Here is a 57,671-nt window from a genome sequence, read left to right as displayed (position 1 = left end):
GAACCGCCGCTGGGTAGCGGGCCGTACCGCATCACGTCGGTCACGCCGGGTCGGCAGCTGATGTTCGAGCGGGTCAAGGATTATTGGGGCAAGGATCTGCCGGTCAATCGCGGCAAGTACAATTTCGATCGCATGGACGTCGAGTTCTACCGCGACAGCGATGTCGCCTTCGAAGCGTTCAAGGCCGGAGAGTTCGACATCTACATCGAGCATCAGGCGAAGAACTGGGTCAACGGCTACAACTTCCCTGCGGTACGTCGTGGCGAAGTGATCAAGGTGCAGATCCCGCATCAGATCCCGACCCAGACTCAGGGCCTGTTCATGAACAGCCGCCGCGCGACCTTCGCCGATGTCAGGACGCGCGAAGCGTTGGGTCTGATGTTCGACTTCGAATGGACCAACCGCGCGCTGTTCAGCGATGCCTATAAACGCACCAGCAGCTACTACCCCAACAGCGAATTCACTGCGTCCGGCCTGCCGGTCGGGCATGAATGGCTGATGCTCAAGCCTTACAAGGAGCAGTTGCCAGCCCGGCTGTTCACCGAGCCGTTCACCCTGCCGAAAACCGACGGCCGTGGCATCCCGCGCGAGACCATGCGTAAAGCCCTCGCCCTGCTCGCCGAGGCCGGTTGGAAGCTCCACGGCCAGCGCCTGCAAAACAAAGACGGCCAACCGCTGCGTTTCGAACTGCTGCTGGTCAATCCGAGCCTGGAGCGTCTCTATCAGCCGTACATCGAAAACCTCAACAGCATCGGCATCGACGCGCGCCTGCGCACCGTCGATCGCGCCCAGTACAAACAGCGCCTCGACCAATTCGATTTCGACATGATCTCGATGACCCTCGGCCAGACCCTGAGCCCGGGCCTTGAGCAGTGGCAGTACTTCCACTCCAGCCAGGTGAACGTCAAGGGCAGCAAGAATTACGCGGGCATCGCCAACCCGGTGGTCGATCACCTGCTCGAACAGTTGCTCGCCGCGCGCACCCGCGACGAGCAGGTCGCCGCCGGCAAAGCGCTCGATCGCGTGCTGCTCTGGCAGCACTACAGCATTCCCAACTGGTATCTCAATTATCACCGTCTGGCCTACCGCAACCGGTTGGCCTTTGTCACCACGCCGCCCTACACCCTGGGCCTGAGCGCATGGTGGCTGAAGTCTTCGGAGAAAGATCGATGAACGCTGTTCGCACCCTGCTCGTGCAGGCCAGCGGCTTGCTGTTCGCCGGGCTGGCCTGGGCCGCCCCGCAACACGCCGTGACCCTGTATAACGAGCCGCCAAAATACCCGGCCGATTTCAAGCATTTCGATTACGTGAACCCTGATGCGCCCAAGGGCGGTGTGTTTCGTCAGGCCGGTTTTGGCGGCTTCGATAGCCTCAACCCGTTCATCAACAAAGGCGTGCCCGCCGATGACATCGGCCAGATCTACGACACCCTGACCAAACACAGCCTCGACGAGCCGTTCACCGAGTACGGCCTGATTGCCAGCAAGATCGAAAAAGCCGACGACAACAGTTGGGTGCGCTTCTACCTGCGCCCGGAAGCACGCTTCCACGACGGCCACCCGGTGCGCGCCGAAGATGTCGTGTTCAGCTTCGAGACGCTGACCAAGGAAGGCTCGCCGATGTTTCGCGGCTACTACAATGACGTTGCCGAAGCCATCGCCGAAGACCCGTTGAAAGTCTTGTTCAAGTTCAAGCACAGCAACAACCGCGAGCTGCCGCTGATCCTCGGCCAGTTGCCGGTCCTGCCAAAACACTGGTGGGCCAGTCGCGACTTCAACAAGGGCAATCTGGAAATCCCGCTGGGCAGCGGCCCGTACAAGGTCACCCAAGTGAAGGCCGGCCGTTCGGTACGTTACGAACGGGTCAAGGATTACTGGGGCAAGGACTTGCCGGTCAACCGTGGCTTCTACAACTTCGACACGATGACCACCGACTATTACCGCGACAACACCGTCGCCCTCGAAGCGCTGAAGGCCGGGCAGTTCGATTACTGGCTGGAAATGACCGCGAAGAACTGGGCCAGCGCCTATAACGTTCCGGCGGTCACCGAGGGGCGCTTGATCAAGGAACTGATCCCCAATAGCAACCCGACCGGCATGCAGGGCTTCGTCTTCAACTTGCGCCGCCCGGTGTTCCAGGATGTGCGCGTGCGTCAGGCGCTGGGGCTGCTGTTCGACTTCGAATGGACCAACAAGCAATTGTTCAACGGCGCCTACGTGCGCACCCGCAGTTACTTCGAGAACTCGGAAATGGCCGCCACCGGCCTGCCGGACCCCGAGCAACGGAAGATCCTCGAACCGTTCCGCAGCCAACTGCCGGCCCAGGTGTTCAGCGAAGCCTTTGAAAATCCCAAGACCGACGCCAGCGGCATGATCCGCACCCAGCAGCGTGAGGCCTATCAACTGCTGCAAGAGGCCGGCTGGAAGATCGTCGACGACAAAATGGTCGACGCCACCGGCAAACCGGTAGTGATCGAATTCCTCCTCGCCCAGACCGAATTCGAACGGGTGCTGCTGCCGTTCAAGCGCAACCTCAGCGACCTCGGCATCGATCTGGTCATCCGCCGCGTCGACGTCTCGCAGTACATCAACCGCGTACGCTCGCGGGACTTCGACATGATGGTCGGCAGTTTTCCGCAGTCCAACTCGCCGGGCAACGAGCAACGCGAGTACTGGATGAGCGCCGCCGCCGACAAACCGAGCAGCCGCAACAGCATGGGCCTCAAAGACCCGACCGTTGACCAACTGGTGGAAAGCCTGATCAACGCCGACTCGCGCAAAAGCCTGGTGGCCCACGCACGTGCGCTGGATCGCGTACTGCAATGGGGCTACTACGTGGTGCCCAACTGGCACATCAAGAGCTGGCGCGTGGCCTACTGGAACCACATCGGCCACCCGAAAACCTCGCCCAAGTACGACATCGGCATCAACACCTGGTGGGTCAAGCCTGACGCCAAGCCTGCCGTAGAAGTCGAAACCCAACTGCAAGCCGACCCTGCGGGCACGGAGTAATCAGATGCTGGCGTATATCTTTCGGCGACTGCTGCTGATCATCCCGACCCTGTTCGGCATCCTGCTGATCAACTTCGTGATCATCCAGGCCGCGCCCGGCGGGCCGGTCGAGCAGATGATCGCCAAGCTCGAAGGTTTCGAAGGCGCCACCAGCCGGATTGCCGGCGGCGGCGCCGAGGTCGCGGTGGCCGGCTCGTCCTACCGTGGCGCGCAGGGGCTGGACCCGGCGCTGATCAAGGAAATCGAGCACATGTACGGGTTCGACAAATCGGCCCCGGAACGTCTGTGGATCATGGTCAAGAACTACGCGCAGCTGGATTTCGGCGACAGTTTCTTCCGCGACGCCAAGGTCATCGACCTGATCAAGGAAAAGATGCCGGTGTCGATCTCGCTGGGGCTGTGGAGCACGCTGATCATGTACCTGGTGTCGATCCCGCTGGGCATCGCCAAGGCCACGCGGCACGGCAGCCACTTCGACGTCTGGACCAGTTCGGCGATCATCGTCGGCTATGCGATCCCGGCGTTTCTGTTTGCGATCCTGCTGATCGTGGTATTTGCCGGCGGCAGTTATCTGGACTGGTTCCCCCTGCGCGGGCTGACTTCGAACAACTTCGATGAGCTGAGCCTGGGCGGCAAGATCCTCGATTACTTCTGGCACCTGGCATTGCCGGTCACCGCGCTGGTGATCGGCAACTTCGCGACCATGACCCTGCTGACAAAAAACAGCTTCCTCGACGAAATCAACAAGCAGTATGTGGTCACCGCCAAGGCCAAAGGTCTGACCCGCCATCGCGTGCTTTACGGCCACGTGTTCCGCAACGCCATGCTGCTGGTGATTGCCGGTTTCCCGTCGGCATTCATCGGTATCTTCTTCACCGGCTCGTTGCTGGTGGAAGTGATCTTCTCTCTCGATGGTCTCGGCCTGATGAGTTTCGAGGCGGCGATCAATCGCGATTACCCGGTGGTGTTCGGCACGCTGTTCATCTTCACCCTGCTCGGACTGGTGGTGAAACTGATCGGCGACCTGACCTACACCTTTGTCGATCCGCGTATCGACTTCGCCAGCCGGGAGCATTGAGATGAACCTGTCCCCTCTCAACCGCCGGCGCTTCGAACTGTTCAAGGCCAACAAGCGTGGCTGGTGGTCGCTGTGGCTGTTTCTGATCCTGTTCGGCCTGAGTCTGGGCGCCGAGCTGATTGCCAACGACAAACCGCTGGTCGTGCATTACGACAACAACTGGTATTTCCCGGCGATCAAGCGCTACCCGGAAACCGCGTTCGGCGGCGAATTCCCGCTGGAAGCCAACTACAAGAGTCCGTACATCCGTGAGCTGCTCAAGGCCAAGGACGCGTGGATTCTGTGGGCGCCGATCCCCTACAGCTACCAGAGCATCAACTACGACCTGAAAGTCCCGGCCCCGGCGCCACCTTCGGCGGACAACCTGCTGGGCACCGACGATCAGGGCCGCGACGTGTTGGCGCGGGTGATCTACGGTTTCCGCATTTCCGTGTTGTTTGCGCTGACGCTGACCGTGCTGAGTTCGATCATCGGCGTGATTGCCGGGGCGCTACAGGGCTTTTATGGCGGCTGGGTCGATCTCGCCGGGCAGCGTTTTCTCGAGATCTGGTCGGGGCTGCCGGTGCTGTATCTGCTGATCATCCTCGCCAGTTTCGTCCAGCCGAATTTCTGGTGGCTGCTGGGGATCATGCTGCTGTTCTCGTGGATGAGCCTGGTCGATGTAGTGCGCGCCGAGTTCCTCCGTGGCCGCAATCTGGAATATGTGCGCGCCGCCCGCGCGCTGGGTATGCAGAACGGCGCGATCATGTTCCGTCACATCCTGCCCAACGCCATGGTCTCGACCATGACCTTCATGCCGTTCATCCTCACCGGCGCCATCGGCACCCTGACCGCGCTGGACTTTCTCGGCTTCGGCTTGCCGGCCGGCAGTCCGTCGCTGGGCGAACTGGTTGCCCAAGGCAAATCCAACCTGCAGGCGCCATGGCTGGGCATGAGCGCGTTTGCCGTGCTGGCGCTGATGTTGAGCCTGCTGGTGTTTATCGGCGAGTCCGCTCGCGATGCCTTCGACCCGAGGAAGTGAAATGAATCAGGACAATCTGATCGAAGTGCGCGACCTCGCCGTCGAATTCGGTTTCGGCGAGCGCGTCCACCGCGTGGTCGAGGGCGTGAGCTTCGACATCAAGCGCGGCGAAACCCTGGCGCTGGTCGGTGAATCGGGCTCGGGCAAATCGGTCACGGCGCATTCGATCCTGCGCCTGCTGCCCTACCCCATGGCGCGACATCCGGCCGGCAGCATCAATTACGCCGGGCAGAACCTGCTGGATTTGAGCGAGAAGACTATTCGCCATATTCGTGGCAACCGCATCGCCATGATCTTTCAGGAGCCGATGACCTCGCTCAATCCGCTGCACTCGATCGAAAAGCAGATCAACGAAGTGCTCGGCATCCACAAGGGCCTGAGCGGCAAAGTCGCGACCAAGCGCACTTTGGAACTGCTGGAGATGGTCGGCATTCCCGAGCCGCACAAGCGTCTCAAGGCCCTGCCCCATGAATTGTCCGGCGGCCAGCGCCAGCGCGTGATGATCGCCATGGCCCTGGCCAACGAGCCGGAATTGCTGATTGCCGACGAACCGACCACCGCGCTGGACGTGACCGTTCAGCTGAAAATCCTCGATTTGCTCAAGGATCTTCAGGCTCGATTGGGCATGTCGCTGCTACTGATCAGTCACGATTTGAACCTGGTGCGAAGAATTGCACATCGCGTATGTGTCATGCAGCGCGGTTGCATCGTCGAACAGGCATCGTGCGCAGAGCTGTTCCGTTCGCCGCAGCATCCGTACACTCGGGAATTGCTCGGCGCGGAGCCCAGCGGCGGCCCGGCGAGCAATGAAATCGGCGCGCCGCTGCTCGAAGTCGAGGACCTCAAAGTCTGGTTCCCGATCAAGAAAGGCCTGCTCAAACGCACGGTGGATTACGTCAAGGCAGTGGACGGCATCAATTTCAGCCTGCCTCAGGGCCAGACCCTGGGGATCGTCGGCGAAAGCGGTTCTGGTAAATCCACCCTCGGTCTGGCGATTTTGCGGCTGATCGGCAGCAAAGGCGCGATCCGCTTTGAAGGCAAGCAGCTAGACTGCCTGACGCAGAACGAGATTCGCCCGCTGCGGCGGGAGATGCAGGTGGTGTTTCAGGACCCGTTCGGCAGCCTGAGCCCGCGCATGTGCGTCAATGACATCGTTGGCGAAGGCCTGCGGATACACAAGATGGGCACCGCGACCGAACAGGAAGCGGCGATCATTGCGGCATTGAAGGAGGTAGGTCTGGATCCGGAAACCCGGCACCGCTACCCCCACGAATTTTCCGGAGGGCAACGGCAGCGAATCGCCATTGCCCGGGCCCTGGTGCTGAAACCGGCGCTGATCCTGCTGGACGAGCCGACTTCGGCGCTCGACCGGACGGTGCAGCGGCAAGTGGTGGAGCTGTTGCGTTCACTGCAAGCCAAGTACAACCTGACGTATTTGTTCATCAGCCATGACCTGGCTGTCGTCAAAGCGCTGAGCCACCAGCTGATGGTGGTCAAGCATGGCCAAGTGGTCGAACAGGGAGACGCGCAAAGTATCTTTGCCGCCCCCGAACATCCGTATACACAGCAGTTGCTGGAAGCCGCTTTTCTGGCACCAGCCACTGCGCAATAACCTGAAAGAGGAGCAACACATGGGTTTTCTCGCCGGTAAGCGCGTACTGATCGTCGGTGTCGCCAGCAAGCTGTCCATCGCATCCGGCATCGCTGCCGCCATGCATCGCGAGGGCGCTGAGCTTGCCTTCACTTATCAGAACGACAAACTCAAGGGTCGCGTCGAAGAGTTCGCACAAGGCTGGGGTTCGAGCCCTGAGCTGTGCTTCCCGTGCGACGTGGCCAGCGATGAAGAAATCGCCAAGGTCTTCGAAGAGCTGAGCAAGAAGTGGGACGGTCTGGACTGCATCGTCCACTCCGTCGGCTTCGCCCCGGGTGACCAACTGGACGGCGACTTCACCGAAGCCACCACTCGTGAAGGTTTCCGCATCGCTCACGACATCAGCGCCTACAGCTTCGTGGCCCTGGCCAAGGCTGGTCGCGAAATGATGAAAGGCCGCAACGGCAGCCTGCTGACCCTGTCGTACCTGGGCGCCGAGCGCACCATGCCGAACTACAACGTGATGGGCATGGCCAAGGCTTCGCTGGAAGCCGGCGTCCGTTACCTGGCCGGCTCCCTCGGTCCGGACGGCACCCGCGTCAACTGCGTATCGGCTGGCCCGATCCGCACCCTGGCCGCATCCGGCATCAAGAACTTCCGCAAGATGCTGGCCGCCAACGAAGCGCAGACTCCGCTGCGCCGCAACGTCACCATCGAAGAAGTCGGCAACGCCGGCGCCTTCCTGTGCTCCGACCTGGCGTCGGGCATCAGCGGTGAAATCATGTACGTCGACGGCGGCTTCAACACCACCGCGATGGGCAACATCGAAGAGTGATCTTCCTTTAGCCGTTAAAAAACCCGCCGGATCCGGCGGGTTTTTTTATGCCTGCAGAAAAGCTCGCCCAACTACATATGTACCGCCAACCACCCTGCCCTGCCTTTGATACTCGGCGCTCGATGCTTATCAGCCGCCAGGGAGGCGCAGATGAACGACACACCGGTACATGAACAGACGCTGATTCACAATCTCATCGCAGAATTGACCGCCGTACCGGTGGTCAGCGCCGCCACGCCGGCGCGCACGCTGGAGGTTCCCCGTGCATGCCGGCTGCGCGAATGGATGGAGCTTTACTGGAGCGCCCTCGAACGCCCCGAATTTCTGGACTGGGCCAGTGGCTTTAACATCGATCTGGACACCCTGCAGATCAAGGGCGATACCCTGCAAGCGCAAACACCCTCGAACGGCTCCAGCGACGTTCGCACGTTCACTCTGGAAGATGATTCGGGCTGGTGGCAGATGGCGCCGATGCTGCTGTCGATTTCCCAGCGTATCGATCCTGCGGGGCTGGGCCTGCCCTACATCGGCGGTAAATCCGCCAACCCGCTGTATCGGTTTCCACGGCAAGTGGTGCTGGCGTTCTACGGTTACCCGGAGCCGCAAAACCAGATTCAGGCCCGAGTCATCCTCGCCGAGCTGAAGAAAACCGGTCTGGCGGCCATCGATGAAAACGGCAAAAGCACGTCGGCGGTGGTGAAGGAACGCAACGCGCAACTGGAAGACTTTCGGGCGATCGCCGATCGAATCGATGAAGTGCTGCTGGCGAGCGACCCTTTCGAGCAGCGAGGCTTTCTCGACTCGCCGGTAACGCTCACTTCGGCCTCTGTTTCCGCGCCGGCCAGAGGGCCGCGCCTCAAACTGGGCGAGCTTCTGGGCCGCTATGAGTTTGCGTTGCCGCTGGATGCTCGCGAAGCCAAGGCACTTGCGCAACGCCTGCGCCAGCAAAGCTGGCCGGCGCTGCCCTACGTCAGCGATTACGTGCAAAGCAACGACCCCATCGGCAGTTATCGTGAAGAATTTGGCGCTCTGGAAGATAACCGGCACATCGTGCGACGCCTTGAAGCGCTGAGCTGGAACAAAGCGCCCAAGGCCAAAATCGATTACGAGGAAATCAGCGAGCCCCATCCGGATTCTGCGCTGGCGGGACGGATGAAGTATGGCCAGCGTCAATTGCAAATACTCAGCGCCGATGAGGATTTTCAAGCCATCCTGCAGCAGCACGGACTGCCCGCCGACAGCCAATTGCTCGTCACCGAATCCGGTCATGTCGGTACCGCCAGCGTAAAAGGCTGGGTCACCCTGACGGCGCAGGTGGAAAAACAGGCTGATCTGAAACTCTTTCGCGACCAGCTCAAGGCCAAGGCAAGCAAAGCCGGCGGCGCCCTGCGCTCAAGCGGTAAAGTCACCCTTGGGCAAATGCTGCGCTTCTACAATCTGCTTTTGCCGAACACTGTCGAGCAAGCCCTCGCGCTGGTGAAATGGTTCAGGATCAATCTGCACACCCGCCCAGGGCATATGAATCACTGGTATCTGCTGGGTCAGCCGTGGACACAAACCGAGCGGTTCACGGCGCAACAGCGTCAGAGCATCATCGACACCACACAGGCGTTTTTACCCGTAGACTCGCCGCCGTTGATCGACTACCTCAGTGAGGATGTCGATACCAATCTGCCGCTCAAAACGCTCCAGGCCAAAGCCGACTACCTGATCAGCCGTATCCTGATCACACCGCGCGCGCAAACGCTGGGCAATCTGCTGGTGAAGAATCTGGGTGCTCCGGCGCAGGAGAAACGCCTGCTGGCCACCAACCGCGATCGCCTGTTGCTCGCTGCATTGATTCTCAGCCTGGAGCCGAACGCGGGTGAGGATTTGAACCGTATTGTCGTGCAACGTCTGGAGGGGCGTGATTTCTGGGGCGACAGCTATGACGAAGTACGCCGCTTCATTGATCGGCAGCCCGCTCTTGCATCGGTCAAAAACAAGACGTTGGCGACCCATCTGTTGTTGTCCGGTATAGCGCCGGAGTTTCTGACCCGGCATATTCCGCCATCACTTTGTTACATGAGTTGTTCGCGCTGGGTACGGCTGAAGCAGGTCGTGCTGTATATCGAAAGCCATATGCCGGGTGTGGCACGCCTGATGAGCTATGAGCAACTGAGCCAACTGACCAAAGGCCCGGCCCCCACGCACTTCTACAAATTCCTGCGCGAGGATTCCTGTGCCTCACTGGTCGTTGACTGGGCGGTTGCCAGAGGGCTGATCCAACGCAACGCCGAATTTCCGGTGACTGTTTATGACGCCACGACGCTGAAGCAGGCCGATGTCCTGTTCCGCAATCACAATCGCCTGTTGAATGATCTTTATCGGCGGGCGTTCCTCTCGGCACCGCCCACTCCCGTCACGGTTGCCCTGGCCGATCTGCGCAAGGTGTTCAGCGATTCCCCCTACCTCACGGAGAAGGCGCTGTTTGTTGCAGACGCCGACACGCAGGCCTCTGCAGCGCATTACTCGCTGAGCGAATTGCATGTCGCCGGCAAGCTGACAGGGAAGCTGGCGGGATGGCAATCGAGCAATGCACAGTTGCAACTGGCCCCCATGCTTGCCTCGTTGCCCAGACTGCACAATGTGGCGACCTACTTCCATGCGGCACTGAGCGCACGCCTGAGGCAAATGAAGGACGCTCATAGCGCATTTCTCAAGGAAGCGTTCTGTCGCTTGCCGTTCGCGCAGCGAATCGACATCGAAGACCACGAGCTGGAACTGCTCGCCCTGCGACCAGTATCGGCAGCCATGGGCAAGCTGGCTGACGCCAGCAACGCGCCATTCGGCATTTTGGCGCTGCTGCGTGGGAGGCCAGCCAGAGTCTTCGAGATTTTCACTGGCAGGAATGAGGTGGTGCTGCGTCGCGATATCGACCTTGCATTACTCAAACCATCGGGGGCAAATGATGCGGCGAAATCGCTGCCCCTCGACGCCGAAGCCTACAGGCACGGCTCCCAGCCTCGCTTGAATGCCACTTGTAACGCGTTCATTACTCGCCTCAATATTCAGGGCGCCCCCCTGGCGCAACAGGAGCGCGCCGCCGTGCCCGATACTTTCGCCTCCAACACAGTCAACGCCATCGCCAGCACCGCTGTCCGGCATCTGTTCGATGCCTTTAAAGCACAAGCCTTGCAAGACGCATTGCGCGTGCCCGAACTCGAGGATGCCGCTGCGAGTCACGAGAAATGGCTGGCGCTTTACCAGAAGCTGAGCCCGCCCAAGCGCTGAGCACTGGCGAATCCGGCGATAGATCGACTGACGCCTTCGCGAGCAGGCTCGCTCCCACAGGTTTCGAAGGCGCGGAGGATTTTCAGTTCAGCACCATTTCTGTGGGAGCGAGCCTGCTCGCGAAGACATTCGATCAGCCAGCATCAAATTGCCTGACCCACCGCCATCGCGGGCAAGCCCGCTCCCACGGGATTCAAGGGAGTCTGTGGGAGCTGGCTCGCCAGCGATGGGGCCGTTACTAACAGCCTTTCAGAGCTTGCTTGTGCGCATACATTGCGCCATCCGCATCGGCCAGCAGGCGATCAACGGTTTCGTGGCGTGTGGGGTCGTATTCGATCTGGCCGACGCTGAAACGAATCGCATAACCACGGTGCAGCGTGGCGTTGCGCTCTTCGAGGATTTCTTTGAGCCGCGCCATGATCCGCGTGGTTTCAACGTGGCTCGAGCCGGTCAGCAACGCGACGAACTCATCACCGCCCAAGCGCCCGACCACATCGCTCTCGCGAAAGGCAATGCGCAACACATCGGCGAAGGTCTTCAGCGCGCTGTCGCCTTCGGCATGGCCGTACAGATCGTTGATCTGCTTGAAGTCGTTGAGATCGAAAAACAACAGTGTCGCCGGTCGGTTCAAACGTGCGCAGGCGTCCAGTGCGTGCTGGGCCAATTGCTTGAAACCACGGCGATTGGACAGCAGCGTCAACTCATCCATGCTCGCCATCTGCACCGCCATCAACTCTTGCTCGGCCATCTCCGCGAGGTCACGCAGCAGCGCGCGCTCTTCGTCATCGAGATGGCGAGGTTTGGTATCAATCAGGCACAGGGTGCCCATTTTGTTACCGTCCGGCACCGTCAATGGATAACCGGCGTAAAAGCGAATATTCGGTGCGCCAGTGACCAACGGGTTGTCATGAAAGCGCAAATCTTCCAGCGCATCGGGCACCAGCATCAGCTCGTTTTGCAAAATCGCATGGCCGCAGAACGAGACATCGCGGGACGTCTCGCTGACATCCAGACCCACACAGGACTTGAACCACTGGCGATCCGTGTCGACCAGCGTGACCAGGGCGATCGGCACGTTGAACAAGCGCTTGGCCAGGCGCGTCAGACGATCAAAGCGCTCCTCCGGCGCTGAGTCGAGGTTGAGGCCATGCAGCGCGTCGATACGTGCAGCTTCATTGGCAGGTTTTCCGGGCACCAGCATGCGCACACTCCGTAGACAGTCATGCGTTCAGCGTAGCGCTTAATCGACGGGGCATCACATCTGCGCCACCGGACACGGCCCGCCGGCATCGGCCCAGAGTTTGAACTGCGCGACGAAAATATCGTGCGGCACCGGCACCGGTGCGCGCCCTGCCCCGGGATTCCAGCCCCAGAGCACCAGTTTGTCTTCGCTGACGTGTTTTAACAGTGCGGCAAAATCCCGGTCGCCGTTGCTCGCGCGGTCCTTGATCATCGCGCAGAGCTTGTCCGAGGGCAGGCCGATCCAGGCCATTTTGTGTGCCGCTGGCGGCAGGCTCCAGTGCGGCGCACCCGGCGGCGCATGGGGGCCATAACTGGCCGGCGGATTGCTTTCGGCGTGACAGGTGGCGCAGGGCAAACCGGCGGCGCCCTTGCCATCCATGCCGCGCACCACATTCATCGCGTGGGGGATGCCGGCGTCGAACTGCAACGGCGAATCGCCGGGAATGTGGCAATTCTGGCAGCGCGGGCTCTGAAAGACTTTCTGCACCGTGCCAAAGGCTTTCAGAGCTTCCTGATCCTCGGCAAACAGGTCCGAGGCATAGCCACCAAGACCGAGCAACACGACGGTGCCCAACACAAGATGTCGTTTCATCTCACACCCCCGACAGTTGCAGTGGCAGTTCGCGCAGGCGTTGCCCGGTCAAGGCGAACACGGCGTTGGCCACGGCCGGCGCGGTCGGTGGCACGCCGGGCTCACCGATGCCGCCGGGTTTTTCGCTGCTGGGGACGATATGCACTTCCACCACCGGCATTTCGTTGAGCCGCAACACCTGATAATCGTGATAGTTGGATTGCACGACGCCGCCGTCTCTGACGGTCAGCTTGCTATGCAGCGCCATGCCGAGACCGAAGGTAATGCACGATTCCATCTGCGCGGCGATGCTCTGCGGATTCACTGCAATGCCGCAGTCCACCGCGCAGACCACCCGATGCACGCGGATCGCCAGATTGTCCTGCGACACCTCGGCAACCTGCGCCACATAGCTGCCGAACGACTCGTGTACCGCCACGCCCAGAGCATGCCCGTCCGGCAACGGCGCGCCCCAGTTGGCCTTCTCCACCGCCAGATTGAGCACGCCGAGGTGTCGCGGGTGCGCCTTGAGCAACGTGCGTCGGTATTCCACCGGATCCTTGCCCGCCGCCGTCGCCAGTTCATCGATCAGCGATTCCATGACAAAACCCGTGTGGGTATGGCCCACCGAACGCAGCCACAACACATTGATGCCGGTGTGCGGCGAATGCAGATCGACCTGATGATGAGGCAGATCCTTGATATACGGACTGTCGGCCACGCCCTCGACCGAGGTGGCATCGATGCCGTTCTTGACCATCGCTGCCTCGAGCATCGTCCCGGCCATGATCGACTGGCCGACCAGCACATGCTGCCAGCTCATCGGCAAACCATCAGCGCCCAGTCCGACCTGCGCCTTGTGCAGATACATCGAGCGGTAGTAGCCGCCGCGAATGTCATCCTCGCGCGCCCACACAGTTTTCACCGGCAAGCCCGCTGCTTTCGCCACTTGCACGGCTTCGGCGACGAAATCCGAAGTCGGATTGGCACGGCGACCGAAGCCACCGCCGAGAAATTCCGTGTGAATTTCGACCTGCTCGGGCTTAAGCCCGGTGATCTTGCTGGCGACCATTTGGTCGAGGGTCTGAAACTGCGTGCCAGTCCAGATTTCGCATTTGCCGGCGCTGATTTTCACCGTGCAATTGAGCGGCTCCATCGGCGCGTGGGCCAGATACGGCACGCTGTATTCGACCTCGATTTTCTTCGCGGCTTTGCCGAAATTGGCCTTGGCGTCCCCCGCCTGAGTGGCGGAAGTGCCCGGCGTCGCTGCCAGTTTGCGGAAACTCTCCAGCAGCTTTTCACTGCTCATGTCGGCCAACGGCCCCAGGTCCCAATCGACCTTCAGCGCATCACGGCCCAGCTTCGCCGCCCAGAAATGCTCGGCCACCACCGCCACGCCGCTGGGCACCTGCACCACCTTGTGCACGCCGGGAATGGCCAGCGCTGCGGCGCCTTCGAAGGATTTCACCGTGGCGCCAAACACCGGCGCGCGGGCGACCATCGCGGTCATCAGCCCCTCGAACTGCACGTCCATGCCGAATCTGGCGCGGCCGGTGATCTTCTCCGGGGTGTCGAGACGCTTGGTTGGTTTGCCGATGACTTTCCAGTCCTTGGCTTCCTTGAAAGTGATGGTTTTCGGGTCAGGCACCGGCAGTTGCCCGGCGGCATCGGCCAGTTCGCCGTAGGTCGCGCGTTGGTCCCCGGCGATGACCACGCCGGACTCCGTGCGAATCGTCGACGGGGCGACGTCGAAACGTTTCGCCGCCGCTTCCACCAGCATCTGACGCGCCGTCGCCCCGGCCAGTCGATAGCGGTCGAATTCCATCCAGGTCGAGGTCGAGCCACCGGTGATCTGCATGCCGCCAAACGCCGGCAAACCGTAATCCGCCGCCGAGGCTGGCGAGTGCTCTACGCGGATTTTCGACCAGTCGGCGTCCAGCTCCTCGGCGATCAGCATGGTCAGGCCGGTCCAGATGCCCTGGCCCATTTCTGAATGGCCGAGCAGCACGGTGACGCTGTTGTCCGCCGCGATGCGCAGGAACGCGTTGGGCGCGAAGGTCTTGTTCTGATTTTCTGCCGCCCGGGCAAAGCGGTTGGCCCCGGGCACCACAAACGCCACCATCAGGCCGCCGCCCAGCACGGCGCTGCCCTTGAGAAATCCCCGACGCGATAGCGGACCGTTCATCGTTCATCTCCCAGAGAATGAATCAGCCGATTTCGGCGGCGCGTTTGACCGCTGCACGAATGCGCGGATAAGTGCCGCAGCGGCAGATATTGCCGGAGAGCGCCTGATCGATATCGCTGTCGGTGGGCTTGGGAATTTTCGCCAGCAACGCGGCGGCGGACATGATCTGCCCGGACTGGCAATAACCGCACTGCACCACATCCAGCTCGGCCCAGGCCTGCTGCACCGGGTGCGAGCCATCGGTGGACAAGCCCTCGATGGTGAGGATTTTCTGTCCATGGGCAACGGCAGTCGCCGGGGTGATACAGGAGCGTAATGGCGCGCCATCAACGTGCACCGTGCACGCGCCGCACTGGGCCATGCCACAGCCGAACTTGGTCCCGGTCAGGTGCGCGACATCGCGCAGAACCCAGAGCAGCGGCATGTCGGCGGGGACATCGAGCTCCTGATCCTTGCCATTGATATTCAGGGTCAGCATCGGTGATTTCCTCAGACTCACGTATTGCAAAGGGGCGTCGCTGTGGTCGGAAAAACCTACGGACGCCCGCGCTTATCCCTTTCAGCAAAGCCTAAATTGCGCAGCAAGCCAGATGTTGTGACCAGCGGTCATGCAGACCCCGGCATTGCTCCTACAGTTGATAACGGCTCGCACTGAGTCGTCGTATCTCTGCGCAACCGGCCCGCGAACCTCGCGGTTGTCCATCACAGGTCAGGAGTAACGAATATGGGCTTTGTCACCACTCGAGACGGCGTCGACATCTTCTACAAGGACTGGGGGCCGCGCGACGCGCCGGTGATCCACTTCCACCACGGCTGGCCGCTCAGCTCGGATGACTGGGACGCGCAGATGCTGTTTTTCCTGGCACAGGGCTTTCGGGTGATTGCTCATGATCGACGCGGACATGGCCGCTCGAGCCAGGTCTGGGACGGCCACGACATGGACCACTACGCCGACGATGTGCTGGCGGTGGTCAATCATCTGGGTACGAGCAACGTGGTGCATGTCGGCCATTCCACCGGCGGCGGCGAAGTGATCCATTACATCGCCCGGCATGGTCAGGACAAGGTCAGCAAAGCGGTATTGATCAGCGCCGTGCCACCGCTGATGGTGCAGACCGAAAGCAACCCGGGCGGTTTGCCGAAATCGGTGTTCGATGGCTTTCAGGCGCAGTTGGCGTCGAATCGCGCGCAGTTCTATCGCGATGTGCCGAGCGGACCTTTCTACGGCTACAACCGCCCGGGCGCCGAGCCGGCGGAAGGAATCATCGCCAACTGGTGGCGCCAGGGCATGATCGGCGGCGCCAAGGCGCATTACGACGGCATCGTCGCGTTCTCGCAGACTGACTTCACCGAAGACCTGAAAAAAGTCACCGTGCCGGTGTTGGTGATGCACGGCGAAGATGACCAGATCGTGCCCTACGCCAACTCCGCACCGTTATCGGCGAAACTGCTGCCCAACGGCACGCTGAAGTCGTACCCGGGATTTCCGCATGGCATGCCGACCACGCAAGCGGAAACCATCAATGCGGATTTGTTGGCGTTTATTCGCGGTTAACAGAACTGAGGGTGTGCCCATAGCAGCGGACACCACAAAACAAATTGTGGGAGCGAGCCTGCTCGCGAAAGCGTTCGTTCAGCCACTTGCATATTGACTGACCCAACGCCTTCGCGAGCAGGCTCGCTCCCACAGTTGGAATTGGGTATTCCCCTCGGAGACTGGTCGGCTGGAAGGCCGCCATCGCTGGCAAGCCAACTCCCACAGGGGTCAAGATAGATCCGCTATTCATTCGTATCTTTGAGATAGCTATCGCGAGCAGGCTCGCCCCCACAGAAATCGCAGGCGTGCTGAAGGCTGAATCGATCCCCTATCCCTCTGCCCGCCCTTTGCCTTCACGATCGCCCCGGTAATGCCTGGCCAGCGGGAAATCCGGCAACCACGATTCGCGCCGCACAATCCAGCTCTCATAGGTCGGCTTCAACTGATCCGGCGCATCCAGCGCGCCGAGGTTCACCTCAACCTCATCACCACTGCGATTGAACACCGAAGAACCACAGCGCGGACAAAAGTGCCGCCCCTGGTACTCATGGGTTTCGCCGGTAATCGTCACCGCGTCTTCAGGAAAAATCGCCGAGGCATGAAACAGCGCACCGTGGACCTTGCGACAGTCCAGGCAATGGCACATCCCGACCCGGTAAGGCTCGCCAGAGGCTTGAAAACGCACATCGCCGCACAGGCATCCGCCGGTAAATGCAGTCATGGTTCAGCTCCATCGCGCCCGTGGTGTCACGCCCCCCAGAGCCTATAACAGTCGGAGCTGCAATGCAGGCGAGTGTTTCAGATGAAAGAACTCAATGTTGCTGCACTGCAACGGGCATTCGCTGGCCAGAGCTAATACACTCAGACGCTGACCTGCCGGGACGATCACGATGAAACGCGCCACAGCGAAAAACCCCGCGAAAGCCCCGCGTTTCTGGCGCGACGACGCCCTGCCCTTCATCGAAGCGCGGGCCATCGCGGATGGGCGTGAAGTCTGTTATGCGCGGCATTCCCATGCGCACTTTTCCATCGGCGCAATCACCGCCGGGCGCAGTACCTATGTGCATGAGCAAGCGCAGTATGAGGTGGCGGCCGGCACCGTGGTGCTGATGAATCCCGGCGATGTGCATGCCTGCAATCCGATCGATGATCAGCCTTGGTCGTACGTGATGTTGTATGTCGAAACGCCGTGGCTGACGGATTTGCAGCATCAGCTGGGGTTTGCGGAGGAGCTGGAATTTCGACGGTTCTCCGATACGCATCTGACCGATGCCGAGCTGTTTGGCAAATTGATGGGGTTGTATGAGGTTTTGCTCGACGACCAAATGGAGGCACTGGCGAAACACAGCGCAGCGGTTGAGTTTTTCAGTGATTTGCAGGGGCGCCTTAATCCGGCGGACGAGCCCGTTGCCGAACCAAATTTCAAGCTGGAGCGCGCCGCTGATTTCATCCGTGGACATTGCACCGAAGTGCTGAGCCTCGAAGCGATTTGCGCGGCGGCGCAGCTGTCGCCGTCGTACCTGATTCGCGCGTTCAAGCAGCGCTACGGGATGACGCCCCATGCCTTCCTGGTCAACCAGCGCATCCAGTTCGCCCGCGAGCGCTTGCGCAGCGGCCAGTTGATTGCCGATGTCGCGCTCCAGGCCGGGTTTGCCGATCAGGCGCATTTTCAGCGAGCGTTCAAACAACATCTGGCGGCGACGCCGGGGCAGTATCGCGGCTGACTTCATACTCAAAGTTGAACACTGCCCCCCCCCTGTGGGAGCGAGCCTGCTCGCTCCCACAGGGGATTGTGGTGGGCCTGTGAATCAAGTGGACAGCAAATAAAGCGCACTCACCGCCAGCATCAACGCCATCAACCGATTGAACCAGCGCATCCCCGCCGCATTGCTCAGATACCCGCGCAAAAACGTCCCCGCATAGGCCCAGCAGCCCACCGACAGATAGCAGATCACCAGATACACCGCCGCAAACTGCCAGACCAGCCGCGCCTCGCCGTCGGCGACAAACGCGCCCATGCCGGCCACGCATGCCAGCCAGGCCTTGGGGTTGAGCCATTGCATCACCGCACCATAGAGCATCGACGGCGCGCGGCCGGATTCGCTGGCGTGCAACTGGCCGTCATCGCTGGCCAGTTTCCAGGCCATGAACAACAGAAACGCCACCCCGGCCCATTGCACCACGCGGGTCATGAATGGCCACAATTGCAGCACCTCATGCAGGCCCAGGCCCATCAGCACCAGCAACAGCACAAACCCCAGCGTCGCCCCGGCCACATGCCGTTGGCTGGCGCGGAAACCGTACTGCGCGCCGGAACTCAAGGCGACGATATTGACCGGCCCCGGGGTGATGGATGCGGCGAGGGCAAACGCCGCCATGGAAAGAATCAGACTCATTGCACACCTGCTTCAAACGAGGAACGAGGTGGCTACGGTAGCGAGCGGGGGATTTGCGGTATTGAAGAAAATGACCCTGAGGCTGCGAATCTGATCGTTCCCACGCTCTGCGTGGGAATGCAGCCCGGGACGCTCTGCGTCCCATTCAGAGCCGAACGCAGAGCGTCCGTAGAGGCATTCCCACGCAGAGCGTGGGAACGATCGAAACCTACAGGGCCACTCAGGCCAGGCGCGGCACGGTGAAGCGGAATTCGCTGCCCTGCCCCGGCTCGCTCTCGGCGACGATCTGGCCGCCATGGGCTTCGACGATGCCTTGAGTGATGTACAAACCCAGGCCAGTGCCGGTCGGGTTGCCTTCCTTTATCGTCCAGTAACGATCGAACACATGCGGCAAGTGCTCCTTGGGAATGCCTTCGCCACTGTCACGCACGATAAACACGATCTCGTCGCCCACCGATTTGGCGTGCACGCCCACGGTGCCCATGCGCGGGGTGAATTTGATGGCGTTGCCCACCAGATTCGACAGCACCTGAAACAGCCGCTCGGGGTCGGCGTGGATGCGCAGGTCAGGATCGGCCTGGAAGGAAATGCTGATGTCCTTGTCATGGGCCAGCGGCGACAGCAACGCTTGGGCCTCTTCAAAGATGTGCCCGACCTCCAGCGCCTGCGGGGTGATGGAGTAGCGCCCGGCGTCGATTTTCGAGGTATCGAGCAGGTCTTCCAGCAACGTGTTCATCCGCGCCGTGGCCTGCTGCATGGTGTCGATCGCCGTGGAAATACGCCGCGAGGTGTGCGCGCCTTCCGAACTGAAGGTTTTTTGCATCATGCCGCAGAGCATGGAAATCACCGTCATCGGGTTGCGCAGGTCATGGGAAACCACCGCTACCAGATCATCGCGCGCCTGCACAGCCGCCTGCTCGCGACGTACCTGACGGGCCAGATCGTTTTCCAGCGCCGAACGGCGCAGGTCATTGGCGGCGAACCGGTCACCGTGGCTCCACTTGGTGGAAATCCCGGCCATCTCGACTTTCCAGATTTCGAACGAAGTACGCGGACGCAGGCGCATCCCGGCATCGGAGTTTTCCAGGTCCAGCGGCTTGCGCGGGTCGCCGCTCCAGTTGATGTTTTCCTTCACTTCCGGACGGAACCACAGCACGCCGTTGTCCACCGGTTTCGGCAGGCTCATGGCAAGCACACCACTGGCTACCGACTGATACTGCGCCGCAGGTGGGTAAACGCTGGACAGGTGATGGCTGGCGAACACCGGCTCGCCGCGCGCCTGCAACCACTTGTGCAGCGCGCGAATTTCTTCCGGTTCAGGGCAGTTGCCGTAACGGTGCAACTGCTTGTCTTCGATGATCGCGATGCCGCCGGCATTGACCAGCGCCATCAGCGTCGCTGGCTGCTGGGCGAGGCCGTCGAAAACATTTTGCGGCGAATCGACCATCGCCTGATTGAGCCGCGCCAGCGCTTCGACCTTCTCTTCACGCTGACGGGTCAACTCAAGGGTTTCCATGGCGCTGATCTGCAATGAAAGGACCTGGCCGATGGTCTGGCAAGCCATGCGCAATTCATGCGGCACGTGCAGCGGCTGGCGATTGCCGCAGCTGATCAGGCCCCAGAGCTTGTCGCCCTTGAGCAGGGAAATGCTCATGGACGACAGCACGCCCATGTTCTTCATGTACTGGCAGTGAATCGGCGAGACGCTGCGCAGCGTGGCGAAACTGAGGTCCAGCGGCGTCTGCGTGTCCGGGCGCAGCTTCGGCACCAGTGGCACCGGCTGATAATCGGCGTTGGGGATGATCCGCAGCCAATTGGTGCGATACAGCTCGCGCGCCTGCTCGGGAATGTCCGAAGCCGGGAAGAACAGGCCATTGAACACTTCCATCGACGGATCGGACGCTTCGGCGATGACCTGACCGTGGCCCTCTTCCTCGAAACGATAGATCAGCACCCGGTCGTAACCGGTCATCGCCTGGATTTCCTTGACGCTGATGTCGTACAGGGCCTGCAGCGTGGTCGCCGCTTGCAGGCGCTGGAGCATGCGACCCAAGTGAGTGCTGACCCCGGCGACGTTGCGCGGCTGGAAATTCTTCACATGAATTTCCAGCTCGAGAATCAGCACGCCCTGATGGCGGTGCAGCAAACCTTCGAATTCAGTGCCGTTGAGCTCGAATCGCAGCGGCGCCGCCTCGGAAAACGCTGCCTGCTGCAAGGCTTCGAGCACGTGCGCAGTATGTTCGGCGCCGATCAGGCTGTGCAGCGGCTGGCCGATCAAGGATTCGGGCGCGCGGGCCAGCAGGGTTTCGACGTTGGCGCTGACCTGGATGATCTGCAGCGCAGGCTCGGTCAGAGTAAGCAGCAAACCATGGGGCTGAATCGCGCCGGGAAAGCGGATCGGCTCGTCGGCACAGTTGGCCAGCAGTTCTTCAAAGGCTTGTGGGTCTTGCGGGTTCATGCCAGTACCTCCTGGCGCTCGAGCCACTGCTCGAAACAGCTGAATGTGGTTTGTGCTGCGCTGACCACGTCCGCGCGTTCGCTGGCCGCCATGGGCCGGTTGCTCAGGTATTCGATGAACTCGCGCCAGCGCCGCCCGGTGGCCGCGCCGTAGACATCGAGGAAGGCAGCGCCATTGTCGGCGTCCAGATTCAGCCGCGCGGCGATCTCCCGACGCAGGATCTGCCCGCCGAGGGTCGCGCCTTCGAGCACGTACAAAACGCCGAGACTGGCGGCGCTGGAGTCGATCACCGGCAAGTCCTCGCACAGCGGCAAATCATTGGTCGTCGCGCCCAGTGCGCGCAGGTCGGCGTGCAAGGTATCGGCCTTCAAACGAGGCGTCAGATCGAAATCATCCGGGACAGCGCCACTGGCGAGCAACGCCCGTTCCAGCGGCTGATAAAAACCGTAATAGGCCGCCATCAAGCGCTCGAATGCGGGGGTATCGAGGGTATCGGTAAAAAAAGGAAGGCGTTTTTCCAGTGCGATGTGCAGTTCGGCTGTGCCGGCCCGCAGATCTTGCAGCACCGGTGGCACATAAACCTCACGGGCCTTTGCTTGCATGTAGATCGCTCTTGGTGGGACCCGGCAGGGGCCATTCTGGGTGGGCTCGACGTGGGGGGAATTTATCACGCCACGCGGCTTTTTCTGCCTGCCGAAGCGTTTTTTCTGTCGAACTGCGACCCTATGACAGGTTCAGAGTGGCGCCGGATCAGAAAAGTTCGACCGACGCCATTATCCTGCCACTGCTGACCACCTCAATCAGCGCCGTCGTTCTGCACCGATGGATCGCCGTTGGCCGGTACGCTGTTGTCGGCAACGGGTTTCGAAGGATTGTTCTTTTCGGCGCCGGGATAACCGGGCAGACCGCGAGTATCGTCCGGCGTCATGACATCCTCGTTATCGCGACTAACGTCCCAGTCGGTGGTGGCGTTGGGGTCTTCATCGCGCCCGGCCGTGCCGATGGCGAAGCCGTCGTCGTTGGGATTGACGGTTTGGTTAAGCGCTTTGTCGTTGCTGGATGGGTTGCTCATGTCTGCCTCCAGAACACGTTGATCGGACTTGTTTGGAAACGCCTTGGCCGCTCAAGTGCAATGGACAAGACCAACGGTGCATTCGCGGGGCACTGGTCGCCTGGCGTGAACCACCGCAACGGCGCACGGTTCTCAAGAGAAACACTTGCTCGAGCACCGTCATGAGCCACCCGCGATTCGGCATTGAGGAAGAGTACTTTCTCACTGACCTGCAGAGCCTGCGCATGATCGGCAGTCCGCCGCCACAGGCCATCGAGGCTTGCCGGGCGGCGCTGGGTGTGTGGTTTGCCACAGAGATGTTTCAGGGCCAGATCGAAGTGGCTTCGCCGGTATTCAGCGATTTCGAGCACGCCAGTGATTTTCTGCGTGGCAGCCGTCAGGCCTTGCGCGCGGCCCTGGAGCCATTTGCTCTGGGCGTGCTCAGCGCCGGCAGTCATCCGCTGGCCGACTGGCGCGAGCAGGTTCCGACCGACGAGGAACATTTCCATCATCTGTTCGAGCGCTACGGCCATGTTGCCCGGCGCAGCGTGTTGTCGGGCCTGCATGTGCACGTCGAGGTGATCGAGCCGCTGGATCGCATCGCCGTGATGAGCGAAGTCCTGCCGTGGACGCCGCTGCTGTTGGCACTGAGCTGTTCGTCGCCGATCTGGGATCGCGCCGCCAGCGGCTTCATGAGCTATCGGCAGACCGCGTGTGACGAGTGGCCACGCATGGGCATCCCGCCGCTGTTCGCCGATCAGCGCCATTACGACGAACACTTGGCGTTGCTCATGCGCATCGGCGCGATCAGCCAGCCCGGCGAGTGCTGGTGGGGCGTGCGTCCGGCCGCGCGTTTTCCGACCCTGGAACTGCGCATGACCGACGCTTGCCCTCGGGTCGATGATGCGCTGACCCTGGCGGCGTTTTTCCGCGTATTGGTGGCTCATGCCAGTGCACAGCGGCGGCCCGGATTGCTGTACGACCAGACCGCGCGTTCGATGCTGGAGGAAAATCGCTGGCGGGCCAAACATCAGGGGATTCACGCGCGCTTTTTGGTCGAAGGCATCGACGGCGACTGTTCGCTCGCGCAATGGCTGGAACTGGCCGAGCAGCGTTTTGCCGAAACGGCACAGGTATTGGGCGCGGCGCAGTTGTTCGAACGTGCCCGGGCGATCATCGACAGCGGCACCAGCGCCGATCGGCAACTGGCGCTGTTCAATCTGGCCTCTGAACAACCGCAAAACGGCCGCTCGGCCCTCGGGCAAGTGGCCGAGCTGCTGCTTCAGGAAACCGCTGGCTGATCGCTCTCGGACGGGCCTTTGAGTTCGACCTGATTGCCGTCCGGGTCGAAACAGTAAAGCGACAAGCCGTAACCCTCGGCGCCGAAACGCCTGGCGGCTTGTTCAACGGTCAGCCCGAACGATTGCAGATGGGCGATGAGCGCGGCTTCGTCGAACGGTTCTATGCGCAGGCAGAAGTGGTCGACATTGCGCTTGTGCGCATCAGCGGCGCCGCCGCCCTTGCGCCCGAGTTCGCCCGCCAAATCGACGAGATCGATCATCGACTTACCGGCCCGCAGGTGCACCAGCCCCAGCGGCTGGTTATGCCTGACCACTTCGGCGCCGAACACCTTGGCGTAGAAATCGATGCTGCGTTGCAGGTCGGCGACGCGCAGAACGATGTGATCGATGCGCTGAATGGAAAACGGATGCATGGGTTGGCTTCCTCGAAAGCGGCGACCCGCCCATTGTGCTGCACAAGGGAAAAAATTCACTGTCGATTTTTCGGTGGAGCCATCGACAAAGCGGATTTACTCTCTGGCCATGAACATACCAGCCGCTGCCCTGCCGCCCCACGCCGAAATGGTTCGCGCCATGCTCGAGCGCGACACTGCCTATGAAGGCGTGTTCTTCACCGCCGTGAAAACCACCGGGATCTTTTGCCGTCCCAGTTGCACGGCGCGCAAGCCGAAACCGGAAAACGTCGAATTCTTCGCCCACGCCGACGAGTGCCTGTGCGCCGGTTACCGCGCCTGCCTGCGCTGCAAACCGCTGGACGCAGCGGCCATCGCCCCGGACTGGGTGCAGCGCCTGCTCAATGCGGTGGACGCCGATCCCGAACGGCGCTGGAGCGATGCGCAATTGCTCGCCGAGGGTATCGAACCGCTGAAGCTGCGACGCTGGTTCAAGCAGCACTTCGGCATGACCTTCCACGCCTGGCTGCGCACACGTCGCCTCGGCATGGCCCTGGGCGGGATCAGGCAAGGCACATCGATCGATCACGCGGCGTTTGACTCCGGCTACGAGTCGCTCAGCGGTTTTCGCGATGCGTTTCAGAAGTCCTTCCACATCACCCCGGGCCGTGCGGCCAACAGTGAGCCGTTGCTGTTCACCCGCCTGACCACGCCGCTGGGGCCGATGATCGCCATGGCCGAGCGGCGCGGGCTGGTGTTGTTGGAGTTTCTCGATCGACCGGCGCTGACCCGCGAGGTCGAAGCCCTGCAAAACCGTTACGGCTACGCGATTGCACCGGGGCATAACGCCCACTTGCAGCAGATCGAGGTGCAACTGGCGGATTATTTCGCCGGCAAACTCACTCAGTTCAGCGTGCCGCTGCACCTGCCCGGCAGCGCTTTTGCCCGTGAGGTGTGGGCGGCGCTGCTGCAAATTCCCTATGGCCACACCAGCACCTACGGCGCCATCGCGGCGGGCTTGGGCAAACCCGGCGCCAGCCGTGCCGTCGGCCTGGCCAACGGGCACAATCGCCTGTCGATCGTAGTCCCGTGCCACCGAGTGATCGGCGCAGACGGCTCGCTGACCGGTTATGGTGGCGGACAACCGCGCAAGGCATTCCTGCTCAGGCTGGAAAATGCTGCGCTGCAAATGACTCAACAATTGGCTTTTTGAGCCATGCAATCCACGCGCAAACAGGGATTTCGATGAGTACGTTCGAATCACCGCAACATGGCTGACACGTATGAGATGGCCAGCGCTTTTCTGGCCGCGATAGACACTGACTGGCAGCGCCATGTCAGCGCCGTCGGCCCGTGCCTGCATCAGCCACATCCGGCGCGCGATCCCTATGAATCGCTGGTCCGGGCGATTGCCTATCAGCAACTGCACGCCAAGGCCGGCGATGCGATCCTTTCGCGTTTAGTGGGGTTGTTTCCCGGTCAGGTGTTTCCACGCCCTGAGCAGATTCTCGCGACTGAGGTCGAGCAACTGCGCGCTTGCGGATTTTCAGCCAGCAAGATCGCGACGATTCAAGGGATCGCCCAGGCGACGCTGGACGGCGTGGTCCCCGACTACCCGACTGCACGGGCGATGGACGATGAAACCCTGATCGAACGCCTGACCAGCCTGCGCGGTGTCGGCCGCTGGACCGTGGAGATGCTGTTGATCTACAGCCTCGAGCGCATGGATATCCTGCCGGAGGATGATTTTGGCGTGCGCGAGGGTTATCGGCGCCTGAAGGGACTGGAGGTGCAGCCGACGCGCAAACAGATGATCGAGATTGGCCAGGCGTGGAAGCCTTATCGGACGGTCGCGGCCTGGTATCTGTGGCGCGTGGCCAAGGCTTAGACCGCGTTATCGTCCTTCGCGAGCAGGCTCGCTCCCACACTGAATCAGCGTTCGGCGCTCTGTTTCCGCGCTTCTGGGGTGAGGGGGAAATCGAACTGGCGCTGCAAATCTTCCGCCTTGAGAATCTCGAACAACGCCTGCGCCGCCGCCGACAGTTCATTGCCCGGCTCGGTCAACACGCCAATCGCCCGTTCGACAGAATCATTCAAGGTCAGGCAATGCGCACCGAGCTCGCGCATCTGCCCCGCGCACAATGCCGGCACCGCGCTGACCCCAAGCCCGCTGGCAACCATTCGCCCGACGGTCGCCAATTGATGGCTCTCGAACTCCACCGGCAACTTCATTCCGCGCGCCTGCAAATGCTCTTCCAGCATGACCCGCACGGTCGATGGCCGCTGCAGGGTGATGAACGATTGTTCCAGCAAGGTCTGCCAATCGATGTCGGCGCGACCGGCCAGCGCTGAATCGGCCGGCACCACGGCGACAAAGCGATCGACATACAAAGGCGTGAATGTCATCGAAGTGCTCTGCATCGGCGCGAACGCCACACCGAGTTCAACCTGACGATCGCGGACCATTTCCAGCACTTGCTCGTTGATCACGTCGTTGACCGTGACGTTGACGTTCGGATAACGCGCGCGGAAGCTCTTGAGGATCGGCGGCAGCAGATTGCCGGCAAATGACGGCATCGCTGCCAGCGTCACGCGTCCGCGTTGCAGGCTGAAACGCTGGCGCATCTCGTCTTCGGCATTGTCCCAGTCGGCGATCAAGCGGCGCGCCAGCGGCAGCAGGGACTCGCCTTCCGGGGTCAGCGCGACATTACGCGTGTTGCGGCTGAACAGGCGCCCGCCCAGCCCCTCTTCCAGCGCTTTGATGGTCAGGCTCAGCGCTGACTGCGACAGGTGCAGACGCTCGCAGGCCACGGCGAAGCTCAGGCTGTGGGCCACGGCGAGAAAGGCACGGATCTGTTTGATGGTCATGGTCGCTTTGCTCCAGTTGCAAGCTGCAAGCGTCAAGCTGCAAGCCGTGATGCGATGGCCCTGATCGTTCCCACGCTCCTGCGTGGGAATGCAGCCCGTGACGCTCCGCGTCACTGGACGCGGAGCGTCCCAGGAGGCATTCCCACGCGGAGCGTGGGAACGATCATCGCCGAACGCGTATTAGTGAGATTTATCAATCAATCAACCGCAAAAATCAACTTAACAAATATATTCCACAGAGAGACACTCCAGTCATTCGGCTAGCCAGCCGCCCGCAAATAATAAAAGAGGTGCCTATGGCAGGTTTCGACAAGCGTGTGTATTCCTACGAGGAAGCGATGGCCGGGCTGGAAGACGGCATGACCGTCATCGCCGGCGGCTTTGGCCTGTGCGGCATCCCGGAAAACCTGATCGCCGAGATCAAGCGCAAGGGCACCCGTGACCTCACCGTGGTTTCCAACAACTGCGGCGTTGATGGTTTCGGCCTTGGCGTGCTGCTCACCGACCGCCAGATCAGCAAAGTCATCGCCTCGTACGTCGGCGAAAACAAGCTGTTCGAAGAGCAACTGCTCAAGGGCGACATCGAAGTCATCCTCACCCCGCAAGGCACCCTCGCCGAAAAAATGCGCGCGGGCGGCGCCGGCATTCCGGCGTTCTTCACCGCCACTGGCGTTGGCACCCCGGTTGCTGAAGGCAAGGAAGTGCGCGAGTTCAAGGGGCGCAAATACCTGATGGAAGAATCCATCACCGGCGACTTCGCCATCGTCAAAGGCTGGAAGGCCGACCATTTCGGTAACGTCGTTTACCGTCACACCGCGCAGAACTTCAATCCGCTGGCCGCTACCGCCGGCAAGATCACCGTGGTCGAAGTCGAAGAAATCGTCGAGCCCGGCGAACTCGACCCGACGCAGATCCACACCCCGGGCATCTACGTCGACCGGGTCATTTGCGGCACGTTCGAAAAACGCATCGAACAGCGCACCATCCGCAAATAATTCAGGCCTTCGGAGAACAACAACATGGCACTTACCCGCGAACAAATGGCTCAGCGCGTCGCCCGCGAAATGCAGGACGGCTACTACGTCAACCTCGGCATCGGCATTCCGACCCTGGTCGCCAACTACATCCCCGAAGGCATGGAAGTCATGCTGCAATCGGAAAACGGTCTGCTCGGCATGGGTCCGTTCCCGACCGAAGAAACCATCGATGCCGACATGATCAACGCCGGCAAACAAACGGTGACTGCGCGGATCGGCGCGTCGATCTTCAATTCCGCCGAATCCTTCGCGATGATCCGCGGCGGCCATGTCGACCTGACCGTGCTCGGCGCTTTCGAAGTGGATGTGGAAGGCAACATCGCTTCGTGGATGATCCCAGGCAAACTGGTCAAGGGCATGGGCGGCGCGATGGATCTGGTGGCCGGCGCCGACAACATCATTGTCATCATGACCCACGCCTCGAAGGACGGTGAGTCCAAGCTGCTGGCCAAATGCAGCCTGCCGCTGACCGGTGCCGGCTGCATCAAGCGCGTGCTGACCGACCTCGCCTATCTGGAAATCGAAAATGGCGCTTTTGTCCTCAAGGAACGCGCACCTGGCGTCAGCGTCGAGGAAATCGTCGCCAAAACCGCTGGTAAACTGATCGTCCCGGATCACGTACCGGAAATGCAGTTCGCTGCCCAGTGAGGAATTCGCACATGCAAGACGTCGTCATTGTTGCCGCCACGCGTACCGCGATCGGCAGTTTTCAGGGCTCCCTGGCCAATGTATCCGCAGTAGACCTAGGCGCGGCGGTGATCCGCCAGTTGCTCGAGCAGACCGGCCTCGACGGGGCGCAGGTCGATGAAGTGATCATGGGCCAGGTGCTCACCGCTGGCGCCGGGCAGAACCCGGCACGTCAGGCCGCAATCAAGGCTGGCCTTCCCCACGCCGTACCGGCCATGACCCTGAACAAGGTTTGCGGTTCGGGCCTCAAGGCTCTGCACCTGGGCGCGCAGGCGATCCGTTGCGGCGACGCCGAGGTGATCATCGCCGGCGGTCAGGAGAACATGAGCCTGTCCAACTACATCATGCCGGGCGCGCGCACCGGTCTGCGCATGGGCCACGCGCAAATCGTCGACACGATGATCAGCGATGGCCTGTGGGATGCGTTCAACGATTACCACATGGGCATCACTGCCGAGAATCTGGTCGACAAATACCAGATCAGCCGCGAACAGCAGGACGCCTTCGCTGCCGCTTCCCAGCAGAAAGCTGCCGCTGCGATCGAGGCCGGGCGCTTCGTTGATGAAATCACGCCGATCCTGATCCCGCAGCGCAAAGGCGATCCGGTGGCGTTCAAGGTCGACGAGCAGCCACGCGGCGATACCAGCGCAGAATCTCTGGCAAAACTGCGTCCGGCGTTCAAAAAGGACGGCAGCGTCACCGCTGGCAACGCCTCGTCGCTGAACGACGGTGCCGCCGCTGTGATTCTCATGAGTGCCGAGAAAGCCAAAGCGCTGGGCCTGCCGGTTCTGGCGAAAATTGCTGCGTACGCCAATGCTGGCGTCGACCCGGCGATCATGGGCATCGGCCCGGTATCGGCGACCCGCCGCTGCCTGGACAAGGCCGGCTGGAACATCGACCAGCTCGACCTGATCGAAGCCAACGAAGCGTTCGCTGCGCAATCGCTGGCCGTGGCCAAGGACCTGCAATGGGATCTGGACAAGGTCAACGTCAACGGCGGCGCCATCGCCCTCGGTCACCCGATCGGCGCATCAGGTTGCCGCGTGCTGGTGACATTGCTGCACGAAATGCTCAAGCGCGATGCGAAAAAAGGTCTGGCGACCTTATGCATCGGCGGCGGTCAGGGCGTGGCTTTGGCGCTGGAACGCAGCTGATACGGAGTTCAAGGTTGACGGCGGATCCACGACATCCGCTGTTGGCTGGCAACAAAAAACCCGGTGCGATTTGCGTTGCACCGGGTTTCTTTTTGCTTGTCCCAAATCGGCGGTGAATGTTCTTGTCCCTTCGCGAGCAGGCTCGCTCCCACATTCTGCAACGCATTTCCCTGTGGGAGCGAGCCTGCTCGCGAAAGCGCTTGCTCAGGCGCCAACCACTCAAGGCTTGCGTAACAGATAGGTATCCATAATCCACCCATGCTCCGCTCGCGCCGCCTTGCGCACCCGTTCGATCTCATCGGCCACATCCGCCAGCCGGCCGCTGAGGAGAATCTCGTCCGGCGTGCCCAGGTAAGCGCCCCAGAAAATCTCGGTCTGCCGATCCGCCACCCGCTGGTACGAATCCTCGGCATCGAGCATTACCACCAGACTGTCCGCTTCACTCACCTGCCCGGCCGCCAATCGCCGGCCTGTGGTGATTTCTACCGAGCGACCAATCGTGTTCAAAGGTATTTTGTGCTGCGCAGCCAGGGCCTGAACGCTGGTGATCCCCGGTATCAATTCGAATTCGAATTCACAGCGACCGGATGCCTGAATAGCTTGAAGGATGCGCAGCGTGCTGTCGTACAACGCTGGATCGCCCCAGATCAGAAATCCGCCGCACTGGCCGTCGGACAATTCATCATTGATCAGCCGCTCGAAGGTTTGCTGCTTGGCGCGATTGAGTGCATCGACGCTCGCCGTGTAGTCGACATCGCCGCGCTCGCGCTCCGGACTGCTGGCTTCGACAAAGCGATGAGCGTGGTCGGTGATGTAGCGCCCGCAGATCTCCCGGCGCAGATCGATCAGCGTCTGCTTGCTCTGGCCTTTGTCCAGCAGAAAGAACACATCGACCCGATTCAGCGCTTTCACCGCCTGCATCGTGATGTAGTCCGGATTGCCGGCGCCAATGCCGATGACCAGCAGCTGTTTCATCAGAATTCCTCTTCAAGGGCCATGCCCGGCAAGCGTAGACGCCAGATGCCATTGAAGCGCAAGTCGATCATCGCCAGCGGCTCGATGTCGATTGCATTGAACGCCGCGCCTTGCAGCACCTGCATCAGCGCCGCGCGCATGACGAACGGATGAGTCACCGCCACCACATGCCCAGGCGTTGCAGCGATGGCGTCCAGCCACTTCGCCACCCGCTGCGTCAATTGCCTGACCGATTCGCCGCCATGGGGTGCGGCTTCAGGATCGGCCAGCCAGGCTTGCAAAGCCTGGTTTTCGTTGGCTTGCAGATCCTTGATCGACTGGCCGTGCCAGCGTCCCCAATCGCAATCGCGCAGGGCTTGATCAATCTGCGCATCGACGCCAAACCATGCCGCCGTTTGCTGAGTTCTCAACTCCGGGGCACACACCAGCCGCCGTGTTACCGCCAATCGCGCCCTGAACGCGTCGGACGGAACAGCCAGATTTTCAACAGGCTCGTCCGTAGGAAAACGCGCCAGTTTCTGTGCGATGGTTCGCGCATGGCAAATCAGTGTCAAACGGCTACTTGGCACGAGCAGGTTCTCGGTCGAAAGATAAAACAAACAATGGCACATAGCCGATACGCGTCGCATTGTGCCGTAAAACCTTGGCCTTCAGGGCTGTCACCGCTCGTCGCTGAGCTTGGGATAGGCAATGTCTGACACAACAATTGGCAAAGGACTACAACAGCGCGTTACTTCGACGTAGCCCTTATTACACGGGCACCTTGCACACTTTTGGTGCTCGGAAAACCTGTACAAAAATTAGCTAGACATGTAGCACCCATTACATAAATACTCGTTTAACGGATTGTGAAACGAATTCGACACCCCCATCCAGCAGGAGCCCGGATGCCCCCTCTCAGAGACCTGATCACCGACCCCGGCCTGGACCTGACGCCGTCGGAGCGCAAAGTCGTTCGCGCCCTGCTCGATCAGTATCCGCGCAACGGTCTCGGGCCTATGGCGCGACTGGCCGAACATGCCGGTGTCAGCGATCCGACCATCGTGCGTCTGGTGAAAAAGCTCGGTTTCGGCGGTTATGCCGAATTCCAGGAAGCCCTGCTCAGCGACATGGACCATCGCCTGCGTTCACCGCGCACCTTGTTGCAGCCGCGTTCGCAGCAGAACAAAGACGATGCCTGGGCGCATTACCTGGCCGACAGCCAGCGTTTGCTGGTCGACACCCAAGCCCTGACCCAGCCTGAGGACGTGCGCATCCTCGTGGAATGGCTGCTCGACAGCCGCCATCAGGTCTACTGTTTCGGTGGCCGCTTCAGCATTTTGCTGGCCAATTACCTGCTCAACCACTTGCGTCTGCTGCGTCCCGGCTGCTTCGCCCTGGAAGACAACGCCCTGCTGCCCGACCGTTTATACGATCTGCAACGTCAGGACGTGGTGCTGGTGTTCGACTACCGGCGCTATCAGACCCAAGCTTTGCGCGTTGCGCAGGCGGCGAAAAACAATAACGCGCGGGTGGTGCTGTTTACCGATGTCTATGCCTCGCCGCTGCGCGAATTGGCCGACCTGATCATCAGCGCGCCAGTGGAATCGGCGTCGCCGTTCGACACCATGGTACCGGCGCTGGCGCAGGTCGAGGCGTTGATTGCCTGCCTGACCTTGCGCGTGCCGGACCCGGCCGATCGCCTGGAAGGCATCGATGCCCTGCGCAACGATTTTGCGACTCACCTGCTGGAGGACAAATAAGGATGTTCAGCCTTCCCCACCGCTCGCCACGGGACTTGCCGTTTGCGACCGACCACACCGCTTTATTGCTGGTGGACATGCAGCGCGCCTGGCTCGAACCGCAATTCGACCCACACCTGCGCGGCCCGGATGCCGAGTATTTTCTCCAGCGCACGCGCAGCCAGGTGGTGCCCAACCAACAGCGTCTGCTGGGCGCCTTTCGTCAGGCGCAGCAGAACGTGCTGCACACGATTATCGAAAGCCTGACCGCCGACGGTCGCGACCGCTCGCTGGATCACAAACTGTCGGACATGCACCTGCCCAAGGGCAGCGTGCAGGCTCAGGTCATCGCTGAGCTGACCCCGACCGAAAACGAAATCGTGCTGCCGAAGACCTCCTCCGGGGTGTTCAACTCGACCAACATCGATTACGTGCTGCGCAATCTGCAAACCCGGCATCTGATCATCGCCGGCATCGTCACCGACCAATGTGTGGACATGGCTGTGCGCGATGCCGCCGACCGTGGCTATCTGGTCACGCTGGTAGAAGACGCCTGCGCCACTTACAGCGCCGAACGCCATCAAGCCTGCCTCAACGCGATCAAGGGTTACTGCTGGATCACCGACACCGACACCGTGCTCGGTCGCTTGCAGGAGATGCAGCCATGAGCCCGCGCCTGACGCCTTTGCCGATGACCACGCTGGTGACAACCGACCTGATCGGCATCACCCGGGGCCGCTCGTTTCCTAGCGATGAGCTGGAGCATTACCAGGCGGCGGGTTGCGGCTGGGTCCCGGCCAACAGCGCGTTGACGCCACAGGACATTATCGCGTCGAGCAATCCCTGGGGCGCGTACGGCGACCTCCGGCTGATTCCGGATCTGAGCAGCCGCGTCACTGTCGGCAGCGGCCCGGACGCCAATGCACCGGTGCTGGATTTCATCCACGCGGATATTCGCGAGACCGACGGCCAGGCCTGGGGCGCCTGCCCACGCACATTGCTGCGCGATGAAATCGAGCGCTATCACGATGAGTTGGGGTTGCAGGTCAACGCCGCCTTCGAACATGAATTCAACCTGCACGCAGGCATTGCCGAACACGCGGCGTTCTCTCTCGAAGCGCAGCGTCAGGGCGCCGAATTCGGCGGCTGGCTGCTCAGCGCCCTGCGCGCCGGCGGGGTCGAGCCGGAAATGTTTCTGCCGGAATACGGCAAGCACCAATACGAAATCACCTGTCGACCGACTCTTGGCGTAGCGGCGGCGGATCGTGCGGTCAACGTGCGCGAAATCACCCGGGAAATCGCCCGGCAAATGGGCCTCGACCTGAGTTTTGCGCCGAAGACTGCCGCCGAAGCGGTGTGCAACGGTGTGCACCTGCACGTCAGCCTGCTCGATCTGGCCGGCCAGCCGTTGCTCTACGACGCTGGCACCAGCAACGGCCTGTCGAGCATCGGTCAGCACTGGGCTGCCGGAGTCCTGCATTTTCTACCGGCGCTGTGCGCATTCACCGCGCCGACGCCGCTGTCCTACCAGCGTTTGCAGCCGCACCACTGGAGCGCGTCGTATGCGTGTCTGGGGCAGCAGAACCGCGAAGCGGCGCTGCGCATCTGCCCGACTGTGACCTTGGGCGGCAAGTCTGCCGCGCAGCAGTTCAACCTGGAATTCCGCGCCATGGACGCCACTGCCTCGCCGCATCTGGCCATGGCTGCGCTGCTGATTGCCGGGCGGCTGGGCATCGAACAGCGTCTGGCCCTGAACGCGATCACCGACGAAATTCCCGATTCACTCAACGACGAGCAACGCAAGGCCCGGGGCATCGTCGCCCTGCCCGCCTCGCTGGCCCAGGCGCTGGATTGCCTGCGTGACAGTGCAGCCTTCAACGAATGGCTGCCCAAGCCGTTGCTCGACACTTATTACGCCCTGAAAACCGAGGAACTGGCGCTGACGGAACAGCTCTCGCCCGCTGACCTGTGTGAGCACTATGCACGCCTGTACTGAATCCGCCGAGCTTGGGTTGTACACCCGCCCGGTCTACAACCTGAGCCGCGAGGACTCGACGAACCCGTTGATCCTCGTGTGCGAACACGCCAGTCGCTACATTCCCGAAGCCCTGAACAATCTGGGCCTGGACGAGGCGGCCGCGCGCGAACATATCGCCTGGGACATCGGCGCGCTGCAACTGGCCGAACAGTTGTCGAAACAGCTCGGCGCCACGTTGCTCAGCGCCAATTACTCACGGCTGCTGATCGACCTCAACCGCCCGCGCCATGCGCCGGACAGCATCCCGCTGCAGAGCGAGATCTACCCGATACCTGGCAATCGCGAGCTGGATGAGGCGACCCGCGAGTACCGGCGCCAGACGTTGTTCAAACCTTTTCATGCGCGCTTGCAGATGTTGATCGACGAGCGCATTGCCAAAGGTCTGCCGGTGCGTGTAGTCGGCATTCACAGTTTCACCCCGGTGTATTACGGCCAGCCGCGACCACTGGAAGTCGGCGTGTTGTTCGGCCAGGCCCAGGACTATGCTCAGCGCCTGCTCGACGGGCTGCAAGCGCACCCGCTGAAAGTCGCGGGCAACCAGCCGTACAGAATTGATCCCTTGGGCGACATGACCGTGCCGGTGCACGGCGATGCCCGGGGCCTTGAGGCGGTGCTGATCGAGGTGCGCAACGATCTGCTGCGCAGCCCCGAAGCGGTTTCGCGCTGGGCAGGTTACCTCGCACCTTTGCTGTAAACGATGGACCGATAAAACATAAACCGACCGATGGCTGACAAGGAGTTGCGCTTCATGGAAATTGAAGAATTCGGCTACAAGCAAGAGTTGAAACGTAGCCTGACGCTGACCGATCTGGTGGTGTACGGGATGATCTTCATGATCCCCATCGCCCCGTTCGGTGTGTATGGCTACGTCAACGCCGAAGCACCGGGGATGGTGCCGCTGGCGTACATCATCGGCATGGTGGCGATGCTGTTCACCGCCCTGAGTTACGGCAGCATGGCCAAGGCCTTTCCGGTTGCCGGCTCTGTATATTCCTACGCCCAGCGCGGCCTTAATCAACACGTCGGCTTCATCGCTGGCTGGCTGATGCTGCTCGATTACCTGCTGATTCCGCCGCTGCTGTACCTGTATTCGGCGATGGCGCTCAACCATTTGTACCCGGACATTCCCAAGGTCGGCTTCATCCTGGCGTTTCTGGTCAGCGCAACATTCGTCAACCTGCGCGGCATCACCTTCACCGCGCGGATGAACATGCTGTTCCTGCTGGCACAACTGGTGGTGCTGGGCATCTTCCTGTTCTACGCCTGGAACGCCCTGCACAACGGTGGCGGTAACGGTGAGCTGACACTGGCGCCGCTGTATCACCCGGAAACCTTCAACTTCGCCCTGCTGATGCAAGCCGTGTCGATCGCCGTGCTGTCGTTCCTCGGCTTCGACGCGATCTCCACCCTCGCCGAAGAAATCAAGGAAGATCCGGGCCGCAGCGTCGGCAAGGCAGCGCTGATCACCCTGGCGGTGATGGGCACGATTTTCGTCGTACAGACGTGGATTGCCACCGATCTGGCGGCGGGCATGGGCTTCAAATCCGCCGACACCGCGTTTTATGAAATTGCCGAAATCGCCGCTGGCAGCTGGCTCGCGACCCTGACAGCCGTCGCCACGGCGCTGGCCTGGGGCGTTGCTGTAGCGATCACCTCGCAGGCCGCCGTCTCGCGCCTGCTGTTCGGCATGGCCCGCGACGGCAAGCTGCCCAAAGTGTTGGCCAAGGTCCACCCGAAACACAACACGCCGTACCTGAGCATTTATCTGGTGGCGGTGTTGTCGCTGCTGATCTGCTACCTGTTCATCGACGCGGTCGACATCCTCACCTCGCTGATCAACTTCGGCGCCCTCAGCGGTTTCATGCTGCTGCACCTGACGGTGATCAACCACTACTGGCGTCGGCAGAAGTCGGGGCAGTTTGTGCGCCATCTGCTCTGCCCGGTGATCGGCTTCATCATCGTCGCCGCCATCATGTACAACATGGGCGTCGATGCGCAGAAACTCGGCCTGATCTGGATTGCCCTGGGCCTGGTGTACCTGTTCTTCCTCAACAAGCTCGGCGCCAGCACAGCGCTGCCCGATCCGAGCAAAGGCTGACAAGAAAAAGAGCGGCGTCTGACAACAAATCAGGCGACCGCCGATTCAACGCGTGGAAACCGACAGTGATAGTCAGGTTCGGCGAATGGGCCGAACCTTTTGATACAGGAGTACATCCATGCTGGTCTTACGCCCAGTCGAGCAGAATGATCTGCCCCAGCTACAGCGCCTGGCCCGCGAGAGCCTGATCGGCGTGACCTCGCTGCCGGATGACAGCGAACACCTGCGCGAGAAAATCGCCGCGTCGTGCGCGTCCTTCGATAGCGCCGCCCAGGCGCAGGGGCCGGAGAACTACTTCTTCGTACTGGAAGATCTCGAACACCGGCAATTGGTCGGCTGCTCGGAAATCCTTGCCACCGCCGGCTTCAAGGAGCCGTTCTACAGCCTGCGCAACCGCCATTTCACCAGTGCTTCGCGGGAATTGAACATCGAGCATGGCGTACCGGCGTTGTCGCTGTGCCATGACCTCAGCGGGCATACCTTGCTGCGCGGATTCCACATCGATGCAGCATTGGTGCGCACGCCGTTTTCCGAACTGCTGTCGCGGGCGCGCCTGCTGTTCATTGCCGCGCATGCGCAGCGGTTCTCCGAAGCGGTGATCACCGAAATCGTCGGCTATAGCGACGAGCAGGGTCATTCGCCATTCTGGGATGCGCTGGGCAAGCACTTTTTCGATCTGCCCTACGCGGAAGCCGAGCGTCTGTGCGGTTTGCAGAGCCGCACGTTCCTCGCCGAACTGATGCCGCAATACCCGATCTACGTGCCGATGCTGCCGCCAGCGGCGCAGGACTGCATCGGCCGCGTGCACCCGGACGGCCAGGAAGCGTTCGACATCCTCGCGCGGGAAGGCTTCGAAACCAACAGCTACATCGACCTGTTCGACGCCGGCCCGACCCTGTATGCGCGTACCGCAAACATTCGCTCGATCGCCGACAGCCAGACCGCCAGCGTCCGCCAACAAGCATCGACCGACGCCCGTGGCCGTTACCTGCTGAGCAACGACGCCCTGCATGACTACCGCGCGATGGTCACCGAACTCGACTATCACCCCGGTCAGCCGCTGTCCCTGACACCCGCCATCTGCGCGGCACTGAAGGTCAGCGATGGCAGCTCGATACGGCTGGTCGCTCTGTGAGCCGCGTTAGCCATCCGCGCCTGAATCGGTCCGCCAAAGGAGTTGGAGCATGATTGTCCGTCCGGTAAAAGTCAGCGACCTGCCTGCCTTGATGACCCTCGTCGAACAGGCAGGGCCAGGTTTCACCACGCTTCCGGCCAACGAAGACCGCTTGGCGCACCGAGTGCGTTGGGCACAGCGCGCATTCGCCGAACAGGTGGAACGCGCCGATGCCGATTACCTGTTTGTCCTCGAGGATGATGAGCAGCGCGTGGTCGGTGTCAGCGCGATGGCCGGCGCCGTTGGCTTGCGCGAGCCCTGGTATAACTACCGGCTCGGGGTGACTGTCAGTTCGGCACCGGACCTGGGCATTCAGCGGCAGATCCCGACATTGTTCCTCAACAACGAACTGACCGGCCAATCGGAGCTGTGCTCGCTGTTCCTGCGCCATGACCAGCGCAACGGCAGCAATGGCCGCCTGTTGTCGCTGGGGCGCCTGCTGTTCGTCGCCGAATTTCCGCATCTGTTTGGCGAGAAGATGATCGCCGAACTGCGCGGCAGTGCCGATGAAAACGGTTGCTCGCCATTTTGGGACAGCCTCGGCCGGCACTTCTTCCAGATGGATTTCACCCACGCCGATCACTTGTCCGGCCTGGGCAACAAAGCCTTTATCGCCGAACTGATGCCGCGCCAGCCGCTGTACACCTGCCTGCTCACCGAACAGGCGCAGGCGGCGATCGGCCAGACGCATCCGAACACTCAACCAGCGTTGAAAATTCTTCAAGCTGAAGGCTTTGCGCACAAAGGCTATATCGACATTTTCGACGGTGGCCCGGTCATCGAGGCGCCAATCCGCAGCATCCGCACGGTGCGCGACAGCCTCGAACTGACACTGAGCCTCGGCACCCCGGACGAGCAGGCGCCGCTATGGCTGATTCACAACCGCCGGCTGGAAAACTGCCGCATCACCGTGGCCTCCGGTCGACTGGTGGGCAACAGCCTGGTTGTCGATCGTCTCACTGCCAAACGCCTGCAACTTCAGCCGGGCAATTCAGTGCGCGCAGTGCTCCTGCCCCATCAACAGCAACATGCCGTGGCGGCCTGATATTTCCGGCACGGGAGATTAAACCTTTCAGCCGCCAGTCCTGCCGCGCAAATTCGTCATGATTCTTGACCCATTCGCGTGATAGCCTTTTCATTCTTCGGCGTTGACACCTTTGCTCAAGCCTTTCCATTCCTTATGTATTGGTGGAACTCGTATGACCAGGCTTTCCCATCAAGATTTGCGCCGTAACTTCCGTCAGCTGCTGGCCTCCGACACCTGCTACCACACGGCTTCGGTGTTCGACCCGATGTCCGCCCGCATCGCCGCTGACCTGGGTTTTGAAGTGGGTATTCTCGGCGGTTCCGTGGCCTCTCTGCAGGTGCTTGGCGCGCCGGACTTCGCCCTGATCACCCTCAGCGAATTCGCCGAACAGGCCACGCGCATTGGCCGCGTCGCCCAATTGCCAGTGATCGCCGACGCCGACCACGGCTATGGCAACGCCCTTAACGTCATGCGCACCATCGTCGAACTGGAACGCGCCGGCGTCGCTGCACTGACCATCGAAGACACCCTTCTGCCCGCGCAATTCGGGCGCAAATCCACCGACCTGATCACCGTGGCCGAAGGCGTCGGCAAGATCCGCGCGGCGCTGGAAGCCCGGGTCGATACGGAAATGGCAATCATCGCCCGCACCAATGCCGGCATTCTGCCGAACCAGGAAATCATCAGCCGCACCCGCCAATATCAGGCGGCGGGCGCTGACGGTATCTGCATGGTCGGCGTGCAGGATTTCGATCAGCTGGAACAGATCGCCGAACATCTGACCGTGCCGCTGATGTTGGTCACCTACGGCAACCCGGCCCTGCGCGACGACAAGCGCCTGGCCGAACTGGGCGTGCGCGTGACCATCGACGGCCATGGCGCCTACTTCGCCGCGATCAAAGCAACGTACGACAGCCTGCGCGAACAGCGGCAGATCTTCACCCAGGCCTCCGATCTGAGCGCGACCGAGTTGACCCACACCTATACCCAACCGGAGGAATACATTCTCTGGGCCAAGGAATACATGAGCGTCAAGGAGTGATGCATACGCTGTACCGACCCCTTCGCGAGCAGGCTCGCTCCCACAGTTGAAATGCGGTCCCCTGTGGGAGCGAGCCTGCTCGCGAAAGCGTCTGCGGCTGCGGGGCTGAACCGGGAATGATCACTGCTTCACCGCGGCTTCGCCAACTCCATGATCATCCGCGACAACAAGTAAATCCGTGGTGCCACGCTCGCCACTTCGGCGTATTCCTCCGGCGTATGAATATTGCCGCCGACAATCCCGAAGCCATCCAGCGTCGGCGTCCCTACGCCTGCGGACAAACTGGCATCCGCCGCGCCGCCGCTGCCCTCCTCGGTGAGCTTGCGGCCAATTTCGCCGTAAATGCCTTGAGCCATGGCCATCAAGCGATCCGACTCAGCCGTCTGCGGCATCGGCGGCAAACCGCGCTGCAGAGAGGTTTTCACCTCGGTATCGGCAATCAACTTGTCCTGCGAGACCCGCGCCAGATCCTTCTCGATGCGATCAAATTCCTCCGGCACTGCCGCGCGCACGTCAGCCTTGGCCGTGGCCTGGTCCGGGATTACGTTGGTGCGATCACCGGCCTTGAGCACGGTAAAGTTGATGGTGGTCTTCTTCGCCTCATCACCGAGCTTGCCCAGTTGCAGAATCTGATGCGCCGCTTCCATCGCCGCGTTCCGTCCCAACTCTGGCGCGACGCCGGCGTGGGCGGCCTTGCCTTTGACTTCGACCAGCGCCGTCGCACTGCCCTTGCGCCACACCACCAGACCATCGGCCGGGCGGCCCGGTTCGAGGTTGAGGGTGACGTCGTGCTGTTTGGCGGTTTTTTTGATCAGGTCGGTGGCGACGTCGGAGCCGGTTTCTTCGCTGGCGTCCAGCAGGAAAGTGATTTGCGCATAGTCCTTGAAGTCGAGGTTCTTCAGCACTTTCAGCGCGTAGATACCGGCGACGATGCCGCCCTTGTCGTCCATCACCCCCGGCCCGTACGCGCGGCCGTCCTTGATGTGGAATGGCCGCGCGGCCGCGGAGCCTTCCTTGAACACCGTGTCCATGTGCGCCATCAGCAGGATCTTCGCCTTGCCGGTGCCTTTGAGCGTGGCCAGTACGTGGTTGGATTTTTCCGGGGTGTTCGGCACCAGTTCGATAGTTGCGCCGAGTTTTTTCAGCTCATCAATGGCGATGTCGCTGACCTGTTTCAGACCCGGTTCATAACCGGAACCGGAGTCGATATTGACCAGTCGTTCCAGTAACTTCAGGGCTTCGGGCTGGTACTGCTCGGCATCGGCGAGCACTTGTTTATGCGGTTCGGCGCAAGCGTTCACGGCCGAGAACGCGAGGGACAGACCGAGACTGGCGGCCAGCAGTGAGCGGGGAAATGAGAACGTCATGAAGCAGTCCTTGTTTCGTGTCGGGGGACTTCAACCGTAACCGACATCGGCGCGAGGCTCTATAGCGGATGCGACACTGATCTAACCGACAACACATACCCCGGTGGGAGCGAGCCTGCTCGCGAAGGCGTCGTGGCAAACGATATTGATACCGCCTGACCCAGCGCTTTCGCGAGCAGGCTCGCTCCCACAGGCATCAGCAACCCCCGTCAAACCGAATCCAGCAGCGCCTGCCTCGGTTTATTGTCGCTATTGCAGATCACCCGATTGCGCCCACTGGCCTTGGCTTCGTACAACGCCTGGTCGGCCTCATCCAGCCAACGCGTGGCGTCGGCATGGCTCGGGTCGTAGGCGGCCAGACCAATGCTCAGACTGACCTTCAACGCCGGGTTCTGCTCGTAGCCCATCACCGCGAAACGCTCGCGCAAGGCTTCCATGGCCTGAGCGGCGTTGAACAGTGGCAGCTCCGGCAGGATCACGCAGAACTCATCCCCGCCGTATCGCCCGGCCACATCCGTGGCGCGCAGATTCTGTTTGAGCAGTTTGCTCAACTGGCGCAGGACGATATCGCCAGCGACATGCCCATAGGTGTCATTGATCGCCTTGAAGTGATCGATGTCGATCAAGGCAATCGCCGCGCCCTGCTGCTGGCGTTTGCAGCGCTGGAACGCGAGGTCCAGTTGATCCTTCCACGCGCCGTGATTGAGCAGGCCGGTCAGGCTGTCGGTGCGACTCAACGCCAGCAGCTCACGCTTGTGCCGACCGAGGGTCGAGGCCTGACGAAAGCAGATCCAGCCCAGCGCCAGCGGATACAGCAACAGCAATGGCAAACAGGCGTACAGCTGCAGCGGCGTTGTTGGCGGGATGAACGCCGGCGTAAACACCACCAGCCCGACGCCGATGCCCAATAGCTGCGCCGCCGTGCCCGCCAGCAAAAACCGCCCACCACCAATGGCGACGTTGTTCATCGCCATCATCGAAATCGTGGTTGCGCTGGGCAAGGGATTGAACTGCATGGCGGCGACCCAGAAGCCGCCCATGAATGCATCGATCAGCAAATTGCGGTGTTCGGCGCGAAACGGCACGCTCGAGCTTCGCGCCCATAGAAAGGCCAGATGCGGCCAGACCAGGCCGTTGAACAGCATCACGCCCCACACCCACAGCGGCGGATCGAGCGCGTGCATCGCCACGCTGACACACATCAGCCCGAGCAGCAGCCCGAACACCCGCGACCTGTAAAGCCTCCTGGCCAGTGAAAGTCCCTTTCCTCGCGTATTTCCCATAAGGGCCTCGACCGCGCGATGCATGGTTACACCCCGACACGGATGTGTTCGGAGTCTATCAGGGCGCCGCTAAATAGCCATCACCGGCCAGCGGCCTGAATAGAGCGCTATCAGCGCCGCACGCGCGGCCCAGAGTTGGCTATAAATGAAAGAGGGGAAATGGAAAAACAACTATAAGAAGGGGGCACATGCATACCTACGCTGTGTTGATCATCGGCAGCGGTTTCGGCGGCCAGTGCGCGGCGGTCAACCTGCTCAAGGCCGGAATCGACGATTTTCGCATTCTTGAACGACGCGACTTCTTCGGCGGCACCTGGTGCCAGAACACCTACCCCGGCGCAGCGGTGGACGTGCCGTCGCCGCTGTATTCGCTGTCATTCGCGCCCTACCGCTGGTCGCAGATGTTCGCCGAACAGGCAGAACTGCGGCGCTACACCGAACAGGTAATCGAGCAGTTCGGTTTACGCGAGCGCGTGGAACTAGGGGCCGATGTCGAGCGCGTCGAATGGGACGAAGCGGAAAAGCGTTGGTTGGTGCACACCCGCGCCCGAGGTACTTTCCGAACCCAATTCCTGATCAATGCTTCCGGGCCATTGAGTCAGCCGGTCATCCCACGCTTTCCCGGGATGGATCGCTTTCAAGGCAAGACTTTTCACACAAATAATTGGGATCACAGCTACGACTATCGCGGTAAACGCGTGGCGATCGTCGGCAGCGGTGCCAGCGCCGCCCAGGTGATTCCGGCGATTGCACCCCAGGTCGAACATCTGCATGTGTTCCAACGCACGCCGCATTGGGTGCTGCCGCGTGCCGATCGTGAATTCGGCCGTTTTCAGCGTTGGCTGCTCGGTCTGAAGCCGGCGTACAAGCTGCTGCGCTGGCTGATCTACTGGCAATTCGAAACCCGGGTGATCGCCTTCAAATACTCGAGACCGGCGATTCATCTGGTCCAGCGACATGCGCTGCGGTTCCTCAAGCGTCAGGTTCCAGACCCGCTGCTGCGGCAGAAACTCACCCCGGACTTCACCATCGGCTGCAAACGGGTGCTGGTGTCCAGCACGTACTACCCGGCGCTGAGCCGCGCCAACGTCACGTTGCACAGTCGCGAGCACGGCATCGCTTCGATCGACGAAAGCGGGATCAATACCGTGGGCGGCGAGCATCTCGATGTTGATCTGATCGTCTGGTCCACCGGTTACGACGCCACTGACGGGGTGATTTCCTACCCGGTCAGCGGCAAAAACGCGGTGCAACTCAGAGATGTCTGGGCCGAATACCCGCGCGCCTACCTCGGCACCAGCCTGCCGGATTTCCCCAACCTGTTTATCGTCACCGGGCCGAACACCGGCATTGGCCACACTTCGGCGCTGTTCATCATCGAATCGCAGATGAACTACATCCTCGACTGCATCCACACCGTACGGGCCAAAGGCCTGCGCAGCATCGAAGTGCGCCGTGACGCAGAACGTACCTACACTGCAATGATCCACCGGGAAATGCAGCGCACGGTGTGGAAGTCCGGTGGTTGCCACAGTTGGTACCAGAGCAAGAGCGGTCATGTGATCGCCATGTTTCCCGGCTTCAGTTTCAGCTATCACCTGCTGACCCGGGCGCTGAAACCGGCCGACCATATTTTGTCCTGAAAACGTAAAAGGAAGACGTCGATGCTTTTGCTGTTTGTCGCACTCGCGGTTTTCGTGGCCTGGAGCTGGCTGAGTTATCCGGCGGTTGGCCATTGGCTGTACGACCTGGCCATGGCCAGCGAGGCCAGGTTGTACAAATTGCACAAGATCGAAGTGCCGATCGCCGAGATGACCGTGTCGACCTGGCAAGGCGGGCCGTACGAGGCGTCCAGCGCGATCCTGATGCTGCACGGCTTCAGCGCCGACAAAAACCTCTGGCTGCGCTGCGCCCGGCACTTCGTCCGTCAGTATCGGGTGATCATTCCGGATCTGGCCGGCCACGGCGAAACCGGCTTCAAGGCTGGCGGCGGTTACGACATTGCGGTTCAGGCCAAACGCATGATTCAGCTGCTCGATGTCTGCGGCGTAGAGAAAGTCCACGTCATCGGCAACTCCATGGGCGGCTACATTGCCGCGTGGCTGGCAGCGACCTATCCGGAGCGAATCGCCTCGCTGGCGTTGATCGACCCGGCCGGCGTCACCGCACCGGAGCCGAGCGACATGGAGCGCCATCTGGCGCGCGGGCACAATCCGTTCCTGATCAACTCCCGCGAAGAATTTCAGCGCTTCTACGCGATGACCATGGAGTCGCCGCCGTGGGTACCGAAGCTGGTGCTGGACGCCGTCGCCCAGCGCTATGAGCAACAACGTGACGAGCTCGAAGAAATCTTCCGCGACTTCCGCGCCAGCCCGCCGATGGAACCGAAACTGGCCGAGATCAAATGCCCGGCGCTGTTGCTCTGGGGACGCAAGGATCGCCTGATCGACGTCAGCAGCGTGCCGGTGTGGAGCAAAGGCATCGCCAATCTCGAAGTGGATGTGTGGGATCACGTCGGGCACATGCCGATGGTCGAACAGCCGGGAAATACCGCGCGGCTGTACGGGGAATTTCTGGAACGACAGCGATGAAGGTGGATATTCGCAATGCCTCAGGTTGCGCAACTGATCGTTCCCATGCTCTGCGTGGGAATGTCTCAGGGGACGCTCTGCGTCCAGTGACGCGGAGCGTCACGGGCTACATTCCCACGCAGAGCGTGGGAACGATCAGCGGAGACAGAAGGTTGGCGTTCCCATGAACATCCTTTACGACGAACGCCTCGACGGTCCGTTGCCCGAGGTGAACAAGGGCGAATTGCTCAAGGCCCTGCAACAAGCCCTGCCGGACCTGGACATCCTCTGGCGCGAGGAAGAACTCAAACCCTACGAATGCGACGGTCTCTCCGCCTACCGCACCACGCCGATGCTGGTCGCCCTGCCCCGGCGTCTGGAGCAAGTGCAAACCCTGCTGAAACTCTGCCATCAGAACAACGTGCCCGTGGTCGCGCGGGGTGCCGGCACTGGATTGTCAGGCGGCGCGCTGCCACTGGAAAAGGGCCTGCTGCTGGTGATGGCGCGGTTCAACAACATCCTGCACATCGACCCCGCTGCACGTATCGCGCGGGTTCAGCCGGGGGTGCGCAATCTTGCTATCTCCCAGGCGGCGGCCCCATTTGGCTTGTATTACGCACCGGATCCGTCGTCGCAGATCGCCTGTTCGATCGGCGGCAACGTCGCGGAAAACGCTGGTGGCGTGCATTGCCTCAAGTACGGCCTGACCGTGCACAACGTGCTGAAAATCGAAGTGCTGACCATCGAGGGCGAACGCCTGACGCTGGGCTCCGAGGCGCTCGATTCAGCCGGTTTCGACCTGCTCGCCTTGTTCACCGGCTCCGAAGGCCTGCTGGGGATCATCACCGAAGTCACGGTGAAGTTGTTGCCCAAGCCGCAAGTCGCCAAGGTCCTGCTCGGCAGTTTCGATTCAGTGGAAAAGGCCGGCCGCGCGGTTGCCGAAATCATCGCTGCCGGGATCATTCCGGGTGGTCTGGAAATGATGGACAACCTGGCCATTCGCGCCGCCGAAGACTTTATCCACGCCGGTTACCCGGTCGACGCCGAGGCGATTCTGTTGTGCGAACTCGACGGCGTCGAAGCCGACGTGCACGACGATTGCCAGCGCGTACGGGAAGTCATGACAGCGGCCGGCGCCACCGAGGTGCGCCAGGCCCAGGACGAAGCCGAGCGCGTGCGTTTCTGGGCCGGGCGCAAAAACGCGTTTCCGGCGATCGGCCGGTTGTCGCCGGATTATTACTGCATGGACGGCACCATCCCGCGCCGCGAATTGCCCGCTGTGCTGCAAGGTATCGCCAGCCTCGGCGAAGAATATGGCTTGCGCGTGGCCAACGTGTTCCACGCCGGCGACGGCAATATGCACCCGCTGATTCTGTTCGACGCCAACCAGCCGGGGGAGCTGCATCGCGCCGAGGCATTGGGCGGCAAGATCCTCGAACTGTGCGTTAAGGTCGGCGGCAGCATCACCGGCGAGCACGGCGTCGGCCGCGAAAAAATCAATCAGATGTGCGCGCAGTTCAACAGCGACGAGCTACTGCTGTTTCATGCGGTGAAAGCCGCGTTCGATCCGCAGGGCCTGCTCAATCCCGGCAAGAACATCCCGACCCTGCACCGCTGCGCCGAATTCGGCGCGATGCACATTCACGCCGGGCAACTGCCCTTCCCCGAGCTGGAGCGATTCTGATGGCTGATTTCGACGCCGCCAACGCCCTGCTCGATCAGGTCAACGCCGCGCGGGCCAATGCCACGCCGCTGAAGATTCAGGGCGGCAACAGCAAGGCCTTTCTCGGCCGCGAGGTGGCCGGCGAAGTGCTCGACACCCGTGCTCATCGCGGCATCGTTCAATACGATCCGACCGAACTGGTGGTCACCGCACGTGCCGGCACGCCGTTGTCCGAGCTGCTTGCGGCGCTGGATGAGGCCGGGCAAATGTTGCCCTGCGAACCGCCGTCCTTTGCCGACAGCGCCACGGTCGGCGGCATGGTCGCCACGGGACTGTCCGGACCTCGCCGGCCGTGGTCCGGCTCGGTGCGCGACTTCGTTCTCGGCACGCGGGTGATCACCGGCCTCGGTCAGCATCTGCGCTTCGGTGGCGAAGTGATGAAAAACGTCGCCGGTTATGACCTGTCGCGGCTGATGGCCGGGAGTTTCGGTTGCCTCGGCGTGCTCACCGAAGTGTCGCTGAAAGTCCTGCCGAAACCGCGCCAGTGCCTGAGCATCCGCCTCGATATCGACTGCACTCGGGCCTTGAGCAAACTTGCCGAATGGGGCCAGCAACCGCTGCCGATCAGTGCTGCGTGCCACGATGGCCGGAGCCTGTACCTGCGTCTGGAAGGCGGCGAAGGTTCGGTGACGGCGGCGCATCAACGCCTCGGTGGTGAGCCGTTGGACTCGGTTTTCTGGCGCGACCTCAACGAACAGCGCCTGAGTTTTTTCGACGAAGGCTTGCCGCTGTGGCGCCTGTCATTGCCGAACAATCTCGGCCCGCTCGAGCTGCCCGGCGAGCAACTGATCGACTGGGCCGGCGCGCAACGCTGGGTGAAATCCGAAAGCCCTGAGATTCACGCACTCGCCCATTCCTTGGGCGGCCATGCAACGTGCTTTACCCACGGTGCCACCGACTCGCCGTTTCAACCCTTGGCGCCAACCCTACTGCGCTACCACCGGCAACTCAAGGCGCAACTCGACCCGCAAGGGCTGTTCAACCCCGGACGCATGTACGCGGAGGTCTAGCCATGCAAACCACCCTCAGCGAGCAATCGCGAAAATTGCCCCGGGCTGGCGAAGCGGAAAAGATCCTGCGCACCTGCGTGCATTGCGGTTTCTGCAACGCGACGTGCCCGACCTATCAATTGCTCGGCGATGAACTCGATGGCCCGCGCGGGCGCATTTATCTGATCAAGCAAGTGCTGGAAGGCGCACCGGCCACCGAGCAGACGCAACTGCATCTGGATCGTTGCCTGTCGTGCCGCAACTGCGAAACCACCTGCCCGTCCGGCGTCGATTATCACAACCTGCTCGACATCGGCCGTGCGGTAGTCGACAGCGCGGTGCCGCGCCCGGCCGCTCAGCGCTTGCTGCGTGAAGGCTTGCGTGCGTTGGCGCCGAATCCCGGTTTGTTCAAGGGCTTGCTGCGCATGGGCGCGACCTTTCGACCGCTGCTGCCGCGCCTGCTGGAAAGCAAATTGCCGCAGCACGTCGCCGTTACAGGACCGCGCCCTGCTCCACGGCATGCGCGCCGGGTGTTGTTGCTCGAAGGTTGCGTGCAACCGGGTCTGTCGCCGAACACCAATGACGCGACGGCGCGGGTGCTCGATCGTCTGGGCATCAGCGTCACCCCGGTGAGCGAGGCGGGTTGCTGCGGCGCGCTCGACTATCACCTCGACGCCCAGGCCAAAGGTCTCGACCGCGCTCGACAGAACATCGACGTCTGGTGGCCGCACTTGCAGAATGGCGCCGAAGCCATCGTGCAGACGGCCAGCGGTTGTGGCGCGTTCATCAAGGATTATGGGCATCTGCTTGCGGACGACCCGATCTACGCCTCGAAAGCACGGCGGATCAGCGAAATGACTCGGGATCTGGTGCAAATCATCGCCGAGGAACCGCTGGAGCAAGTGTGCGCCGCCAGCGAACGACGCATCGCCGTGCATTGCCCGTGCACGTTGCAGCACGCGTTGAAACTTGGCGGCGCGGTTGAAGCCGTGCTGACCCGACTCGGCTTCAACCTCACGCAGGTACCGGATGGCCATTTGTGCTGCGGCTCGGCGGGCACTTACTCGCTGACCCAACCGGTGCTGGCGCGGCAACTGCGTGACCAGCGACTCAACGCTCTGGAAAGCGGCCGGCCTGAGTTGATCGTCACTTCCAATGTGGGCTGTCAGAGCCATCTGGCGAGCGCCGGGCGCACGCCGGTCAGGCACTGGATCGAGCTGGTGGATCAGTCGTTGGCAGAATGAAGTTCGTAGGATTCTTCGTTTGCCCGCGTGGGCGAAGGCTGCGATCTTTTCCGACATCCATTTCGTGACCGTGGCAGGAATTTTTTTCATGACCGTGCAGCCGTTCGTCAGCCCCGACCTGATCCGCCAACGCTTCTCCCGAGCGATGTCCGACATGTACCGCGAAGAGGTGCCGCTGTACGGCGCGCTGATGGAACTGGTGGAGAAAACCAATCGCGAAGTGCTGGCACGTCAGCCTGACATCGCCGGACAGCTCAAGCGCACCGGCGAAATCGAGCGGCTGGACATGGAACGCCACGGCGCTATCCGCGTCGGCACCGCGAGCGAACTGGCTACCCTCGCCCGCCTGTTCGCGGTGATGGGCATGCAACCGGTGGGTTATTACGACCTGACGCCGGCCGGTGTGCCGGTGCATTCGACGGCGTTTCGCGCGGTGCATGAAGAAGCGCTGCAGGTCAGCCCGTTTCGCGTGTTTACCTCGTTGCTGCGCCTGGAGCTGATTGAAGATCCTGAACTACGTGAGTTTGCCGAGTCGGTGTTGGCCCGTCGTTCGATCTTTACCGACTCCGCGTTGCGCCTGATTGATCAGGCGGAAACGGCAGGCGGGCTGAATGAAGCGGAGGCCGCAGAATTCGTCCGACAGGCACTGGAGACTTTTCGCTGGCACCACAGCGCCACCGTCAGCGCCGCGCAGTACCAGAAACTCAGCGCCCAGCACCGCTTGATCGCCGATGTCGTTGCGTTCAAAGGCCCGCATATCAATCACCTTACGCCGCGCACGCTGGACATCGACACCGTGCAGGAGCAGATGCCTGCCCATGGCATTACACCAAAAGCGGTGATCGAAGGCCCACCGCGCCGCAACTGCCCGATCCTGCTGCGCCAGACCAGTTTCAAGGCGCTGGACGAGCCGATCGCCTTCACCGATCAGCCCGAAACCCGTGGCAGCCACAGCGCGCGCTTCGGCGAAATCGAACAACGCGGCGCCGCCCTCACGCCGAAGGGTCGCGCGTTGTATGACCGCTTGTTGAATGCCGCTCGCGATGAATTGGGCGACTTCCCTAACGAAGCCAATGCCGCACGCTACGACGCGCTGATGACTCAGCACTTTGCGGAATTTCCTGACAGCATCGAGGGCATGCGCGAACAGGGGCTGGCGTACTTTCGTTATTTCGCTACGGAAAAGGGCATCGCGGCGTACGGACTTGGCGAATCGTCCCTGGAGGACTTGCTGCGCGATGGCTACGTGAAAGCGGAGCCGCTGGTGTACGAAGATTTCCTGCCGGTGAGCGCAGCGGGGATTTTTCAGTCGAACCTCGGCGATTCTGCGCAGACGCATTACGCCGAACACTCCAATCGCCAGGCTTTCGAACAGGCGCTGGGGCGTTCGACCATTGATGAGTTGGGGTTGTACGCCGAAACGCAACGGCGGTCGATTGAGGAATGTGCCGAAGTGCTGCGGATCAAACTGACCTGAATTTGCGCCGTTCTACTGTAGGAGTGAGCCTGAACGCGATAGCGGTGTAACAGTCGCCGATGATGTGACTGGAAAGACGCCTTCGCGAGCGGGCTCGCTCCCACAGGTTTTGCGGATGGACTGGGGTTCGGGACAAAACCACAAATCCCCTGTGGGAGCGAACCTGCTCGCGAAGGCAACACCGCAGTCCCGGCAAATACCCAACTGCGCAAGAAGTTGCGCGGTAGGTCGTAATATTTCAGGGGTAAATTGCCCTGCAGCCCAAGCGGCGCAAGCCCTGCAGCCAAGTGCGCAAGAAGTTGCGCAGTACTGCGCAACTTCTTGCGCACTTTCTCCCGGTTATCCCGGTGAAAAACGCCGCGAATGATCACCGACTACCGTGGCGCCCCCGCCACCCGGGCACCACGCAGAACCTGGCACGCTACTTGATAACTCTCAGCCACCCACCGGGCGATTTCGCCTCCGGGCACCCTAACTTTATCCGCAAGGAGAGCACCCCATGGCAACACCAGCGTACATGTCGGTTACCGGCGAAAAACAAGGCCTGATCACTGCCGGCGCTTTCACCGCCGACTCCGTTGGCAACACCTACCAGGAAGGCCACGAAGACCAGGTCATGGTTCAGGCTTTCACCCACGACGTGATCATCCCGCGTGACCCGCAATCCGGTCAGCCAACCGGTCAGCGCGTACACAAGCCAGTTGTGATCACCAAGGTCTACGACAAGGCTTCGCCACTGCTTCAAGCAGCTCTGACTTCCGGCGAGCGCATGAGCGAAATCGTTATCCAGTGGTACCGCACTTCGGCTCAAGGCACCCAAGAGCACTACTACACCACCAAACTGGAAGACGCGATCATCGTCGCCATCAACAACAAAATGCACAACTGCCAGGATCCAGGCAACGCGCACTTCACCCACCTGGAAGAAGTGCAGTTCACCTACCGCAAAATCACCTGGACCCACGAAGTATCCGGTACTTCGGGTTCCGATGACTGGCGTGCTCCAGTCGTTTAATTACGGCTGACCGTTACACGCATCGGCCAGCTCTGCTGGTCGATGTTGTTTACGCCCCTCCAGAATTTCGCGTACGTTGAGCCGCTTTTTTGCGGCCGTCGACGAGCGCCGCTGTACAGCACGAGGAACAAGGGATGTTCGCGCCGGCCAATGAAACCCACTTTGCCCTGACCATCGAAGGGCTTTCCGCCGACTTTCAGGTGTTTACCCTCACCGGCCGGGAAGCCATCAGCCAGCCTTTTGTTTTCGAGGTGGAGCTGGTCAGTGAGCAGCCGTCGCTGGACCTCGAAACCCTGCTGCACAAACCGGCCTTTCTGCAGCTGTCGCCCGATGGCAGCGGCATTCATGGCCAGATCTACCGCGCCGCGCAAGGCGATTCCGGCAAGCGCTTGACCCGATATTCGGTGACGCTGCGCCCGCAACTGGCGTATCTGGCGCACCGCATCAACCAGCGCATCTTCCAGAACCTCAGCGTGCCGAAGATCATCGGTCAGGTGCTGGAAGATCACGGCATTCAAGGCAACGCCTACGAATTCAAGACCGGCTCGATCTATCCCGAGCGCATCTACTGCGTGCAATACGACGAGTCGGATCTGCACTTCATCCAGCGCCTGTGCGAGGAAGAAGGCATTCACTTCCACTTCCAGCACAGCGCCAACGTGCACAAGCTCGTTTTCGGCGACGACCAGACGGTGTTCCCGAAACTGGCCCCTGTGCCTTATCAGCAAGACTCGGGCATGGTCGCCAGCAACCCGGTGATCAAGCGCTTCGACCTGCGCCTGGAAACCCGCACCAGCCGCACCACCCGCCGCGACTACGACTTCGAAAAACCGCGCCTGACCCTGGAAAGCGAAAACCGTGGCGACGCCCTGCCCGACCTCGAAGACTACGATTACCCGGGCCGCTTCATCGACCGCGAGCGCGGCAAACATTTGGCCAAACGCGCCCTCGAACGCCATCGCAGCGACTTCCAGCTCGCCGAAGGTAAGAGTGATCAGCCACTGCTGGTCAGCGGCCACTTTCTCGCTCTGACCGAACACCCGAAAGCCAAGTGGAACGACCTGTGGCTGCTCACTGAAGTCCTGCATGAAGGCAAGCAACCGCAAGTGCTTGAGGAGTCGGTGACCAGCGACACTACGGCATTGAAAGACGATTTCCACCAGGGCTACCGCAACCGCTTCCAGGCCACGCCGTGGGACGTGCCCAATCGCCCGCCGCTACGCCATCCGAAACCGCGCATCCTCGGCAGCCAGAGCGCAGTAGTCACCGGCCCGAAAGGCGAAGAAATCCACTGCGATGAATACGGCCGGGTCAAAGTCCAGTTTCACTGGGATCGCGAGGGTCAGGCCGACGACAAGACCAGCTGCTGGCTGCGCGTCTCCAGCGCCTGGGCCGGCGCCCAGTACGGCGGCATCGCCATCCCGCGCATCGGCATGGAAGTGCTGGTGACCTTCCTTGAAGGCGACCCCGATCAACCGCTGATCAGCGGCTGCCTGTACCACAAAGAAAACACCGTCCCATATCCACTGCCGGCGAACAAGACCCGCAGCACCTTCAAGACCCTGAGCTCGATGGGCGGCGGTGGTTACAACGAACTGCGCATCGAAGACAAGAAAGGTCAGGAACAGATCTATCTGCACGCCCAGCGCGACTGGGACGAGAACATCGAGCACGACCAGAAAATCCGCGTCGGCAACGAACGCCACGACACCGTCGAAAAAAACAGCTACACCGAGTTCAAAGCCGAAGAACACCACACCGTCTACGCCGACCGCAAAGTCGAAACCCGCGCCAACGACCACCTCACCGTCGGTGTGAATCAGCACATCAAAATCGGCACCGGCCAGTTCATCGACGCCGGCCAGGAAATCCACCTGAGCAGCGGCATGAAAGTGGTGATGGAAGCTGGTGCGGCACTGACCCTGGTCGGCGGCGGCAGCTTTATCAAGATCGACGCCGGCGGCGTGACCCTGAGCGGGCCGGTGATCAATATGAATTCCGGTGGCAGCCCGGGCAGTGGGACCGGTGCTGCGCCGTTGATGCCGGGGCCGTTGAAGCAAGCTGATACGGATAAAGCCGGGCAGTTGCTGGTGCCAGCGCAGCGGCAGGCGTTGATGCAGAAGAAGCCGATTTGTGCGGTGTGCGAAGCCGCCAAACAGGCTGCGCAAAGGGAGCTACAGTAAATGATCGAGCTACCGCCACTTCCGATTGATCTGCCATGGGAAACCCCAGCTTATTTGCTGCTGGATGGCGTCAGTGTTCCAAATCTCGCGCGGCAATTGTTTCAGTGGGATAACCAGGCCTACAACCTGTATCAGTCCACTCGCTGGCAGGAGTTGTCAGATATTTCGCCCTACCTGATCGAGCTTAAAGGTGCCAGCGATCCGCTCTTGGCGTACTTCAGAGAACATGCGGCTGAGGAGTGGGGTTATCTGCTGTTCAGCGACGCAGATGCGCATTCGTTGTGGGGCCATTGGCGTCACTTGCTGAGCGTGAAGCACCCGAGTGGCATAGAGGTCATGCCCCGTATTGCCGACCCTGCGGTCATGCACCAGCTGTTTGCATTGGCAGAAAAAAAGGGCAGCGCGAAATGGTTCGGACCGGTCAGACATCTCTGCCTGCCGGACGGAGTTGGCATCCACTGGCATCAACACATTTGCCCCCGACCCGCTATAGCCGAACCCGAGACCTATCGTTTGACGGATGAAGAACTCACTGCGTTGGGCGAAGTAGAATTTCGTAACTTCATATCTGATCTAAATGAGCATTTGCATACGTACTTTGCGGACTTCATGGCGACTTTTGCATCTGAAGATCGTCGGCCCTATGCGCAAGCACTCGCGGATGATGCCTATCAAAAGGGTTTCGCTTCTGAACAGGAAATCACCCTCTATGCGAACATTTTCGGTTATCTCGCTGGTGAGCCGGTCACTAATCATCCCGACATCGTTCAGCTACTCGCGCAATCGACGTCTGAAGCACCACTGAAACGCGTTGAGCGCGCTGCAGAACTGGCCGAACGCCGTGCCGCCGATCGACAAGGAAGCCAATCGTGACGACTCAACAACCGCCTGAACCCAGCGCCAACACCGCCGCAATGGCCAAGCCGGCGAAAGACACCCGAGTGCCGATGGGTGTGTGCCCGTTGATGAACAAGAAGGTGCAACTGCTGCCTCTGCGCTATGGCCTGGTCCAACATCTCGATCCAGCTGCCGAGGTGTCCATGCCGTACAAAACCAAAAGCCAGCCGCTGGGCATTCGTTTGCTGCGCGATGGGTATCTGTACATCATCAATGGCACCACCGGTTACTTGCACGAATACCGGATCGAGAAAGGCCAGATCACCAAGCTGCTGTGGAACAGTCAGGAAGTATCGGCCGACACTCGGACCAGTTCAGTCGGGGAACCGCATCTGATTTTCACTCGATCTCACACGCTTTACGCCAGTTATTCCGAGATTCAGTGGACAGCTTTTAAATGCTCGCAAGTGCTCAACTCCAAGGATGAGCGCAAACGCTTGATGCAGCAGCTCGAGTTGACAAGCGCCTGCCCGGAAAAGGGTGGCGAGCATTTGCTGAGTAAGCAGCAGGCGGAGAGCTGGCTGGCCGAGGTCAAGGAGGATCAGTCTCGATCCGATGCCAAACCAGAGGGTTCGAATCAGCAGGAAAGCGTGGCTTATCACTGGGAGGATCAGCCACTCTTCAAGCAAACCACCATTGAAAGTCTGACCAGTAACGTGCAAGGCCCGTACAAGAACGACTACCTGTTTCTGGTGCTACGAGACGACATTGGCGTGATGCGTGATCTGGCCAGTGCGCAGTTGAAAGTGGCTGACTGGATTGAACAATGGAGTGCTGATGAACGATGCCAGGCTCAATACCTTACTGGCTCTTACATACAGTCGCTCTACGACGTCAACGGGCCTCGACTTGACGCTCTGAGCAAAACAGACCCTGATATCAAGTCGTTGAAAGATGACACCAACGAAGAGCAGCAGAACAAGATTTATGAGTATCTGAAGGTTCGCCGGGATAACAGAGATCCGGGGATCTATGGAGACGAAGCGCACTGGCGAAAAATGGCTGAAAAGGATCCTTATGCCCGTGCTTATATGGACATGACGGATTCGCTGGGCAATCCGTTATACCGTAAACATCAAGACACCTTGAATAAACTGAGCCTGCAAAGCTGGTACGCATTGCATGGCAAGGAGCTCGGTCAGCGTGGCGTCGATGACTTGGTTAACCGACCGGAGATGGAGGCATTTCTCCTCAAACAGCAAATACTGCTGAGTCACTGGCACGGACGGTTGAAGAACATTCGTGATGATCGCCTGACGATGTTTACCAGTGGCTACTTCCACGGAGCCGCCTGGTACTACGATTTCAAGCTCGATGCGCAAATCAAGCATCGCCTGGAGACTGAATTCGTCTGTGTCGCCGCCATGTGTGCTGACCCGAAGGCCGTCGCGAAACTTGCGGCTTACATGGAAGCCAATCTGCTGACCGTCGTACCTGGGCTGGACACGCTGACTCTGGCCGCACAAGTCGACGTAGCAAAAAAACTCGCGGACTTGAGCAGTTTCTCGATCAACGTGATCTCCGCCAAGGAAAACCTGGCCAACGTCAACGTCCTGACCAATCAGTTCCACAGTCTGATGACCGAGCGCCTGCCCAACTACGCCAAACTGAACACTCAGTTCATGGGCATGCAAAGCTTGCTGGACGAGGCCTATAACCCTGCTCGACAGATGAAAATTGCCGATCAGTTGGACAAAGCTCACGTAACCTTCGCGCGTGCACAGACCGTCGATCCCAACAGCTACATTCGCGAAATCGGAGCGCCTGCGCGTTTACAGTTACTGCGAGAGTTTTCCCGGCAAGGGCTGACATTGCGTGCAGCGTCTGCCGCCGAAATCAACGCCTTCAACCTTGCCCGAGATCAGGCGTTGGACCTGCGCGGCCAGTTGAAGGAAACCTACAAGCTGCGCAATCGCGAATTGTCCCGGCAAACCACCGGCTCCGCCATGCCGGGCAGTGAAACGCAGTACAACCAACGGATTGCCCAAATCAAAAATTCGCTGTTACCTTTGGAACAGAGGCTCTGCGATGCGTTGACTGTAGGCGGAGACAGCCCGGCAAAAATCGGCACGGTGATCGAAGGTCTGGATCCGCAATTGCGGGCAGAGATGGGCCGGACCGTACGAGACTTCCGGGCTACAGGGACGTTCAATAAGCCGCTCGCAGGGGTCATGAGGTCGAAGGGGGATGGGATCGCGTTTGCGTTGTTTGTGATTCAGGGGCAGAGGTTTATTGAAGCGATAAGTTCAATGAGTAAAAAAGATGTTCCGTCGCTATCTGACTGGTGGAACCTATTTGAGTCACTCGTAGGTTTTTCGGCTGCTGGTTTTGCTACGGTACAAGGCTTGGCGGTAACAATATTTCAAGCTCATTTATCGGAAATGGTTAGTGCTACAGGCAAGGTCAATACCCTTAGCCGCTTGGGCCGATGGACGGGCGTCGCCGGTGTAGGCGCTTTCAGTTTCGGCGCGATTTCCGCCTCTATTGACTTGGGCAAGCACTCCATTCAATGGGGCAAGGCCTTGGCTAAAGGCGATTACAAAGAATTAGGAGCTACAACCCTCCAAATCAGTGGTGACTCAATACTAGTAGGTACAAATACATGGGCTGCCACACGTACAAGTTCAATCGTTGTTAACATTATGAAAAGCCCGACTGAACTGCGTGCTTTAGCTTGGGCAGAGGCGAGTCCAAGAATTATGGCGATTGGCGCACGCGCCAACTTGATTGGTCTGATCGCGACTGCTTTGCAACTGGTGGGCGAGGGTTTATACAACTATTTTAATCTGGACGACTTGCAAAAATGGATGGAGACCAGCGTCTGGGGGAACAAAACTAAGAATCGCAGCATGCAGGACGAATGGAACGAACTGGCAAAGGTCGTGCAAAAACCTACTTGTGAAATGATTCGTGATGCCAAGCAGACCTATCTGAAGCTTATAATTCCAGGCGTTAGCACGCAGGAAATGGATACTCGAAAATTGCAATTGAAAGCGTACCAGCAATATCGCGATGTTCCAAAGAAAGGGGGTTACGCGCCCGGCCCATTTCCCTTGAGATGGCGGGAGTGCACGACAACTTGGATTAGTCGATTAGTCGTAGCCAGTAAAGGCAGCGAAGCGTTGACAATTCATTTGCCGATCAGTGACTCATTGCAGAC

The 57,671-nt window shown here is 60.8% G+C and carries 48 protein-coding genes (2 of these 48 only partly in view); 33 read left to right on the top strand and 15 right to left on the bottom strand.

The annotated features are described in order from the left end of the window. The 7 genes from BXA01_RS26720 to BXA01_RS26690 all read left to right on the top strand — a co-directional run. Positions 1-1,173, top strand: the 3' portion of a protein-coding gene (locus BXA01_RS26720) for an extracellular solute-binding protein (protein WP_076567540.1). It extends 660 nt beyond the left edge of the window; the window shows 1,173 of its 1,833 coding nt (coding positions 661-1,833); its start codon lies beyond the left edge, outside the window; its stop codon occupies positions 1,171-1,173. Then, positions 1,170-3,011 carry an extracellular solute-binding protein gene (locus BXA01_RS26715; RefSeq protein ID WP_076567537.1) on the top strand — a complete coding sequence of 614 codons (1,842 nt, stop codon included), beginning with the start codon at positions 1,170-1,172 and terminating at the stop codon, positions 3,009-3,011. The genes BXA01_RS26720 and BXA01_RS26715 overlap by 4 nt, the downstream gene beginning before the upstream one ends. A 4-nt stretch (positions 3,012-3,015) precedes the next feature. After that, complete coding sequence (locus BXA01_RS26710; RefSeq protein ID WP_016774154.1) at positions 3,016-4,089, top strand: microcin C ABC transporter permease YejB; 1,074 nt, start codon at positions 3,016-3,018, stop codon at positions 4,087-4,089. Between the two features lies 1 nt (position 4,090). Beyond that, positions 4,091-5,110 (top strand): ABC transporter permease, encoded by a 1,020-nt coding sequence (locus BXA01_RS26705; protein WP_016774153.1) that lies wholly within the window; start codon positions 4,091-4,093, stop codon positions 5,108-5,110. A gap of 1 nt (position 5,111) precedes the next feature. Continuing rightward, complete coding sequence (locus tag BXA01_RS26700) at positions 5,112-6,722, top strand: ABC transporter ATP-binding protein (protein ID WP_076567534.1); 1,611 nt, start codon at positions 5,112-5,114, stop codon at positions 6,720-6,722. 19 nt (positions 6,723-6,741) lie between these two features. After that, positions 6,742-7,536 (top strand): enoyl-ACP reductase FabI, encoded by a 795-nt coding sequence (gene fabI, locus BXA01_RS26695; protein ID WP_003202751.1) that lies wholly within the window; start codon positions 6,742-6,744, stop codon positions 7,534-7,536. A 105-nt stretch (positions 7,537-7,641) separates the two neighbouring features. After that, positions 7,642-10,809 (top strand): hypothetical protein, encoded by a 3,168-nt coding sequence (locus BXA01_RS26690; RefSeq protein ID WP_157115981.1) that lies wholly within the window; start codon positions 7,642-7,644, stop codon positions 10,807-10,809. A 238-nt stretch (positions 10,810-11,047) separates the two neighbouring features. Here BXA01_RS26690 and BXA01_RS26685 read toward each other — a convergent pair whose 3' ends face one another. The 4 genes from BXA01_RS26685 to BXA01_RS26670 are packed head-to-tail and all read right to left on the bottom strand — an operon-like array spanning position 11,048 to position 15,285. Then, the gene (locus BXA01_RS26685; protein WP_071171843.1) at positions 11,048-12,010 is read right to left on the bottom strand and encodes a sensor domain-containing diguanylate cyclase; all 963 of its coding nucleotides are present in this window, start codon (positions 12,008-12,010) and stop codon (positions 11,048-11,050) included. 54 nt (positions 12,011-12,064) lie between these two features. Beyond that, positions 12,065-12,643, bottom strand: a complete 579-nt coding sequence (locus BXA01_RS26680) for a hypothetical protein (protein ID WP_016774149.1) — start codon at positions 12,641-12,643, stop codon at positions 12,065-12,067. 1 nt (position 12,644) lies between these two features. Then, positions 12,645-14,807: a xanthine dehydrogenase family protein molybdopterin-binding subunit gene (locus BXA01_RS26675; RefSeq protein ID WP_076567528.1), complete on the bottom strand. Its 2,163-nt coding sequence runs from the start codon at positions 14,805-14,807 to the stop codon at positions 12,645-12,647. 22 nt (positions 14,808-14,829) lie between these two features. Next, on the bottom strand, positions 14,830-15,285 hold the full coding sequence (locus tag BXA01_RS26670; RefSeq protein ID WP_010459764.1) for a (2Fe-2S)-binding protein: 456 nt from the start codon (positions 15,283-15,285) through the stop codon (positions 14,830-14,832). A 246-nt stretch (positions 15,286-15,531) separates the two neighbouring features. Here BXA01_RS26670 and BXA01_RS26665 point away from each other — a divergent pair, with 246 nt between their 5' ends. Then, positions 15,532-16,362 carry an alpha/beta fold hydrolase gene (locus BXA01_RS26665; protein WP_076567525.1) on the top strand — a complete coding sequence of 277 codons (831 nt, stop codon included), beginning with the start codon at positions 15,532-15,534 and terminating at the stop codon, positions 16,360-16,362. Positions 16,363-16,672: 310 nt separating this feature from the next. Here BXA01_RS26665 and BXA01_RS26660 read toward each other — a convergent pair whose 3' ends face one another. Further along, complete coding sequence (locus BXA01_RS26660; RefSeq protein WP_076567522.1) at positions 16,673-17,065, bottom strand: GFA family protein; 393 nt, start codon at positions 17,063-17,065, stop codon at positions 16,673-16,675. 169 nt (positions 17,066-17,234) lie between these two features. Between BXA01_RS26660 and BXA01_RS26655 the strand changes: the two genes are divergently transcribed. Next, on the top strand, positions 17,235-18,068 hold the full coding sequence (locus BXA01_RS26655; protein ID WP_076567519.1) for an AraC family transcriptional regulator: 834 nt from the start codon (positions 17,235-17,237) through the stop codon (positions 18,066-18,068). A gap of 84 nt (positions 18,069-18,152) precedes the next feature. Here the strand turns inward: BXA01_RS26655 and BXA01_RS26650 are convergent, their stop codons facing one another. The 4 genes from BXA01_RS26650 to BXA01_RS26635 form a co-directional block, all read right to left on the bottom strand. Continuing rightward, a complete protein-coding gene (locus BXA01_RS26650) occupies positions 18,153-18,740 on the bottom strand; it encodes a LysE family translocator (protein ID WP_076567516.1) in 588 nt (195 codons plus the stop codon). Between the two features lie 220 nt (positions 18,741-18,960). Further along, positions 18,961-21,198, bottom strand: a complete 2,238-nt coding sequence (locus BXA01_RS26645; protein ID WP_076567513.1) for an ATP-binding protein — start codon at positions 21,196-21,198, stop codon at positions 18,961-18,963. After that, the gene (locus tag BXA01_RS26640; RefSeq protein ID WP_076567511.1) at positions 21,195-21,800 is read right to left on the bottom strand and encodes a biliverdin-producing heme oxygenase; all 606 of its coding nucleotides are present in this window, start codon (positions 21,798-21,800) and stop codon (positions 21,195-21,197) included. The genes BXA01_RS26645 and BXA01_RS26640 overlap by 4 nt, the downstream gene beginning before the upstream one ends. A 194-nt stretch (positions 21,801-21,994) precedes the next feature. Then, entirely contained in the window at positions 21,995-22,270 is a 276-nt protein-coding gene (locus tag BXA01_RS26635; RefSeq protein ID WP_076567509.1) for a hypothetical protein, read from the bottom strand. A gap of 161 nt (positions 22,271-22,431) precedes the next feature. On the opposite strand from BXA01_RS26635, the gene BXA01_RS26630 reads away from it, so the two are divergent. Next, positions 22,432-23,550: a carboxylate-amine ligase gene (locus BXA01_RS26630; protein ID WP_076567506.1), complete on the top strand. Its 1,119-nt coding sequence runs from the start codon at positions 22,432-22,434 to the stop codon at positions 23,548-23,550. On the opposite strand, the gene BXA01_RS26625 is transcribed toward BXA01_RS26630, so the two are convergent. Beyond that, positions 23,532-23,963 (bottom strand): VOC family protein, encoded by a 432-nt coding sequence (locus tag BXA01_RS26625; RefSeq protein ID WP_076567503.1) that lies wholly within the window; start codon positions 23,961-23,963, stop codon positions 23,532-23,534. The genes BXA01_RS26630 and BXA01_RS26625 overlap by 19 nt on opposite strands. Positions 23,964-24,072: 109 nt before the next feature. Between BXA01_RS26625 and BXA01_RS26620 the strand changes: the two genes are divergently transcribed. Both BXA01_RS26620 and BXA01_RS26615 read left to right on the top strand, forming a co-directional pair. Next, positions 24,073-25,155, top strand: a complete 1,083-nt coding sequence (locus BXA01_RS26620) for a bifunctional transcriptional activator/DNA repair enzyme AdaA (protein WP_076567500.1) — start codon at positions 24,073-24,075, stop codon at positions 25,153-25,155. Positions 25,156-25,212: 57 nt separating this feature from the next. Next, a complete protein-coding gene (locus tag BXA01_RS26615) occupies positions 25,213-25,830 on the top strand; it encodes a DNA-3-methyladenine glycosylase family protein (protein ID WP_076567498.1) in 618 nt (205 codons plus the stop codon). Positions 25,831-25,874: 44 nt separating this feature from the next. On the opposite strand, the gene BXA01_RS26610 is transcribed toward BXA01_RS26615, so the two are convergent. Beyond that, positions 25,875-26,810: a LysR family transcriptional regulator gene (locus BXA01_RS26610; protein ID WP_076567495.1), complete on the bottom strand. Its 936-nt coding sequence runs from the start codon at positions 26,808-26,810 to the stop codon at positions 25,875-25,877. Between the two features lie 296 nt (positions 26,811-27,106). Between BXA01_RS26610 and BXA01_RS26605 the strand changes: the two genes are divergently transcribed. Genes BXA01_RS26605 through BXA01_RS26595 form a run of 3 tightly spaced genes read left to right on the top strand, consistent with a single transcriptional unit; the run spans position 27,107 to position 29,688 of the window. Continuing rightward, positions 27,107-27,805 (top strand): CoA transferase subunit A, encoded by a 699-nt coding sequence (locus BXA01_RS26605; protein WP_076567492.1) that lies wholly within the window; start codon positions 27,107-27,109, stop codon positions 27,803-27,805. Positions 27,806-27,829: 24 nt separating this feature from the next. Further along, the gene (locus BXA01_RS26600; protein ID WP_016774134.1) at positions 27,830-28,495 is read left to right on the top strand and encodes a CoA transferase subunit B; all 666 of its coding nucleotides are present in this window, start codon (positions 27,830-27,832) and stop codon (positions 28,493-28,495) included. Positions 28,496-28,506: 11 nt separating this feature from the next. Then, a complete protein-coding gene (locus tag BXA01_RS26595; protein ID WP_076567489.1) occupies positions 28,507-29,688 on the top strand; it encodes an acetyl-CoA C-acetyltransferase in 1,182 nt (393 codons plus the stop codon). Positions 29,689-29,907: 219 nt separating this feature from the next. Here the strand turns inward: BXA01_RS26595 and cobF are convergent, their stop codons facing one another. Both cobF and BXA01_RS26585 read right to left on the bottom strand, forming a co-directional pair. Beyond that, positions 29,908-30,663: a precorrin-6A synthase (deacetylating) gene (cobF, locus tag BXA01_RS26590; RefSeq protein ID WP_076567487.1), complete on the bottom strand. Its 756-nt coding sequence runs from the start codon at positions 30,661-30,663 to the stop codon at positions 29,908-29,910. Then, positions 30,663-31,073 (bottom strand): histidine phosphatase family protein, encoded by a 411-nt coding sequence (locus tag BXA01_RS26585; RefSeq protein WP_331717086.1) that lies wholly within the window; start codon positions 31,071-31,073, stop codon positions 30,663-30,665. Before BXA01_RS26585 ends, cobF begins: the two co-directional genes overlap by 1 nt. Positions 31,074-31,550: 477 nt before the next feature. Here BXA01_RS26585 and BXA01_RS26580 point away from each other — a divergent pair, with 477 nt between their 5' ends. From BXA01_RS26580 to BXA01_RS26545, 8 genes are all read left to right on the top strand, one after another. Next, complete coding sequence (locus tag BXA01_RS26580) at positions 31,551-32,405, top strand: MurR/RpiR family transcriptional regulator (RefSeq protein ID WP_016774129.1); 855 nt, start codon at positions 31,551-31,553, stop codon at positions 32,403-32,405. Between the two features lie 2 nt (positions 32,406-32,407). Then, the gene (locus tag BXA01_RS26575) at positions 32,408-33,052 is read left to right on the top strand and encodes an isochorismatase family cysteine hydrolase (protein ID WP_076567485.1); all 645 of its coding nucleotides are present in this window, start codon (positions 32,408-32,410) and stop codon (positions 33,050-33,052) included. After that, a complete protein-coding gene (locus tag BXA01_RS26570) occupies positions 33,049-34,380 on the top strand; it encodes a glutamine synthetase (RefSeq protein ID WP_076567482.1) in 1,332 nt (443 codons plus the stop codon). The genes BXA01_RS26575 and BXA01_RS26570 overlap by 4 nt, the downstream gene beginning before the upstream one ends. Beyond that, positions 34,364-35,116, top strand: coding sequence for an N-formylglutamate amidohydrolase (locus BXA01_RS26565; RefSeq protein WP_076567479.1), 753 nt, complete (start codon positions 34,364-34,366; stop codon positions 35,114-35,116). The genes BXA01_RS26570 and BXA01_RS26565 overlap by 17 nt, the downstream gene beginning before the upstream one ends. A gap of 54 nt (positions 35,117-35,170) precedes the next feature. Continuing rightward, positions 35,171-36,520: an APC family permease gene (locus BXA01_RS26560; protein ID WP_076567476.1), complete on the top strand. Its 1,350-nt coding sequence runs from the start codon at positions 35,171-35,173 to the stop codon at positions 36,518-36,520. A 118-nt stretch (positions 36,521-36,638) separates the two neighbouring features. After that, on the top strand, positions 36,639-37,655 hold the full coding sequence (locus BXA01_RS26555) for an arginine N-succinyltransferase (RefSeq protein WP_076567473.1): 1,017 nt from the start codon (positions 36,639-36,641) through the stop codon (positions 37,653-37,655). 49 nt (positions 37,656-37,704) lie between these two features. After that, complete coding sequence (gene astA / locus BXA01_RS26550; protein WP_076567470.1) at positions 37,705-38,739, top strand: arginine N-succinyltransferase; 1,035 nt, start codon at positions 37,705-37,707, stop codon at positions 38,737-38,739. Between the two features lie 154 nt (positions 38,740-38,893). After that, positions 38,894-39,763 carry an isocitrate lyase/PEP mutase family protein gene (locus BXA01_RS26545; protein ID WP_016774123.1) on the top strand — a complete coding sequence of 290 codons (870 nt, stop codon included), beginning with the start codon at positions 38,894-38,896 and terminating at the stop codon, positions 39,761-39,763. Positions 39,764-39,891: 128 nt separating this feature from the next. On the opposite strand, the gene BXA01_RS26540 is transcribed toward BXA01_RS26545, so the two are convergent. Together BXA01_RS26540 and BXA01_RS26535 are read right to left on the bottom strand one after the other, a co-directional pair. After that, on the bottom strand, positions 39,892-41,130 hold the full coding sequence (locus tag BXA01_RS26540; RefSeq protein ID WP_076567467.1) for a M20/M25/M40 family metallo-hydrolase: 1,239 nt from the start codon (positions 41,128-41,130) through the stop codon (positions 39,892-39,894). 209 nt (positions 41,131-41,339) lie between these two features. Continuing rightward, positions 41,340-42,413, bottom strand: coding sequence for a diguanylate cyclase (locus tag BXA01_RS26535; RefSeq protein WP_076567464.1), 1,074 nt, complete (start codon positions 42,411-42,413; stop codon positions 41,340-41,342). A 188-nt stretch (positions 42,414-42,601) separates the two neighbouring features. Here BXA01_RS26535 and BXA01_RS26530 point away from each other — a divergent pair, with 188 nt between their 5' ends. From BXA01_RS26530 to BXA01_RS26485, 10 genes are all read left to right on the top strand, one after another. Continuing rightward, positions 42,602-44,056, top strand: coding sequence for a flavin-containing monooxygenase (locus BXA01_RS26530; protein ID WP_076567461.1), 1,455 nt, complete (start codon positions 42,602-42,604; stop codon positions 44,054-44,056). A gap of 21 nt (positions 44,057-44,077) precedes the next feature. Continuing rightward, on the top strand, positions 44,078-45,004 hold the full coding sequence (locus BXA01_RS26525; protein WP_056784590.1) for an alpha/beta fold hydrolase: 927 nt from the start codon (positions 44,078-44,080) through the stop codon (positions 45,002-45,004). 163 nt (positions 45,005-45,167) lie between these two features. Further along, positions 45,168-46,667, top strand: coding sequence for a glycolate oxidase subunit GlcD (glcD, locus tag BXA01_RS26520; RefSeq protein ID WP_076567458.1), 1,500 nt, complete (start codon positions 45,168-45,170; stop codon positions 46,665-46,667). Further along, entirely contained in the window at positions 46,667-47,716 is a 1,050-nt protein-coding gene (gene glcE, locus BXA01_RS26515) for a glycolate oxidase subunit GlcE (protein ID WP_076567455.1), read from the top strand. The genes glcD and glcE overlap by 1 nt, the downstream gene beginning before the upstream one ends. A gap of 2 nt (positions 47,717-47,718) precedes the next feature. Continuing rightward, positions 47,719-48,939: a glycolate oxidase subunit GlcF gene (gene glcF / locus BXA01_RS26510; protein WP_076567452.1), complete on the top strand. Its 1,221-nt coding sequence runs from the start codon at positions 47,719-47,721 to the stop codon at positions 48,937-48,939. 88 nt (positions 48,940-49,027) lie between these two features. Beyond that, a complete protein-coding gene (gene hglS / locus BXA01_RS26505) occupies positions 49,028-50,416 on the top strand; it encodes a 2-oxoadipate dioxygenase/decarboxylase HglS (protein WP_076567450.1) in 1,389 nt (462 codons plus the stop codon). A gap of 499 nt (positions 50,417-50,915) precedes the next feature. Next, positions 50,916-51,431: an Hcp family type VI secretion system effector gene (locus BXA01_RS26500; protein WP_007949952.1), complete on the top strand. Its 516-nt coding sequence runs from the start codon at positions 50,916-50,918 to the stop codon at positions 51,429-51,431. 134 nt (positions 51,432-51,565) lie between these two features. Then, positions 51,566-53,614: a type VI secretion system Vgr family protein gene (gene tssI, locus BXA01_RS26495; RefSeq protein WP_076567449.1), complete on the top strand. Its 2,049-nt coding sequence runs from the start codon at positions 51,566-51,568 to the stop codon at positions 53,612-53,614. Further along, positions 53,615-54,487, top strand: coding sequence for a DUF4123 domain-containing protein (locus BXA01_RS26490; protein WP_076567448.1), 873 nt, complete (start codon positions 53,615-53,617; stop codon positions 54,485-54,487). It begins immediately after the preceding gene. Beyond that, positions 54,484-57,671 carry the 5' portion of a toxin VasX gene (locus BXA01_RS26485; protein WP_076567445.1) on the top strand. It continues 232 nt past the right edge of the window, so 3,188 of the gene's 3,420 nt are visible here — the first part of the coding sequence; it begins with the start codon at positions 54,484-54,486; the stop codon falls past the right edge of the window. The genes BXA01_RS26490 and BXA01_RS26485 overlap by 4 nt, the downstream gene beginning before the upstream one ends.

Origin of the sequence: Pseudomonas sp. B10, assembly GCF_900156235.1 — a bacterium.
Classification (GTDB): Bacteria; Pseudomonadota; Gammaproteobacteria; order Pseudomonadales; family Pseudomonadaceae; genus Aquipseudomonas; species Aquipseudomonas siliginis.
This window is presented reverse-complemented; position numbering and strand designations above follow the sequence as displayed.

What these genes read in the sequence shown, in the direction of transcription:
- BXA01_RS26715 (WP_076567537.1), top strand. Translation starts at nt 1,170, where the DNA reads ATGAACGCTGTTCGCACCCTGCTCGTGCAGGCCAGCGGCTTGCTGTTC.
- BXA01_RS26710 (WP_016774154.1), top strand. Translation starts at nt 3,016, where the DNA reads ATGCTGGCGTATATCTTTCGGCGACTGCTGCTGATCATCCCGACCCTG.
- BXA01_RS26705 (WP_016774153.1), top strand. Translation starts at nt 4,091, where the DNA reads ATGAACCTGTCCCCTCTCAACCGCCGGCGCTTCGAACTGTTCAAGGCC.
- BXA01_RS26700 (WP_076567534.1), top strand. Translation starts at nt 5,112, where the DNA reads ATGAATCAGGACAATCTGATCGAAGTGCGCGACCTCGCCGTCGAATTC.
- fabI (WP_003202751.1), top strand. Translation starts at nt 6,742, where the DNA reads ATGGGTTTTCTCGCCGGTAAGCGCGTACTGATCGTCGGTGTCGCCAGC.
- BXA01_RS26685 (WP_071171843.1), bottom strand. Translation starts at nt 12,010, where the DNA reads ATGCTGGTGCCCGGAAAACCTGCCAATGAAGCTGCACGTATCGACGCG.
- BXA01_RS26680 (WP_016774149.1), bottom strand. Translation starts at nt 12,643, where the DNA reads ATGAAACGACATCTTGTGTTGGGCACCGTCGTGTTGCTCGGTCTTGGT.
- BXA01_RS26675 (WP_076567528.1), bottom strand. Translation starts at nt 14,807, where the DNA reads ATGAACGGTCCGCTATCGCGTCGGGGATTTCTCAAGGGCAGCGCCGTG.
- BXA01_RS26670 (WP_010459764.1), bottom strand. Translation starts at nt 15,285, where the DNA reads ATGCTGACCCTGAATATCAATGGCAAGGATCAGGAGCTCGATGTCCCC.
- BXA01_RS26665 (WP_076567525.1), top strand. Translation starts at nt 15,532, where the DNA reads ATGGGCTTTGTCACCACTCGAGACGGCGTCGACATCTTCTACAAGGAC.
- BXA01_RS26660 (WP_076567522.1), bottom strand. Translation starts at nt 17,065, where the DNA reads ATGACTGCATTTACCGGCGGATGCCTGTGCGGCGATGTGCGTTTTCAA.
- BXA01_RS26655 (WP_076567519.1), top strand. Translation starts at nt 17,235, where the DNA reads ATGAAACGCGCCACAGCGAAAAACCCCGCGAAAGCCCCGCGTTTCTGG.
- BXA01_RS26650 (WP_076567516.1), bottom strand. Translation starts at nt 18,740, where the DNA reads ATGAGTCTGATTCTTTCCATGGCGGCGTTTGCCCTCGCCGCATCCATC.
- BXA01_RS26645 (WP_076567513.1), bottom strand. Translation starts at nt 21,198, where the DNA reads ATGAACCCGCAAGACCCACAAGCCTTTGAAGAACTGCTGGCCAACTGT.
- BXA01_RS26640 (WP_076567511.1), bottom strand. Translation starts at nt 21,800, where the DNA reads ATGCAAGCAAAGGCCCGTGAGGTTTATGTGCCACCGGTGCTGCAAGAT.
- BXA01_RS26635 (WP_076567509.1), bottom strand. Translation starts at nt 22,270, where the DNA reads ATGAGCAACCCATCCAGCAACGACAAAGCGCTTAACCAAACCGTCAAT.
- BXA01_RS26630 (WP_076567506.1), top strand. Translation starts at nt 22,432, where the DNA reads ATGAGCCACCCGCGATTCGGCATTGAGGAAGAGTACTTTCTCACTGAC.
- BXA01_RS26625 (WP_076567503.1), bottom strand. Translation starts at nt 23,963, where the DNA reads ATGCATCCGTTTTCCATTCAGCGCATCGATCACATCGTTCTGCGCGTC.
- BXA01_RS26620 (WP_076567500.1), top strand. Translation starts at nt 24,073, where the DNA reads ATGAACATACCAGCCGCTGCCCTGCCGCCCCACGCCGAAATGGTTCGC.
- BXA01_RS26615 (WP_076567498.1), top strand. Translation starts at nt 25,213, where the DNA reads ATGGCTGACACGTATGAGATGGCCAGCGCTTTTCTGGCCGCGATAGAC.
- BXA01_RS26610 (WP_076567495.1), bottom strand. Translation starts at nt 26,810, where the DNA reads ATGACCATCAAACAGATCCGTGCCTTTCTCGCCGTGGCCCACAGCCTG.
- BXA01_RS26605 (WP_076567492.1), top strand. Translation starts at nt 27,107, where the DNA reads ATGGCAGGTTTCGACAAGCGTGTGTATTCCTACGAGGAAGCGATGGCC.
- BXA01_RS26600 (WP_016774134.1), top strand. Translation starts at nt 27,830, where the DNA reads ATGGCACTTACCCGCGAACAAATGGCTCAGCGCGTCGCCCGCGAAATG.
- BXA01_RS26595 (WP_076567489.1), top strand. Translation starts at nt 28,507, where the DNA reads ATGCAAGACGTCGTCATTGTTGCCGCCACGCGTACCGCGATCGGCAGT.
- cobF (WP_076567487.1), bottom strand. Translation starts at nt 30,663, where the DNA reads ATGAAACAGCTGCTGGTCATCGGCATTGGCGCCGGCAATCCGGACTAC.
- BXA01_RS26580 (WP_016774129.1), top strand. Translation starts at nt 31,551, where the DNA reads ATGCCCCCTCTCAGAGACCTGATCACCGACCCCGGCCTGGACCTGACG.
- BXA01_RS26575 (WP_076567485.1), top strand. Translation starts at nt 32,408, where the DNA reads ATGTTCAGCCTTCCCCACCGCTCGCCACGGGACTTGCCGTTTGCGACC.
- BXA01_RS26570 (WP_076567482.1), top strand. Translation starts at nt 33,049, where the DNA reads ATGAGCCCGCGCCTGACGCCTTTGCCGATGACCACGCTGGTGACAACC.
- BXA01_RS26565 (WP_076567479.1), top strand. Translation starts at nt 34,364, where the DNA reads ATGCACGCCTGTACTGAATCCGCCGAGCTTGGGTTGTACACCCGCCCG.
- BXA01_RS26560 (WP_076567476.1), top strand. Translation starts at nt 35,171, where the DNA reads ATGGAAATTGAAGAATTCGGCTACAAGCAAGAGTTGAAACGTAGCCTG.
- BXA01_RS26555 (WP_076567473.1), top strand. Translation starts at nt 36,639, where the DNA reads ATGCTGGTCTTACGCCCAGTCGAGCAGAATGATCTGCCCCAGCTACAG.
- astA (WP_076567470.1), top strand. Translation starts at nt 37,705, where the DNA reads ATGATTGTCCGTCCGGTAAAAGTCAGCGACCTGCCTGCCTTGATGACC.
- BXA01_RS26545 (WP_016774123.1), top strand. Translation starts at nt 38,894, where the DNA reads ATGACCAGGCTTTCCCATCAAGATTTGCGCCGTAACTTCCGTCAGCTG.
- BXA01_RS26540 (WP_076567467.1), bottom strand. Translation starts at nt 41,130, where the DNA reads ATGACGTTCTCATTTCCCCGCTCACTGCTGGCCGCCAGTCTCGGTCTG.
- BXA01_RS26535 (WP_076567464.1), bottom strand. Translation starts at nt 42,413, where the DNA reads ATGGGAAATACGCGAGGAAAGGGACTTTCACTGGCCAGGAGGCTTTAC.
- BXA01_RS26530 (WP_076567461.1), top strand. Translation starts at nt 42,602, where the DNA reads ATGCATACCTACGCTGTGTTGATCATCGGCAGCGGTTTCGGCGGCCAG.
- BXA01_RS26525 (WP_056784590.1), top strand. Translation starts at nt 44,078, where the DNA reads ATGCTTTTGCTGTTTGTCGCACTCGCGGTTTTCGTGGCCTGGAGCTGG.
- glcD (WP_076567458.1), top strand. Translation starts at nt 45,168, where the DNA reads ATGAACATCCTTTACGACGAACGCCTCGACGGTCCGTTGCCCGAGGTG.
- glcE (WP_076567455.1), top strand. Translation starts at nt 46,667, where the DNA reads ATGGCTGATTTCGACGCCGCCAACGCCCTGCTCGATCAGGTCAACGCC.
- glcF (WP_076567452.1), top strand. Translation starts at nt 47,719, where the DNA reads ATGCAAACCACCCTCAGCGAGCAATCGCGAAAATTGCCCCGGGCTGGC.
- hglS (WP_076567450.1), top strand. Translation starts at nt 49,028, where the DNA reads ATGACCGTGCAGCCGTTCGTCAGCCCCGACCTGATCCGCCAACGCTTC.
- BXA01_RS26500 (WP_007949952.1), top strand. Translation starts at nt 50,916, where the DNA reads ATGGCAACACCAGCGTACATGTCGGTTACCGGCGAAAAACAAGGCCTG.
- tssI (WP_076567449.1), top strand. Translation starts at nt 51,566, where the DNA reads ATGTTCGCGCCGGCCAATGAAACCCACTTTGCCCTGACCATCGAAGGG.
- BXA01_RS26490 (WP_076567448.1), top strand. Translation starts at nt 53,615, where the DNA reads ATGATCGAGCTACCGCCACTTCCGATTGATCTGCCATGGGAAACCCCA.